59 protein-coding genes (1 of these 59 cut by a window edge) are annotated in these 51,544 nt (G+C 46.4%); 7 read left to right on the top strand and 52 right to left on the bottom strand.

The window, feature by feature from the left end; all coding sequences use genetic code 11:
* Both Q7P67_RS03705 and Q7P67_RS03710 read right to left on the bottom strand, forming a co-directional pair.
* Positions 1-121: the 5' portion of a histidinol phosphate phosphatase domain-containing protein gene (locus tag Q7P67_RS03705; RefSeq protein ID WP_303850546.1), read on the bottom strand. 548 nt of this gene lie to the left of the window's left edge; only the first 121 of its 669 coding nucleotides appear in the window; it begins with the start codon at positions 119-121; its stop codon lies beyond the left edge, outside the window.
* Position 122: 1 nt separating this feature from the next.
* Positions 123-806, bottom strand: a complete 684-nt coding sequence (locus tag Q7P67_RS03710; RefSeq protein WP_303850547.1) for a TIGR00730 family Rossman fold protein — start codon at positions 804-806, stop codon at positions 123-125.
* Between the two features lie 177 nt (positions 807-983).
* On the opposite strand from Q7P67_RS03710, the gene Q7P67_RS03715 reads away from it, so the two are divergent.
* Together Q7P67_RS03715 and Q7P67_RS03720 are read left to right on the top strand one after the other, a co-directional pair.
* On the top strand, positions 984-1,421 hold the full coding sequence (locus Q7P67_RS03715) for a MarR family winged helix-turn-helix transcriptional regulator (RefSeq protein ID WP_303850548.1): 438 nt from the start codon (positions 984-986) through the stop codon (positions 1,419-1,421).
* A gap of 109 nt (positions 1,422-1,530) precedes the next feature.
* Positions 1,531-2,802 carry a TolC family protein gene (locus tag Q7P67_RS03720; RefSeq protein WP_303850549.1) on the top strand — a complete coding sequence of 424 codons (1,272 nt, stop codon included), beginning with the start codon at positions 1,531-1,533 and terminating at the stop codon, positions 2,800-2,802.
* A 181-nt stretch (positions 2,803-2,983) separates the two neighbouring features.
* Here the strand turns inward: Q7P67_RS03720 and Q7P67_RS03725 are convergent, their stop codons facing one another.
* From Q7P67_RS03725 to Q7P67_RS03940, 44 genes are all read right to left on the bottom strand, one after another.
* A complete protein-coding gene (locus Q7P67_RS03725) occupies positions 2,984-4,060 on the bottom strand; it encodes a type IV pilus twitching motility protein PilT (RefSeq protein WP_303850550.1) in 1,077 nt (358 codons plus the stop codon).
* A gap of 9 nt (positions 4,061-4,069) precedes the next feature.
* Positions 4,070-4,876, bottom strand: a complete 807-nt coding sequence (gene aroE, locus Q7P67_RS03730; RefSeq protein WP_303850551.1) for a shikimate dehydrogenase — start codon at positions 4,874-4,876, stop codon at positions 4,070-4,072.
* Positions 4,866-5,531 carry a DUF502 domain-containing protein gene (locus Q7P67_RS03735; protein ID WP_303850553.1) on the bottom strand — a complete coding sequence of 222 codons (666 nt, stop codon included), beginning with the start codon at positions 5,529-5,531 and terminating at the stop codon, positions 4,866-4,868. The genes aroE and Q7P67_RS03735 overlap by 11 nt, the downstream gene beginning before the upstream one ends.
* A 19-nt stretch (positions 5,532-5,550) precedes the next feature.
* Positions 5,551-6,459 carry a 3'-5' exoribonuclease YhaM family protein gene (locus Q7P67_RS03740; RefSeq protein ID WP_303850554.1) on the bottom strand — a complete coding sequence of 303 codons (909 nt, stop codon included), beginning with the start codon at positions 6,457-6,459 and terminating at the stop codon, positions 5,551-5,553.
* Positions 6,459-7,826 (bottom strand): TldD/PmbA family protein, encoded by a 1,368-nt coding sequence (locus Q7P67_RS03745; RefSeq protein ID WP_303850555.1) that lies wholly within the window; start codon positions 7,824-7,826, stop codon positions 6,459-6,461. The genes Q7P67_RS03740 and Q7P67_RS03745 overlap by 1 nt, the downstream gene beginning before the upstream one ends.
* Positions 7,816-8,064 carry a DUF4911 domain-containing protein gene (locus Q7P67_RS03750; protein ID WP_303850556.1) on the bottom strand — a complete coding sequence of 83 codons (249 nt, stop codon included), beginning with the start codon at positions 8,062-8,064 and terminating at the stop codon, positions 7,816-7,818. Before Q7P67_RS03750 ends, Q7P67_RS03745 begins: the two co-directional genes overlap by 11 nt.
* Positions 8,065-8,466 (bottom strand): hypothetical protein, encoded by a 402-nt coding sequence (locus tag Q7P67_RS03755; RefSeq protein WP_303850557.1) that lies wholly within the window; start codon positions 8,464-8,466, stop codon positions 8,065-8,067.
* Positions 8,456-8,902 (bottom strand): transcription antitermination factor NusB, encoded by a 447-nt coding sequence (gene nusB / locus Q7P67_RS03760; RefSeq protein WP_303850558.1) that lies wholly within the window; start codon positions 8,900-8,902, stop codon positions 8,456-8,458. The genes Q7P67_RS03755 and nusB overlap by 11 nt, the downstream gene beginning before the upstream one ends.
* Positions 8,902-9,369 carry a 6,7-dimethyl-8-ribityllumazine synthase gene (gene ribE / locus Q7P67_RS03765; RefSeq protein ID WP_303850559.1) on the bottom strand — a complete coding sequence of 156 codons (468 nt, stop codon included), beginning with the start codon at positions 9,367-9,369 and terminating at the stop codon, positions 8,902-8,904. Before ribE ends, nusB begins: the two co-directional genes overlap by 1 nt.
* A 9-nt stretch (positions 9,370-9,378) precedes the next feature.
* Positions 9,379-10,593 (bottom strand): bifunctional 3,4-dihydroxy-2-butanone-4-phosphate synthase/GTP cyclohydrolase II, encoded by a 1,215-nt coding sequence (locus tag Q7P67_RS03770; RefSeq protein WP_369695992.1) that lies wholly within the window; start codon positions 10,591-10,593, stop codon positions 9,379-9,381.
* Between the two features lie 19 nt (positions 10,594-10,612).
* The gene (locus Q7P67_RS03775; RefSeq protein WP_303850561.1) at positions 10,613-11,248 is read right to left on the bottom strand and encodes a riboflavin synthase; all 636 of its coding nucleotides are present in this window, start codon (positions 11,246-11,248) and stop codon (positions 10,613-10,615) included.
* Positions 11,249-12,418: a bifunctional diaminohydroxyphosphoribosylaminopyrimidine deaminase/5-amino-6-(5-phosphoribosylamino)uracil reductase RibD gene (gene ribD, locus Q7P67_RS03780; RefSeq protein WP_303850562.1), complete on the bottom strand. Its 1,170-nt coding sequence runs from the start codon at positions 12,416-12,418 to the stop codon at positions 11,249-11,251. It lies immediately after the preceding gene.
* On the bottom strand, positions 12,399-13,007 hold the full coding sequence (plsY, locus tag Q7P67_RS03785; RefSeq protein WP_303850563.1) for a glycerol-3-phosphate 1-O-acyltransferase PlsY: 609 nt from the start codon (positions 13,005-13,007) through the stop codon (positions 12,399-12,401). The genes ribD and plsY overlap by 20 nt, the downstream gene beginning before the upstream one ends.
* Positions 13,004-14,086 (bottom strand): DUF362 domain-containing protein, encoded by a 1,083-nt coding sequence (locus Q7P67_RS03790; RefSeq protein ID WP_303850564.1) that lies wholly within the window; start codon positions 14,084-14,086, stop codon positions 13,004-13,006. The genes plsY and Q7P67_RS03790 overlap by 4 nt, the downstream gene beginning before the upstream one ends.
* Complete coding sequence (gene pgsA, locus Q7P67_RS03795) at positions 14,079-14,633, bottom strand: CDP-diacylglycerol--glycerol-3-phosphate 3-phosphatidyltransferase (RefSeq protein ID WP_303850565.1); 555 nt, start codon at positions 14,631-14,633, stop codon at positions 14,079-14,081. Before pgsA ends, Q7P67_RS03790 begins: the two co-directional genes overlap by 8 nt.
* A gap of 66 nt (positions 14,634-14,699) precedes the next feature.
* The gene (ptsP, locus tag Q7P67_RS03800) at positions 14,700-16,442 is read right to left on the bottom strand and encodes a phosphoenolpyruvate--protein phosphotransferase (RefSeq protein WP_303850566.1); all 1,743 of its coding nucleotides are present in this window, start codon (positions 16,440-16,442) and stop codon (positions 14,700-14,702) included.
* The gene (locus Q7P67_RS03805) at positions 16,439-16,711 is read right to left on the bottom strand and encodes an HPr family phosphocarrier protein (protein WP_303850567.1); all 273 of its coding nucleotides are present in this window, start codon (positions 16,709-16,711) and stop codon (positions 16,439-16,441) included. Before Q7P67_RS03805 ends, ptsP begins: the two co-directional genes overlap by 4 nt.
* Position 16,712: 1 nt before the next feature.
* On the bottom strand, positions 16,713-17,411 hold the full coding sequence (locus Q7P67_RS03810; RefSeq protein WP_303850568.1) for a PTS system mannose/fructose/sorbose family transporter subunit IID: 699 nt from the start codon (positions 17,409-17,411) through the stop codon (positions 16,713-16,715).
* A complete protein-coding gene (locus Q7P67_RS03815; RefSeq protein ID WP_303850569.1) occupies positions 17,408-18,058 on the bottom strand; it encodes a PTS sugar transporter subunit IIC in 651 nt (216 codons plus the stop codon). The genes Q7P67_RS03810 and Q7P67_RS03815 overlap by 4 nt, the downstream gene beginning before the upstream one ends.
* The gene (locus tag Q7P67_RS03820; protein WP_303850570.1) at positions 18,055-18,546 is read right to left on the bottom strand and encodes a PTS sugar transporter subunit IIB; all 492 of its coding nucleotides are present in this window, start codon (positions 18,544-18,546) and stop codon (positions 18,055-18,057) included. The genes Q7P67_RS03815 and Q7P67_RS03820 overlap by 4 nt, the downstream gene beginning before the upstream one ends.
* Entirely contained in the window at positions 18,543-18,947 is a 405-nt protein-coding gene (locus tag Q7P67_RS03825; RefSeq protein ID WP_303850571.1) for a PTS sugar transporter subunit IIA, read from the bottom strand. The genes Q7P67_RS03820 and Q7P67_RS03825 overlap by 4 nt, the downstream gene beginning before the upstream one ends.
* Positions 18,948-18,951: 4 nt before the next feature.
* Positions 18,952-19,806 (bottom strand): RNase adapter RapZ, encoded by an 855-nt coding sequence (gene rapZ, locus Q7P67_RS03830; protein ID WP_303850572.1) that lies wholly within the window; start codon positions 19,804-19,806, stop codon positions 18,952-18,954.
* The gene (gene hprK, locus Q7P67_RS03835; RefSeq protein ID WP_303850573.1) at positions 19,806-20,798 is read right to left on the bottom strand and encodes an HPr(Ser) kinase/phosphatase; all 993 of its coding nucleotides are present in this window, start codon (positions 20,796-20,798) and stop codon (positions 19,806-19,808) included. The genes rapZ and hprK overlap by 1 nt, the downstream gene beginning before the upstream one ends.
* Positions 20,795-21,262, bottom strand: coding sequence for a PTS sugar transporter subunit IIA (locus tag Q7P67_RS03840; protein WP_303850574.1), 468 nt, complete (start codon positions 21,260-21,262; stop codon positions 20,795-20,797). Before Q7P67_RS03840 ends, hprK begins: the two co-directional genes overlap by 4 nt.
* Before the next feature lie 8 nt (positions 21,263-21,270).
* Positions 21,271-21,810 (bottom strand): ribosome hibernation-promoting factor, HPF/YfiA family, encoded by a 540-nt coding sequence (raiA, locus tag Q7P67_RS03845; protein ID WP_303850575.1) that lies wholly within the window; start codon positions 21,808-21,810, stop codon positions 21,271-21,273.
* 2 nt (positions 21,811-21,812) lie between these two features.
* Positions 21,813-23,246 carry an RNA polymerase factor sigma-54 gene (gene rpoN / locus Q7P67_RS03850; RefSeq protein WP_303850576.1) on the bottom strand — a complete coding sequence of 478 codons (1,434 nt, stop codon included), beginning with the start codon at positions 23,244-23,246 and terminating at the stop codon, positions 21,813-21,815.
* On the bottom strand, positions 23,243-23,962 hold the full coding sequence (lptB, locus tag Q7P67_RS03855; protein WP_303850577.1) for an LPS export ABC transporter ATP-binding protein: 720 nt from the start codon (positions 23,960-23,962) through the stop codon (positions 23,243-23,245). The genes rpoN and lptB overlap by 4 nt, the downstream gene beginning before the upstream one ends.
* A 1-nt stretch (position 23,963) precedes the next feature.
* Entirely contained in the window at positions 23,964-24,458 is a 495-nt protein-coding gene (lptA, locus tag Q7P67_RS03860) for a lipopolysaccharide transport periplasmic protein LptA (RefSeq protein WP_303850578.1), read from the bottom strand.
* On the bottom strand, positions 24,433-24,969 hold the full coding sequence (locus Q7P67_RS03865; RefSeq protein ID WP_303850580.1) for a hypothetical protein: 537 nt from the start codon (positions 24,967-24,969) through the stop codon (positions 24,433-24,435). Before Q7P67_RS03865 ends, lptA begins: the two co-directional genes overlap by 26 nt.
* A complete protein-coding gene (locus tag Q7P67_RS03870; RefSeq protein WP_303850581.1) occupies positions 24,939-25,433 on the bottom strand; it encodes an HAD family hydrolase in 495 nt (164 codons plus the stop codon). The genes Q7P67_RS03865 and Q7P67_RS03870 overlap by 31 nt, the downstream gene beginning before the upstream one ends.
* The gene (locus Q7P67_RS03875) at positions 25,430-26,401 is read right to left on the bottom strand and encodes an SIS domain-containing protein (RefSeq protein ID WP_303850582.1); all 972 of its coding nucleotides are present in this window, start codon (positions 26,399-26,401) and stop codon (positions 25,430-25,432) included. The genes Q7P67_RS03870 and Q7P67_RS03875 overlap by 4 nt, the downstream gene beginning before the upstream one ends.
* Positions 26,394-28,016 (bottom strand): CTP synthase, encoded by a 1,623-nt coding sequence (locus tag Q7P67_RS03880; RefSeq protein ID WP_303850583.1) that lies wholly within the window; start codon positions 28,014-28,016, stop codon positions 26,394-26,396. Before Q7P67_RS03880 ends, Q7P67_RS03875 begins: the two co-directional genes overlap by 8 nt.
* Positions 28,016-28,744, bottom strand: a complete 729-nt coding sequence (gene kdsB / locus Q7P67_RS03885; RefSeq protein ID WP_303850584.1) for a 3-deoxy-manno-octulosonate cytidylyltransferase — start codon at positions 28,742-28,744, stop codon at positions 28,016-28,018. Before kdsB ends, Q7P67_RS03880 begins: the two co-directional genes overlap by 1 nt.
* Before the next feature lie 3 nt (positions 28,745-28,747).
* Positions 28,748-29,092 (bottom strand): holo-ACP synthase, encoded by a 345-nt coding sequence (gene acpS, locus Q7P67_RS03890; protein ID WP_303850585.1) that lies wholly within the window; start codon positions 29,090-29,092, stop codon positions 28,748-28,750.
* Positions 29,079-29,813, bottom strand: a complete 735-nt coding sequence (locus Q7P67_RS03895) for a pyridoxine 5'-phosphate synthase (RefSeq protein ID WP_303850586.1) — start codon at positions 29,811-29,813, stop codon at positions 29,079-29,081. The genes acpS and Q7P67_RS03895 overlap by 14 nt, the downstream gene beginning before the upstream one ends.
* 1 nt (position 29,814) lies before the next feature.
* The gene (gene glmM, locus Q7P67_RS03900) at positions 29,815-31,179 is read right to left on the bottom strand and encodes a phosphoglucosamine mutase (RefSeq protein ID WP_303850587.1); all 1,365 of its coding nucleotides are present in this window, start codon (positions 31,177-31,179) and stop codon (positions 29,815-29,817) included.
* Positions 31,179-32,078: a YbbR-like domain-containing protein gene (locus tag Q7P67_RS03905; protein WP_303850588.1), complete on the bottom strand. Its 900-nt coding sequence runs from the start codon at positions 32,076-32,078 to the stop codon at positions 31,179-31,181. Before Q7P67_RS03905 ends, glmM begins: the two co-directional genes overlap by 1 nt.
* Positions 32,075-32,854 (bottom strand): diadenylate cyclase CdaA, encoded by a 780-nt coding sequence (cdaA, locus tag Q7P67_RS03910; protein WP_303850589.1) that lies wholly within the window; start codon positions 32,852-32,854, stop codon positions 32,075-32,077. The genes Q7P67_RS03905 and cdaA overlap by 4 nt, the downstream gene beginning before the upstream one ends.
* Entirely contained in the window at positions 32,848-33,657 is an 810-nt protein-coding gene (gene folP, locus Q7P67_RS03915; RefSeq protein WP_303850590.1) for a dihydropteroate synthase, read from the bottom strand. The genes cdaA and folP overlap by 7 nt, the downstream gene beginning before the upstream one ends.
* Before the next feature lie 25 nt (positions 33,658-33,682).
* Positions 33,683-35,515, bottom strand: a complete 1,833-nt coding sequence (ftsH, locus tag Q7P67_RS03920) for an ATP-dependent zinc metalloprotease FtsH (protein ID WP_303850591.1) — start codon at positions 35,513-35,515, stop codon at positions 33,683-33,685.
* A gap of 20 nt (positions 35,516-35,535) precedes the next feature.
* Positions 35,536-36,066: a hypoxanthine phosphoribosyltransferase gene (hpt, locus tag Q7P67_RS03925; protein ID WP_369695990.1), complete on the bottom strand. Its 531-nt coding sequence runs from the start codon at positions 36,064-36,066 to the stop codon at positions 35,536-35,538.
* 16 nt (positions 36,067-36,082) lie between these two features.
* Positions 36,083-37,318, bottom strand: coding sequence for a tRNA lysidine(34) synthetase TilS (tilS, locus tag Q7P67_RS03930; protein WP_303850594.1), 1,236 nt, complete (start codon positions 37,316-37,318; stop codon positions 36,083-36,085).
* Positions 37,302-38,660, bottom strand: coding sequence for a glucose-6-phosphate isomerase (locus tag Q7P67_RS03935; RefSeq protein WP_303850595.1), 1,359 nt, complete (start codon positions 38,658-38,660; stop codon positions 37,302-37,304). The genes tilS and Q7P67_RS03935 overlap by 17 nt, the downstream gene beginning before the upstream one ends.
* The gene (locus Q7P67_RS03940) at positions 38,647-40,422 is read right to left on the bottom strand and encodes an ATP-dependent DNA helicase (protein WP_303850596.1); all 1,776 of its coding nucleotides are present in this window, start codon (positions 40,420-40,422) and stop codon (positions 38,647-38,649) included. Before Q7P67_RS03940 ends, Q7P67_RS03935 begins: the two co-directional genes overlap by 14 nt.
* A 74-nt stretch (positions 40,423-40,496) precedes the next feature.
* On the opposite strand from Q7P67_RS03940, the gene Q7P67_RS03945 reads away from it, so the two are divergent.
* From Q7P67_RS03945 to Q7P67_RS03955, 3 genes are all read left to right on the top strand, one after another.
* Positions 40,497-41,840 carry a trypsin-like peptidase domain-containing protein gene (locus Q7P67_RS03945; protein ID WP_303850597.1) on the top strand — a complete coding sequence of 448 codons (1,344 nt, stop codon included), beginning with the start codon at positions 40,497-40,499 and terminating at the stop codon, positions 41,838-41,840.
* A 92-nt stretch (positions 41,841-41,932) separates the two neighbouring features.
* Positions 41,933-43,546 (top strand): hydroxylamine reductase, encoded by a 1,614-nt coding sequence (hcp, locus tag Q7P67_RS03950; RefSeq protein ID WP_369695993.1) that lies wholly within the window; start codon positions 41,933-41,935, stop codon positions 43,544-43,546.
* 119 nt (positions 43,547-43,665) lie between these two features.
* Entirely contained in the window at positions 43,666-45,141 is a 1,476-nt protein-coding gene (locus Q7P67_RS03955) for a hypothetical protein (RefSeq protein ID WP_303850599.1), read from the top strand.
* A gap of 44 nt (positions 45,142-45,185) precedes the next feature.
* Here the strand turns inward: Q7P67_RS03955 and Q7P67_RS03960 are convergent, their stop codons facing one another.
* From Q7P67_RS03960 to Q7P67_RS03985, 6 genes are all read right to left on the bottom strand, one after another.
* A complete protein-coding gene (locus Q7P67_RS03960) occupies positions 45,186-45,698 on the bottom strand; it encodes a flavodoxin (RefSeq protein WP_303850600.1) in 513 nt (170 codons plus the stop codon).
* A gap of 121 nt (positions 45,699-45,819) precedes the next feature.
* A complete protein-coding gene (locus tag Q7P67_RS03965; RefSeq protein ID WP_303850601.1) occupies positions 45,820-46,032 on the bottom strand; it encodes a hypothetical protein in 213 nt (70 codons plus the stop codon).
* A gap of 64 nt (positions 46,033-46,096) precedes the next feature.
* Entirely contained in the window at positions 46,097-47,092 is a 996-nt protein-coding gene (locus Q7P67_RS03970) for a TAXI family TRAP transporter solute-binding subunit (RefSeq protein WP_303850602.1), read from the bottom strand.
* The gene (locus Q7P67_RS03975; RefSeq protein ID WP_303850603.1) at positions 47,085-48,425 is read right to left on the bottom strand and encodes an NAD-dependent malic enzyme; all 1,341 of its coding nucleotides are present in this window, start codon (positions 48,423-48,425) and stop codon (positions 47,085-47,087) included. The genes Q7P67_RS03970 and Q7P67_RS03975 overlap by 8 nt, the downstream gene beginning before the upstream one ends.
* The gene (locus Q7P67_RS03980; protein ID WP_303850605.1) at positions 48,415-48,642 is read right to left on the bottom strand and encodes a hypothetical protein; all 228 of its coding nucleotides are present in this window, start codon (positions 48,640-48,642) and stop codon (positions 48,415-48,417) included. Before Q7P67_RS03980 ends, Q7P67_RS03975 begins: the two co-directional genes overlap by 11 nt.
* 29 nt (positions 48,643-48,671) lie before the next feature.
* The gene (locus tag Q7P67_RS03985) at positions 48,672-49,928 is read right to left on the bottom strand and encodes an EAL and HDOD domain-containing protein (protein WP_303850606.1); all 1,257 of its coding nucleotides are present in this window, start codon (positions 49,926-49,928) and stop codon (positions 48,672-48,674) included.
* Between the two features lie 102 nt (positions 49,929-50,030).
* Between Q7P67_RS03985 and Q7P67_RS03990 the strand changes: the two genes are divergently transcribed.
* Both Q7P67_RS03990 and cybH read left to right on the top strand, forming a co-directional pair.
* Positions 50,031-50,606: an HD domain-containing protein gene (locus Q7P67_RS03990; RefSeq protein ID WP_303850608.1), complete on the top strand. Its 576-nt coding sequence runs from the start codon at positions 50,031-50,033 to the stop codon at positions 50,604-50,606.
* Positions 50,607-50,699: 93 nt separating this feature from the next.
* A complete protein-coding gene (gene cybH / locus Q7P67_RS03995) occupies positions 50,700-51,392 on the top strand; it encodes a Ni/Fe-hydrogenase, b-type cytochrome subunit (RefSeq protein WP_303850609.1) in 693 nt (230 codons plus the stop codon).
* Positions 51,393-51,544: the final 152 nt, after the last annotated feature.

The following is a 51,544-nucleotide window of genomic DNA, read 5'->3' on the forward strand; positions in this document are numbered from 1 at the left end:
CTGCATGGTCTGTAAGAGCCATGCCGCCATAGCCGTCCGTTTTTGCCCTGCGTACCGATTCGGCGGGGATAAGCGCTCCGTCGCTGAAAGTGGTGTGTGTGTGCAGGTCGTATAATTTCATGCTACACCGTCCTGTTCGTATCCAGAAACTGTCTTACAATGGTTATAACTTCTTCGGGCGTATCAACAAGCTGGATGTACTGCAGATCCTGCTTTCTGATATATCCGTTTTCCAGCATGGTATTTTTCAGCCAGTCTATCAGCCCGCCCCAATACTCCGTTCCCACAAGTATCATGGGAAAAGGGATTATCTTTCCGGTCTGAATGAGGGTTATCGCCTCGAAAAGCTCGTCCATGGTACCGAACCCGCCGGGGAGAATTATAAATGCGTTGGCATATTTGACCAGCATTACCTTTCTTACAAAAAAATAGTCGAAAGTCACTGACTTTTTTACATAAGGATTGATTTTCTGTTCGAACGGAAGCTCTATATTAAGACCGATGGACTGACCGCCCGCCTCGAAAGCGCCTCTGTTCGCCGCCTCCATAACACCGGGACCTCCGCCTGTCACAACGCTGATACCCTCTGCCGCCAGTTTTCTGCCTATCTCTCTGGCAAGATCATACTTCTCATCGCCCTCTTTAACCCTTGCGGAGCCGAAAACCGTCACAGCAGGATCAATCCCAGAAAGTTTTTCAAATCCTTCAACAAATTCGGCAAGAATTTTAAAGATGCGCCATGTATCGCCCACCTTCATATCATCAATGAGATACTGCATTCCGCCTACGTCATTACAATCTTTCATAAACACCTTCCATTGCAGGAAACAATTAAAATACACAAAATACGTTCTGTTTTCAATTGAATATTGAAAACCACCGTAATGTTTGCCGTGCAAATAGTAAAATAGATAGTATAAATTTATTTTATTGACACAACTATTCTGTTGACAAAAACCAAACACCCCTCTAATGTAGCCACTATGTTAGGACTTGACGATACACTCACATTTCTGATCAACAGAGCATCAACACTGGCAAGACAGGAGTTCGAAGGCAGACTGCGCAAGTTTGACCTCACTCCGGCACAGTGGGCGGTTCTTATCCGCCTTTCCGAGCAGGATGGTCTGAACATGACCGAACTCGGACACCTGCTTTACTTTGACAAACCCACAACAACAGGCGTTGTCAATCGTCTCGTAAAGAAAAAATATGTTAAAAAGGTTAAAAACCGCAAAGACCGCAGGGTTACACATGTTTTCATTACAGATGCAGGGAAAGAGGCTCTTGTGCCAGTTGAACCGATCATAAACTTCTATTCAGAGAACTTCCTGAAAGATATCTCCGGTGAAGAGTATGAAACGGCAAAAAATGTGCTGAAAACACTCATAAGAAACATTAAAGCTGTAGAAAACTATTAATGTACGGCGCTCAGCCGCACTTAAATATGTTGAACAAGCGTTTAGCCTCTGATAATATCACTGCGTCTTTTGAATGAACATGATATAGTCTTTGAAACTTGAGGCTGATATGAAAAGATATATTCTCTGCACTATTCTTCTGTCTGCTGTTTCCGCATCCGCAGCTACGCTGGATTCGGCTATAAACGAAGCATTCCATAACAACAATTCCATCATTTCACAGGAATATACTGTGCAATCCGCAAAACATCAGGCACAGGCACAGAAAAGCGGCTATTTCCCAAAAGCCGACGTCGGGTACGCATATAAGCACAGCTCTGAAAAAGCGTTCGGATATGTCGAAGAACAATTCTCGCAGGCAGGTCTTGAAGTCAGTTATAATCTCTTCAACGGAGGTGCCGACAAATACGGCTATCTTGCGGCAGAGAAACAGTATGAAGCTCAGCAGTTCAGCGGCGAGGCAATAAGACAGGACGTCATTCTGTCCGTAAAAAAAGCGTACATAGAGATACTCAAAGCAAAAGAGAATATCGCCGTTGCAGACCGTGCGGTGGCCCTGCTTGAAAACCAGCTAAATGACGTGAAACTCTCCTATTCCGTTGGATACGTAGCAAAAAACGAAGTGCTGAAAGTGGAAGCCGAGCTTGCATCCGCGAAACAGACACAGCTTTCAGCCGTAAGCGTTTACAAAACATCGGTTTTCTCCCTTGAACAGCTTACAGGCACAAATTATTCTGATGATGAGGTCTTTCAAACGTTTCAGCTTCCGGAAGATACGGCAGACTATAACGAGCTGAAAAAAGCTATGTTTGCCAACCGCAGCGAAATAAAATATACCCAGAGTCTTATAGAATCCGCAGATTATTCAAAAAAGGCTGTCAAAGCAGGATATCTGCCGAAGGTTAACGTCGGCGCCGGGCTTTATTCATACGGTCAGGATCTTTCACCCGCCGAAAGAGATTATACATACGACTCAGAAACACTTCTCTCTGCGTCTGTCAACCTGAACCTATTTGATGGTTTCACCAGAAAAAACAGTATCATGGCGCAGGAAACTGCTAAAAAAGCTCTGGCATACGGATTATTTGACCTCAAATCACAAATGGATCTGCAGCTTAAAACTGCGCTGGAAAATCTGAAACTTGCCAAGGTGAGCCTGGAAACGGCGAACAGCGAACACGAATCAGCCGCGGAGAACTACCGCATAACACAAAACAGATTTAAGCAGAAAGTTGCGACAAACACTGACCTGCTGGATGCCAGAGTGATGCTCACCCGTGCCGAAAGCAGCAGGAACACTGCGCGTTTTAACATATATAAAGCTATTGCCGAAATAGAGAGAATAACCGAAAAAAAAGGGCTGAAATACGGCAACGACTGATGACAAAGAGTTTTGCGCTCTTATTTCAAAACATTCGCTTTAATTACGCAACGGAAACATATATGTCTTCGCGAAGCCTGAAAGGGTAAAGCGATCTGAACCGTTCAGACTGCCGCATCACTTCGTTCCTCGCAGAGACGGGGAGGAAAATAGAGAGAGCTGCTTTGACTTTTCAGCCTTCCTACATAAAGCCTTCGCGCTTCATCAACTGCTTCACCTCTTCCGGGTAAACAGCTCTGTTTATTGCCTCTTCTTTGGTTATAAACCCTTTGCGGAAATTATCCATAAGCGACTGGCTCATGGTCTGCATACCGTGTTCGCCCTGTCCCGCCTGCATGGAGGAATAGACCTGATGGAGCTTATCCTCGCGTATCAGATTGCGTATAGCAGAGGTTGGGATGAGCACCTCGCACACCATTACCCTTCCCTTGCCGTCAGCTTTTTGTACAAGCTGCTGAGAGATTATCCCCTCAAGCACGAACGAAAGCTGAGCCCTTACCTGAGACTGTGCGTGTGACGGAAACACGTCGATTATCCTGTTTATGGTCTGAACGGCACTGTTTGTATGGAGGGTACCCATTGCAAGGTGTCCTGTCTCCGCAACTGTCAGAGCCGCTTCGATGGTCTCAATGTCACGCATCTCACCGATGAGACACACATCAGGATCCTGTCTTAAAAGGTATTTCAAAGCAGTTTTGAATGATTTCGTATCGGCGTTCAGCTCTCTCTGGTTCACTGTTGCCATCTTGTGCGGGTGCACGAACTCTATGGGGTCTTCTATGGTCACTATATGAACCGGCTGTTCCGAGTTTATCTTATCTATCATGGCTGCAAGAGTACTTGATTTACCGCTGCCTGTAGGTCCCGTAACGAGAACAAGTCCTCTGGGTTTGTTGCAAAGAGACGCAACGACAGAAGGCAGGTTGAGCTGTTCAAAAGTCCTTATTTTATACGGAATAACACGGAACGCAGCAGCAACTGCACCACGCTGCATAAAAAAGTTTGCTCTGAATCTGCTCATATTCTTAATTCCGAACGAAAGGTCGAGCTCCCAATCCTCCTCAAAACGTTTTTTCTGCGATTCATTCAGTATACTGTAGCACATTGCCTTAGTATCGGAAGGTGTCAGCGGCTCGCCATCCATCTTAACGAGGTCACCGTTGATACGGAATGCAGGAGGAGCACCCGCAGTGATATGGAGGTCGCTTGCGTCCATTTCAACCATCTTTGTAAGCAGTTCCTGCAAGTTATAAGACATATACGCCTCCTAAAGACCAAGCTCTCCGGCAATCTCCCCTACTGTGAATACTGGATATACACCCGTCCATATTTCAAAAGCCTTTGCCGCCTGATAAACCAGCATCGGAAACCCGTCAATAAGTTTGCAGCCGCAGCCCGACATCTCTTTCAGAAAGGGGGTAAGCCCTTTTTTATATTGCAGGTCAACAGCCGCTTTTTTACACCTCACACGGGACATATCCGCGAAAACACCGTCTTTAAGTCCCATGCTGGTACCGTTTATAACGTAGTCAAAATTTCTGTCAGTCTTAATAAAATTATAATCCTGAACGGAAACCTTGTCAAAGTTCATTGCCTTTAAAGTTGTTTCAGCCCTCTCTGTGTCACGGTTTACAACGGTCAGGCGCACGTTATTCCTTTTAAGGGAGTAAAGCACAGCTTTCGATGCACCGCCGCAGCCAAGAAGAAGGACTTCCGCGCCGTTCATGTCGCATACGCCGTCCTTCAGCATCATTTCAAAACCGTGCACGTCTGTATTGAACCCTTTCAGTCCGCCGTCGTTCAGCACAGTATTAACCGCGCCTACACCCGCAGCAACCTCATCCTCGGATATGAGATGGCTGCGTATCTCCTCCTTATGAGGTACGGTAACGTTAAACCCTCTGAAAGAATATTTTCTAAGAGTTTCAACGGTTTCGGCAAGGGATTGACCACCTTCGGTCTCAAAACAGCAAAAACCGCCGTTAAGTCCCGAACTTTTCAGGAATCTGGTCTGAATAAATGGAGAAAAAGTATGGCTTAAAGGGTTGCCGATAAGGGCAAGATTAAGAAACATCCTGTTTCCTTTCCGTTTCAGGTAAAGATTTCTTTACGCTGGTATCCACAAGCCCGCCCGAAATTATGAATTTTATGCCATCGTCAATAGAGATATCTGAATCAATAATTTCACTTTTAGGAACAATCAGTACAAAACCGGATGTAGGGTTTGGAGTTGTAGGAACAAAAACATTCAAGCAAACCTCTCCGGTAATTTCATTAAGAAATTCAGAACTTTCACGGGCAAGAAGTCCCATAGTATAAATTCCTTTTCTTGGATACTCCACTATCACAACCTTCTGAAAGCTACCTCCGGAAGCAGTCTGCACGGCATGTACTATCTGTTGTATAGATGAATATATGCTCCGCACAACCGGAATTTTATCCGCGATACGTTCCAGAAAGCGCAATGCAACCTTACCGACATAATGTTTCGCAGCAACACCTATCAGCACCAGCAAAATCAGAATGATGATAAATGAAATTATCTTCTGCACATAAACATGCAGTTCTATGTCCATATATCTGGTTATCATGCCCAGGTAAGGCAGGAAAAAGCTGGAAAATTTGTCGAAAAGAAACTTAATAACCCAAAAGGTAATAATAAGCGGAAGAGTTGCCAGAATCCCTGTTATCAGTGAACGCTGAACGAACACTCTGAACTTGCCAAGCATTTAAAGCCTCCCGAAATAATCAGCTGTGTTTAAAAAGCTGCCTTTCAAGCAGCCTGTCGTACCCGCTCCATCCTTTTTCAACCCCATCCCTTTCAAAGATGGAGAAAAATGTGTTAAGTTTTGCATCCATATCGTCCAGATGGTGCAGAATGAACGCTTCAGGCGTTTTTGGTTTCTTAGGTGAACCGTATTCCAAAAGTCCGTGGTGGCTCACAATAAGGTGAGATATAAGATATTTCAGATCTTCCGGAAAACCTTCTATCTCTGAAACGTATTTATTCAGCATCTCAACGCCGAGCAGAAGATGCCCAAGAAGTTTTCCGCTGTCGGTGTATTCAAGCCCTGTTCCAGCCTGCATCTCTTTTACCTTGCCAAGATCGTGAAAAAGCGCTCCCATGATGAGGTGCTGGGTGTTCACAAGGTCTTTATAATAATCGCCCACAAGCACGGAGAGCCTCACAATGCTAAGCGTGTGCTCAAGAAGCCCGCCAACATATGCGTGGTGCACGGATTTTGCCGCAGGCATTTTCTTAAAACTGTCAAGTGTTTCTGCATCTTTAAAAAACCTGTCCACAAGAGCCGCAAGATGCTCGTCGGTTATCTTTTCCAGAAGGATAAGCTCAAGCTCCTGAATAAGCTCTTCGCTGTTAATTCCTCTTTTCGGCAGAAATTCCGACGGGTCTGCATCTTTGACAACAGTCATGGTGGATATTTTGAGCTGATCCTGTCCGCCAAACTGCTGAATCATGCCAACCGCATCGACAATATCCCCGTTTTGCGGGTCAAAATCAAGTTTGTTGCTCTCAAACATTATGCCGTTGCGCCTGTTTCCGTCTCTGTCGCACATAATCGCGCGCAGGTATGGTTTGCCGTCCTTTGTTTTGCTTTTTATGATGTCAGTAAGCATGTATCTGCCGGGTATTTCCACTAACGTCCTCCGACTGTGATTTCCGGTATGCGCAGCGTAGGCTGTGCATCCGTAACAGGTACGTTCTGCCACTCTTTTCCGCATACGCCTATGCCGAAACCGAGGTCTGAACCCACCATATCTATATTTGTCATGACATCCGGTCCGTTGCCGATGAGTGTGGCGTTACGAACCGGGTCGCCTATTTTTCCGTTTTCGATGAGGTAGCCTTCCGTAACCTCAAAAACAAAATCACCGGTAACGGTGTTCACCTGTCCTCCACCCATATCCGCCACATAAAGCCCTTTACGGACAGATGAAATTATATCTTCCGGCTTTGAATCGCCAGGTTTTATGTATGTGTTTGTCATACGGACTATGGGTCTGTAGCGGAAGCTCTCCCTGCGCCCGTTCCCGGTTGGCTTAACGCCCTCTTTCATGGCATACAGCCTGTCGTACATATAGCTTTTCAGAACTCCGTTCTCTATAAGAACATTCTCGGCGGCAGAGGTTCCCTCGTCGTCGTATAAAAAACTGCCGCGCCGCCCTTTCAGTGTGCCGTCATCAATAACGGTTATCAGCTCCGACGCAACTCTTTTGCCCATTCTTCCTGCAAAAACACTGGTTCCGTTGCAAGCGTGATCCGCCTCAAGTCCGTGCCCCACAGCTTCATGAACCATAGTTCCGCCAGCCTTGGAACCGAGCACGACGGGCATCATTCCGGCAGGAGCGTTTTTAGCTCTGAGATTCTGCATTGCAAGTTTACCGGCGCGCTCGCCTATAGACGCAAAATTCATGCTCCGCGCCTCTTCCGCTCCGAATGCGCCTCCTTCGGAAACGACAGCAGTCTGCATCTCTTTGCCGTCTGATGCAGTAACTATTGAATGAGCTGTAACGTAATTCAGACTCTGCGATATATCCTCACCCAAACTGTTGATAATACGCGTGTTGCGAACTATCTCCATGTATTTCGCAGTTTTTTGTATAATACGGTCGTCAACAGATGCCGCCATGTCAATTTCAGATATTATAGCTATTTTTTTCTCTGCGGGCAGTCTGCTGAGTATTTCATAGTTACGCACGGATACGGGGTTCCCGAATGAAATATCCATTCCGCCGTTCCTAGTGCTGTAAATCAGCGCATCGGCAGTGTCCTGCAGTGACATTTCATCGGTTTCAGTGGTGAAGCCGAAAAAGGTTTTTCCGTCGTTTATGATACGGAACGAAACCCCTTGTTCAAGGGTATTTTCCAGCCTGTCCGGTTTTCCGTTCTCAAAAACCGCCGTCAGCCGCTCTGTGTTCTCTGCGAATGCCTCAGCATAAACACCGTGCGACGCAAGTTTTTTCAGTATCCTGCGGATAACGGCTTCGGAAATGTTACCATTCATCTATTTTTTCGCTCGCTTCCGTGTGGATATTCTCAATGACCATTCCGTACTTTTTCAGATCTTCCAGAACGAGAAGAACCGTTTCGTACTGGTCGTCAGTGGAATAAACCACCATTGCGCCTGTTTTTGCGTCCACAGTGCGCACCAGCCCGATACCCTCGTGGGAATCTATAATGCTGTTGACTATCAGTACGTCCTGTTTGCGTATATTGAATTTAACTCTTACGGTATGCGGCATTTAAAACTCCAGAAGCTCAATGCGGCACTTAACACCGGCTCCGATAAGCGGAGTTAGGTCAAACCTGTCCGAGTTTTCAATATACACAAGAGGCATATTAAGACTGTTTATTTTTTCTGCAAATTTTTCAGAATCTTGCATGAAATAGTTAAAGTCAAACAGAAAGAATCCGCTGGTGAATATCAGCCCTTTTTTACGGATCATAACGCCCTCTTCGATGGCAAAACGGCGACCTTCGCCTTTCAGCTTTTCGATTTCAGCGGTGAGCGCACCATAGCTGAAAAGATCAATGCGGGCGCTCATCCCTCTGCACTTTCCCTCTTCCATATCATAGTCAACTATGACGGGAAAGATATCGAGGTCTCTGTAAGTTATCTTGGTTACGCGGAAATCAGGACTCAACCCTGTCCTCCGCGAGGTTATACTTCTTTCTGATGTTTTCCAGAATACCGTTCACCAGAGACGCGGATTTTTCGTCGGAATACTTTCTGGCAAGGGTAACGAAGTCATTAACGATAGCATAAAACGGTGCATTTCCGCCGAAAAGTTCGTATACGGCAACGCGCAGGATGCTTCTGTCTACCTCTCCCATGCGGTCATAGTTCCAGTCCTCGCGGATGAAAGATTTAATTATCTCGTCGTTGGAATCCACATCTGCGGATGCGCCGAGAAACAGAGAGCAGGCAAAATCCTTTGTATCCTCGTTCAGTTCTTCAACTGATTTCCAGTATGAGTCGGAGATGTCTTTTGGGTTCTCGTCATTGTTGACAGAGAATCTGTACATCATCTCAAAAGCGTATCTTCTTCCTTTGGTGCGTTCTTTATATTGTTTCTTCATTATACCAGCTTCAGCACATTGACCATTTCAAGGGCGGACATTGCAGCCTCTGCACCCTTATTTCCGTGTTTTGTTCCCGCTCTTTCAACAGCCTGCTCAATGGTATCTGTCGTAAGCACACCAAAGATAACAGGAACGCCTGTGTCCAGAGACACTTTCGCAACGCCTTTTGATACTTCTGCGGAAACGTAGTCAAAGTGGGGGGTGGAACCGCGTATAACTGCGCCGAGAGTTATTATCGCATCATATTTACCGGATGCGGCAAGTTTTTTTGCCATAAGCGGAATTTCGAACGCGCCGGGTACTTTATAAACGACAACGTCCTCTTCGTCTGCTTCGTGGCGCACCAGAGCGTCCACAGCGCCGCCGATAAGGCTTTTTGATATGAAGTCGTTGAATCTGCCCGCAACTATGGCAAACTTCATTCCTTTGCCGCTGTATATCCCCTGTACGGTTTTAACTTCCATCGTTTTCTCCTATATGTCCAGATGGTGTCCCATCTTCTCTTTTTTGGTCTTCATGTAATATTCGTTGTTAGGGTTTACTCCGCATGTGATGCCGACGCGCTCCACAACCTCAAGCCCGTAACCGGAGAGACAGCGCATCTTTTTCGGGTTGTTGGTTATCAGCCTTATCTGCCTGATTCCCATATGTCTTATTATCTGAGCACCGAAACCGTAATCGCGCATATCCTCTTCAAATCCGAGTTCGATGTTCGCCTGGATGGTATCCATGCCCTCGTCCTGAAGATGGTAAGCGTTTATCTTGTTCAGTATGCCGATGCCTCTGCCCTCCTGAAAAAGATAGAGTACCATGCCTCTGCCCTCTTCTTCCACCATTTTCATGGCAGTATGGAGCTGGTCGCGGCAGTCGCAGCGCTCGGAACCGAAAACATCTCCAGTGAGACACTGTGAATGTACCCGCATAAGAACAGGATCGGAAGTTTTAAGGTCGCCCTTCCATATTACGACAGCCTCCTGACCGTCCACGCGGCTTTTGAAGCCTGTTATATTGAACTCGCCGAACTCAGTTGGCAGATGAGCCGTTGTTGTCTCCTGAATGAGCTGCTCGGTGTCCATTCTATATTTTATCATATCAGCGATGGTGAGTATCTTTAAACTGTGTTCTTTGGCGAACTCCACAAGCTGCGGCATACGCGCCATGGATCCGTCGTCGTTCATAATCTCGCAGATAACCGCTCCGTGGTTGTTCAGTCCTGCCATTCTGGCAAGGTCAACTGAACCCTCTGTCTGTCCGGCGCGGACGAGAACCCCGCCCTCCCTTGCGCGCAGAGGGAAGATGTGTCCGGGTCTGGCAAGATCCTGCGCACCTTTTGTCGGGTCGTTGGCAACGCGCACGGTCTGTGCCCTGTCGTGTGCGGATATTCCTGTCGTAACACCCTCTTTTGCCTCAATGGATACTGTGAAAGCAGTTCCGAAACGGGCAGAGTTACGTTCCTCGCGCACCATAAGATCAAGCCCCAGTTCGTCGCATCTTTGCGAAGGCATGGCAAGACAAATAAGCCCGCGCCCGTATTTCGCCATGAAATTTATCTTCTCCGGTGTAACGAAGTCCGCGGCAAAAACAAGGTCGCCCTCGTTCTCTCTGTCCTCGTCATCCACCAGAATGACCATCCTGCCGTTTCTTATGTCCTCAAGCGCCTCTTCAACAGTACAGAGTGCCTTTTTCATTTCGCTCATGAATAACTCCTTAATCCATAAGGCTGTTCAGGCTGTCCAGAAAATCGCTGCCGTTCTTCTCTTTTTTCAGCAGTTTTTCCAGATATCTGGCGATTGTATCAACCTCCAGATTCACAGCCGAACCCTGTTTTTTGTCTGACAGAGCTGTGTTTTCATATGTATGTGGAATAACGGCAACGTCGAATGTAAGCCCGCCCACACGAGCCGTTGTAAGGCTTATGCCGTCCACACATACAGAACCCTTCTCTGCTATATATCTGTCAATTTCCTGCGGATACCTGACTGTCAGGATATACGCATTGCTCTTTTTTTCCAGTTTTTCTATCGTGCCCGTTGCATCAACGTGCCCGCTGACAAGATGCCCGCCAAGACGCGTATTAAGGGTCAGCGCCCTTTCAAGGTTCACCTTGCTGCCGTTCGATGCCGATGCAAAAGCGCTCTTTTTAAGGGTTTCATAGGATATGTCCGCCCTGAAGGTATCGCCGGACATGGATGTTACAGTAAGGCATGTGCCGTTGACAGCTATGGAATCCCCCACCGCCGAGCCTTCCAGCACTTTTTTACATCCAACCGTCACAATGGCGAAATCGCCTCTGCGTTCGATGGATACTATCTTTCCGGTCTCCTCAATGATACCTGTGAACATTTATCCTCTGTGCGACGAGCAGCCGCAGCCGCTGCATCCCCTTATCTTTTCCGTAAGTTCAAGAACAGGTTTAGTATAATCGCTGACCTTTCCTGAATAGAGCATGTCGCTTTCAAACATTCTGGTCTGCACTCCTGTTAATTTATGCGCCTGCGCAACAGTTTCAACACCGTTTCCGCCGACAGACATTCTGTCGCCGCCTATGACCATAGGCGCTATGACAAAATCTGCCTTGTCCACAAGTCCGGCATCAAAAAACGCACCTGCTGTTCTCCCGCCACCCTCTATCATAACATTAAGAATCTTACGTTCTATCAGCTTCTTAGAAAGATAATTAAGATCAAGTCCGTTATCGCCAAAAGGAACTGATAATACATCTATGCCACATTTTTCATATTTATCAATATTTTTATTGCGATCAGACGTAACATATATGAGTTTGTCTTTCGAATTTTGTACCAGTTTGCGGTCAAGTCTCATCCGCCCGTTGGGGTCGAGCACTATTTTATAAGGGTCGCGGTCGGATTTTATAAGCCTTACGGTAAGTTCCGGGTCGTCCTGCTCAACAGTCGAAACGCCAACCAGAACCGCATCGGATACCGCCCGCAGATAGTGTGCGTATGCTCTTGAAGAGTGAGATGTTATCCACTTCGAATCGCCTGTGCGGGAGGCTATCTTGCCGTCAAGGGACTGCGCCAGCTTAATCGTATAGTAAGGCATCCCTGTGTATATGAATTTTGAAAAATCTTCTATGATAGAGGCGCAAAGCTCCTCCATGTATCCGATAAAAACCTCCACCCCGTGCCTTCGCAGATATTCCACACCCTTTCCGGCATTCACAGGATTGGGGTCAACAACGCCTATGAAAACCCTCTTTATACCTGACTGCACTATCTTTTCAACGCAAGGCGGTGTTTTTCCGAAATGGGAACAGGGTTCAAGGGTGACATAAAGGTCTCCGCCCTCAACACTTTCCGCACATCCGTCTATGGCGTTAACTTCAGCGTGCGCCTCTCCGTATGCCATATGCCAGCCGCGGGAGATTATATTATTCTCTTTAGCGACTATAGCGCCGACGCATGGGTTGGTCTTTGTGTACCCTTTTCCGAGAAGTGCAAGCTGAACACACTCCTGCATAACTTCAAGGGGGTTAAGAAGTCCTTTTTCCAACTTTTCTCTCCTCGCCCTGAACAATTCTGGCTATATTTCCTCTGTGGAGCCAGATTATCAGCAGGGCAATGACAACGGTTATATACCGCAGGTGGTTCCATTCTGAACCGAACCACACCATAACAGCCAGAAACGCGGCGGCAGTCACGGAACCAAGGGACACCATCTGGAACACGGCAAGCATTATTCCGAATATGAAAGCCGCAATGAGAAGCTGAAAAGGAGCCAGAGCCAGGAATACGCCTACGCCCGTTGCAACCCCCTTCCCGCCTTTGAATTTCAGGAAACAGGTGAAGCTGTGCCCGATAATAAGCGCCACAGAACCGATGAGCACAAGCCAGCTTTCGCCGTAAAAATATTTCAGCGTCATAACAGGGATAAAACCTTTCATCATATCGACAAAAAGTACACCTATGAATCCCCATTTGCCAAGCACGCGGGCGGCGTTGCTCGCCCCGACGTTACCGCTCCCCACGGTTCTGATATCGATACCTTTGATCTTTTTCACCACCAGATAGGCGGTGGGGATTGATCCGATGACATAACAAACCGCTATGATAACGGCGGCAGTCAAAACAGTAAATATCATGATCTCACCATCATTCTATGCAGCCACGACCTCTGCATACCGACAGCGTCGGACTCGCAGACCTCGTGGCAGCAGAAACATTCAATACATTTGCTTTTATCTATAAAAGGATAGGAATTTACAACAGAAATGGCGTCAACAGGACAGCTATTTTTGCATAGCATACACTTTATGCAGGGATCTTTCAGTACCACAGGCTTTACATATACCTGTTCGGCAACGAATTTTTTCATAAATACAGGAACCTGCATCTTTCGGGACAGAGGAATTTTGAGTATCGGAACGTCGGTTTCAGGCACATCTATCCACGAAGGGTCATAGCCCATACGCAGCGCCTCGGCGGTGGTCATACAGAAGCTGTCTTTAAGCCCAAGCATACGCGTTACAGCGATATCCAGTCCCACTGCATCCGAGCAGGCAGCGGCTATGCCGAGCGGAACAGGTGTTCCGCGGGAAGGACCATCGCCCTCGTGAGCAATTATTCCGTCGATAATGTGCATCGTTTTGTCGCCCAGTAGTGTAAAATATTGATATATCTTAGCACCAAGCTCTGTGTCGGAAGGATATTTTCTATGAAAACCCACCTTCGCCGTACCAGGAATAAGCCCGAAGAGGTTTTTGACAGAGAGTGTCAGCCCTGTGAGCGAATGTGTTTTTATTTTAGGCAGATTGATTATCACATCAACCTCGTCCGCCAGCGACGAATACATAAATCCGTCTCTCTGCACGGGCGCATAGCTCTCCACACGGACTATTTTCACGCCGGCCTCTTCCGCCGCTCTGCCCACACCGGTAACATCCAGCACCTTTTCGTATTTACCGAAATTCGCGCCGGGGCTGTCGCCAAGCATAATACGCGCGTTAGTAAAGCGTTTCAGGGAGGCTATAACTGCGCGCACAAAATCGGGATGTGTAGTAACAGCCCGCTCAGGCGGTGTTGCGGAAAGAAGGTTGGGTTTCAGAAGAATTTCAGACGCAGAGGCAAGTCTGTCTTTTTCAGATTCAAAGTATAAGTCTATCAGCTCATTAAGGCTATCGTCCTGATAGCTCCCGCATTGTGCGGTGAATAGTTTACGCATTTTCGGATCTTATAAAGTTCCTGTAGTACACCCATGCAGACTGGATTGAAAGTATGACCGAAAGATACACAAGCGCCTTTCCAATCATGAGGATATCCAGCCCAAGCAGGGGATTTTTGAATATTATACAGCCCACGCCGACCATCTGGAAAGCTGTCTTTATCTTTCCGCCCATCCCCGCGGCGATAACCTGCCCCTTACTGGCAGCAAAGCTGCGCAGCGCGTTTATGGCGAGGTCGCGGGTAATAAGGATGATAACAACAACAGCTTCAAGTCTGTGAAGTTCAACAAACACGACAAGAGTGGCAGTTACGAGCACTTTGTCAGCTATTGGATCAAGTATTTTTCCTAAATCAGTAATAAGATTATATTTTCTTGCAATATAACCATCTACGTAATCGGTTGCTGCGGCTATTGTGTAAAGAACGGTTGCAATAACATCGCTCCAGAAAGTATCCAGATACATCAGCCATATGAATACGGGCACCATGGCGATTCTGAATATTGTAAGCCAGTTTGCAATGTTCATCTGAGCGGATAACGACATATTTCAATTCCCTCTGTCAGGGGGTGATTATACAGCCATGTAAAGTATTTATCCAGTAAATTCTTTTTAATGGAAATATACGTCCGTTGACTTATTCCTTATAAACTCCATCAGCCTGTTTTCTGCATCCTGAGCGTATGCGCAGGAGGTCAGGTCTTTAACCAGTTCTTCGCAGTCGGAAACCTTCAGCGAGCGGATTATCATCCTTGCCCGCAATATCGACGACGGGCTCATGCTGAGCTGTCTGTACCCCATTCCTATCAGCAAAGGTATATATTTCGGTTCGCCCGCCATTTCGCCGCAGACGGTGCACTCTATTCCTGTGCTCTGCGCACTTGCAACTATCTTTTTAAGCAGTGTGCGAACCGCAGGGTGACATGGTTCGTAAAGGTATGCCACAAATTCGTTGTTGCGGTCTATGCCCAGCGCATATTGAATCAGGTCGTTTGTACCGACGCTGAAAAAATCCACCTCAAGCGCCGCCATCTCGCTTATCACAGCAAGCGACGGAAGTTCCATCATAACGCCGACTTTTATGTTCTCGTTAAAAGCTATCTTTTCTGCTCTGAGCTGCCTTTTCGCCTCATTAAGAGCAATTTTGCAGTCTCTCAGCTCCTCAAGTCCCGATATCATAGGGAACATGAGCTTAACGTTAGCAGTTGCTGAAACGCGGAGAACAGCGCGGAGCTGTTTCATGAAAAACTCTTCGTATTTAAGTGAATATCTGATTGCCCGCAATCCCATTGCCGGATTGTGTTCTTTCGGATGAGGCATATATTTTGAAAGTTTGTCGGAACCAAGGTCGAATGTTCTGATTGTCAGCGGTCGCCCGTAGTTAAGCTCCGCCGCCTCTTTAAGTATATTGAACTGAGTGTCCTCATCAACGTCGCCGTGCTGCATATAGATATATTCAGTTCTGTAAAGTCCCACACCGTCGGACTTATATTCGTTCGCCTTTTCAAGCTCGTCGTTCATCTCAACGTTGCTGAACAGTTTTATGACCACTCCATCCCTCGTAACCGAGGATTCACCGCGCATCTGTCCCAGTTCGCAGACATAATCAGTATATCTGCTCCCCTTGAGCTTATAAGATTCCAGAGTTTCGTCGTCGGGGTTGATTATGACCTGCCCCTCGAAACCGTCGATAATGACAAAATCACCCGTCTGCGCCACTTTCGCAATATCAACAAGTCCAACAACTGCGGGTATGCCAAGCGAGCGGGCGAGGATTGACGTATGGGAGGTTTTGCTTCCGAGGTCTGTGGCAAAGCCTCTGATATTGTTCTTTTTCATGTGAGAAGTATCAGCGGGGGTCAGATCGTGGGCGATGATTATTTCGGCATCCTCAACCTTCAGGATAGAGTCCGGTCCGCCTCCTGTCATAAAGCGCAGAACCTTCTGCACAACGTTTACAACATCGGTCTTCCGCTCGCGCAGATACTCGTTCTCCGACATTCCAAAACGCTCCACAAGTCCGTTACAGGCGGTTTCAAGAGCATATTCTGCGTTTATCAGCTTATTTGCAATGAGCTTTTCGGCCTCTCCAGTGAGCATGGTATCTTTAAGAAGCATAAGGTAAATATCAAAAATGAAAGAATTTTCTTCGGAAAGAGAATCTTTGCTGATGTTCTTTGACTGCTGTATGAACCATGCGGTCTTTTCAACAGCCCTGCGCAGCCGAGCCGTTTCCGCTTCTATCTCATTTTGGGCAATAGTATATTTTCTGACAGCAACTTTCGTTCTGTCCAGTATATAGCAGATTCCATAAGATATGCCGTCGCTTGAGGCAATACCTTTAATAACTTTCAACGTCCCTCTCCGAACTTATTGCATATCAGTTCTTCAAGTGCGCAAAAGGCATCCGCTTCGTCGTCGCCTGTGCAGGAAACGGTTATCAGAGAACCTTTGAAAGCCGCAAGCATCATGAGTCCCATAATGCTTTTGCCGTTGACCTCCATTCCGTCTCTTGCAACCTTTATCTCCGAAGAGAATTTTTCAGCGGTCTTAACGAATGCGCCCGCAGCCCTTGCGTGCATACCAAGTTCGTTAACAATCTCCAATTCCTTTTTAATACTCACCCTATACTCCTGTTATATAAAGGAAAAATCCCGTAGTAATTATTATCATGGTAAGTCCGAGAACAATGTCCAGCTTCTTAGCCAGAGCCATGCCCAGCATTATGTACACAGTAAGAGTGCCGAGCAGAACCGAATTAAAGTCCGCAGATGATTTCGCCATGTATGACAGTAAAATACCCAGCATCAGCGAAGAACCTATATCAAAATAGGTCGCCCATTTATTAAAACGGATCCTGTTAAAAAAAGTTATTACGTCCCTGCCCAGACTATAGCCTATTCTGAATCCTGTGAAGCGGAAGGAAAGATGGAACAGGTTATACAGCACCAGATAGGATATTATCCCTGCAAAAGGGTTATAAAAACCCGCTATTGCAGCCGTTGCGAAACACAGCGGACGCAGAGAATGCCAGAAAAAACTGTCTCCCAATGCGCCGAAAGCGGAGGAATATATCTTTTTATGAAAATCCTCCTCGCCGTTCTGCTCAAACTCGCGTACCCACATACCCACTATGAAATTCACCAGATAAGGGTGGGTATGGAAGTACGAAGTCTGTTCGTACACTTTCTTAACCTCAAGCTCCATGCCTTTGAGCCGTGCCGCTTTTCGTATAAGATACGCAAATCCTGTTCCCTGCATATTCTCATGGTTCAGATTTGCCTGATAAAAAAAGCTGAAAAAACCGATTATCAGACTTTTCATAATACAACCCATCCGATAACCAGTCCGAGAGCAAAAAACGCATATTTAAGATATGTTTTCGCAGACAGAAACCGCAGCACATAACCGGAGAGAAACGCAAACAGCATCAGAGCATAAACGAAGAAATTCATATCCGTGTTTCTGCTGCCGTGGAGAAATATATAGATATGATAGATAATGAAAGTTCCGAGCGTATAAAATATAACCCCGCGCATGTAGGAAAAACAGAAACCAGTCACCAGCAGCCGCAACGGATAAATCCGCCCGCTCCTCTGCTGCCGGACATAAAGCGCTTTGTTAAACGCCCTTGTTATATAAAGGGAAAGTGTCACAGGATACATCATAAGCAGGATGAGCAGAAAAAGAAGAACATAGTTCGGTTCATGCGCCTGAGGCATAAACGAAAGGAGGGAACATCCGGCAAATGCGCCGAAGCTGTCCTCTTTCGGCACACGTGTACCAAAAGGCACGTCGACGAGACCCACAGCCTCGAAAATTATGCCAACATAGAAACACTCCATGCTGTTCCCCAGCAGAAGCCCCATTATCATGGAAATGACTATGGGACGCGAAAGCATCACATTGAACGCGGCGAACCTGTCAACGGAGATGATTCCTGCATAAAGAACGGCAAAGACTATGTTCACAGATTGCCCTCCAGTATGTAGTTAAAATTCTTTATCTCCACACTGGGTTCCCATGAAACCTTATGAATAAACACCTCGAAATCCTGCCGTATCTCGCATATTTTCCTTATCTCATCAGGGTTAAGAAAAACAGTGTTGGAAACCTCTATTTTGTGTTCGCGGGATGCCACGCACCCGATATTCACATAAACATCGTCATTTATCATTGATTTGATGGCGTAAAGGTCGTCAACACTTTCTAGCAGGACGAGGACATAGTCCTTCTTATACCGATCAGAACGGAACGAGCTGATGAAATCGGCAACAGTAAGAATCGAAAGTTCAGTGCCTGGCGGCAACGTGCTTGCATATATCATTTTTTGCAAAGGGTTGTCTGCGACCTTATCATTGGCAATGACAACGTGGTTGATCTTAAAATGTTTAAGCCATCCCTCAATCACCTGCCCGTGTATAAGCCGGTCGTCAACCCGGAAAATTATCTTTTTCATGCCTTCCCTTTAAGAAGCTGTCCGGCAACGATAATACTGTTTTTGCCGGATTCCGCACAGTCCTCACAGATAGCCGTGAGGGATTTGTTCTCCTTTCTGGCGCTAATCGCTTTGATAAGCATTGGCAGATTCACTCCTGAAACAACCTCAACGTTCTTATCGCCGAGATAAGCCATTGATATGTTTGAAGGACTGCCTCCGAACATATCTGTAAAAACTATGGCTCCGGTTGAATCGTATCTTTCTATAGCTTTTTCAATTTCGTCCGCAATACCTGCGAGTGAAGACCCGTCCAGCATTGATATAGTCTCGATACATTCCTGTTTCCCGACTATCATTTCCGCCGTTTTAACAAGTTCCTCGCAAAAAAGTCCGTGAGTAACCAAGATTATTCCGATCATCTGATCACCTGTTTACATCCCTATGTCTGATATTTACCTTGATTTTTGCTTTCTTATCAAGGTATCCGGCAATAAATTCCGCTATGGCGACAGACCTGTGCCGCCCGCCTGTGCAGCCTATGGATACGGTGAGGAATTTTTTCCCCTCCCGTATGTAGTTCGGGATAAGAAATCCCAGAAGCCCCTTGAGTTTGAACAGAAACTGCTTCGCATTGTGGTCGGCGAGAACGTAGTCGCTGACAATCTGTTCAAGTCCGGTTTTTTCTCTAAGCTCGTCAACAAAATACGGGTTTTTCATAAAGCGCACGTCAAAAACGAGATCTGAATCCTGTGGCAAACCGTATTTAAACCCGAAAGACTGAACAGTGACAATAAGCCCCGACTGCATTTCAGTTGAAAAAAAGTCTTCAACACGTCTTTTAAGCTCATGCACGTTCAGCGTTGAGGTGTCTATGACAAGGTCTGCGTAATCCCTTATCGGGCAAAGTTTTTCTCTTTCAGAGCTGATAGCTTCCGTAAGGTTGTCGCCCATGGGGTGTTTTCTTCTCGTCTCTTTAAAGCGCCTTATCAGAACGTCGTCGGACGCGTGGAGATAAACAACTTTTGCAGCGTATTTTTCCTGCAGAATCTTTATCTTCTCCACAGCAGCGGAGATGTCCTTGCTTCTGCTGTCGATAACCAGGGCAACTTTATTCAGCTCATTCTCATACATGACCATGAGTTCAACAAATTTGTCCAGCAGCCGGAGCGGAAGGTTGTCTATAGTATAAAACCCCAGATCCTCAAGGGTTGCCGCGGCAACGGATTTTCCACCGCCGGAAAGCCCTGTGAGAACCACAAGGGATTTTTCATTCTCCATTATTCAACTCCCCTTCTTCCCATTCTCTTTTCAAGTTCGTCAGTGAGTATCTTCTGAGATTCGCCTTCGTTTATAGTGCTCATGAGTCTTTCGGAAAACTCCTGTGCTGAGTTGTAGCCCATTATTTTCAGGAGATGGTTTCTGGCGGCTATCTCCACGATAACAGCCATGTTTCGTCCCGCACTGATGGGCAGGATTATTTTGGGCACCCGCTGGCGCAGTATCTCTTCATATACGTTGTCAAGCCCCAGCCTGTCGTATGAAACGTTGGGGTTCCAGTCGGTAAATTCTATTACAAGTTCCAGCTTCTTGCGTAGCCTTATGGCGGCAACACCGAACATATCTTTTATGTTTATGATGCCAAGCCCCCGAACCTCCATATGATATCGGAGCATATCGGAGCTTGAACCTTCCAGATAGTCCTGAATACGCTTGAAGCGTACAGCGTCGTCGGCAACCAGCCTGTGCCCGCGTTTAATAAGCTCAACAGCGCACTCGCTTTTTCCTATTCCGCTTCTGCCTGTGATAAGCGTTCCTATGCCGAAAACGTCAAGAAAAACGCCATGACAGACACTTTCAGGCGCCAGTCTGTCCTCAAGAAAAACTGAGAGATCGATTATAGTTTCTGAACTGACCCTGTCTGTCTTGAAAAGAGGGATTGAAAACGCCATGACGGTTTCGGTAACTTCGTCAGGCAGTTTGAGATCTTTCGTAACGATGAAGCAGCAGACGTCTTTTTTGCAGATACCCGCCACGGACTGCCTTCTCATCTCCGGTTCCAGAGTCCAGAGGTAGGACACTTCCGTGTTTCCGAGAATCTGAACACGCCCGCTGTGGATATGATCGCAGTAGCCCGCCAGGGCAAGCCCCGGCTTCTGTATGCGGAAATGAGTTATCTGCTTTTCATCAAGTATGTTCTCGCCGAATATAAGCTGAAGCCCCAGATGCGCCGCATCCGGAGACATAAGCTCGGCAACGGGTACACTTTTCATCCCAGCCTAGACTCCTCCTCTACAAGTATAGCATATATCCGCTCAGGGGTATTGCTTTCTGCGGTGACGCGGTCTTTAAAATCAGTCATTTTCACAAGTTTACTTATTCTGGCGAGGGTTTTAAGGTGCATATTCATCTGTTTTTCAGGAGAAATAAGCATGAAAAACAGCTTAACTGGTTTTCCGTCGGCGGAATCAAAGTCTATTCCGTCTTTCTTAACACCTATAAGAACGGAAATATCTTCTATATCAGTAATCTTTGCGTGCGGTATCGCAACCTGTTCGCCAACGCCAGTGCTGCCGAGAGCCTCCCTCTCCATTATGGCGGAGAGGGCAGCCTCAGCATCTATTCCGGTTTCATTTTTTGCCAGCGAGTTCATCATCTCCCGCAGAATGTCCGATTTGGACTCACCTTTCAGGTCGGGGACGATAGATTTTTCACTGACAAGATCAGCAAGTTCCATCTGAGCCGTTACGCCTCGATAAGACCGATGTTTCCATCGTCACGCTGGTATACAACTGCGATCTGACCGTCTTCGGCGTTTCTGAACACAAAAAACTGTTTGTTCAGAAGATCCATCTGCATAACAGCTTCCTCAATGTCCATAGGCTTAACAGGAATATCTTTTGTAATAACGATCCTGTTGTCCTCTTCCATGCTTTCAACGCTCGCGGTGTCGAAAACGTTCAGTTTAAGGGGAGCTTCGAATTCTTTGTCCTGAAGTTTTTTAGATTTCAGCTTCTCTTTATATTTAACAAGCTGTTTCTCAATCTTATCAGTTGCGAGGTCGATTGAAGCATACAGGTCTTCGGATTTCTCCAGACCTTTCATGAAAACGCCTTTTGTAGCGATCAGCACCTCTACAGTGTGCAGGTTTTTGTGGACGTCAAGAAGCACTGTTGCTTCTGTGGAGCCGTCGAAATACTTTTCAAGTTTGCCCACTTTCTTCTCTGCATAGCTCCTGATGGGGTCTGTGATAGCAATATTTTTGGAAGTGATTTGGATTTGCATACTTACCTCCTGATGCGTTTACGTTGTGATTTTGTCGGTATGCTCAGTTCGTCCCTGTATTTGGCAACGGTTCTGCGGGCAATGTTGATGCCCTGCCCGTTTAATAACTCAACTATTCTCTGGTCGCTGAAAGGTTTATCGGGATTTTCGCTGTCCACGATATCCTTTATCATGTTCTTAACCTTCTGTGTTGACATATCGCCGGTATCCGTGTCCAGCCCTTTGACAAAGAAGGATTTCAGCTCTATCAGCCCCTGCGCCGTCATGGCGTATTTGCCGGACGTAACACGGCTCACAGTGGATTCGTGCAGTCCCGTCTCGTCAGCTACATCTTTAAGTTTAAGGGGTTTCAGGTAGTTTATACCCTTTTCAAGGAAGTCTGTCTGGACTTCGGTCAGAACCTTAACGACACGATATATCGCTTTCTGACGCTTGTTTAAACTTTTGATGAGCCAGAGAGCGTTTTTAACTTTTTCTTCGATATACTCCTTTGTGTCGCCGTCCAGAGCCTTGTTTTTAAGAAGGTTCAGGTAATAGGTATTCATACGGAGTGCAGGGATACCCTCTTCATTAAGTATAATATCATACTCATCGTCTTTTTTTACAATATAAACATCAGGTTTTATTGCCTGATTTCCCCTGCCGCCGAAATTAAGCCCTGGCTTCGGGTCTGTCTTGCGCATGAGGAACATCATATAGTCGAAAGTGTCGTCTTCTATGCTTAGAGAAGCCCTTATCTCGTCATATTTATATGCTATTAAATCTTTTTCGTGTTTTTTCAGCATTTCCGCTATGAAATCGACATAAACCTGTTCCACATCGAACTGTGAAAGCTGGATATGTATACATTCTTTCAGGTTTCTGGCTGCGATTCCAGGCGGGTCAAAAGACTGCACCAGTTCAAGAGCCTCCTCAACGTCCGATTCTTCAACGTCAACGTCCTGCGCAACTTCCCAGAATTCATCCAGAAAATATCCCTCATCGGAAAGGTTTCCTATGATGTTCTCCGCCGCAAGCGCAACCTCCCGCCGACAGCCGGAAGTTTTAAGCTGCTCCATAAGGTGTTCGTAAAGAGTCTTTTCCCCTGAAACAAATTTTTCGAGGTCATACCCCTCGTCGTCGGATGGAGTATATGTTATGTCGTTGTTGTCTCTGTAAAATTCATCCCAATCTATTTTGTCCAGTTCATCGCCGTCCGTGTCCTCGCGGATGGGCTCTTCATCCTGTTTTTCCTCTGCGGACTGTGCGGATTCCTCCGTTTCCTTGTTCTCGGATTCCTCAAGAACCGGGTTATCCTCAAGATAACTGTTAAGTTCCTGCAGAAGTTCCGTGATGGGCATCTGGAGGATAGAAAGGGATTGCTTCATCTGTGGGGTGATGTGAAGTTTTTGAGAGAGTTTACCGCTTATTTCAAGATTGAGCTTTCCGCCTTTCACAATGAGAAATCCTTGCCAAGGTACCTGTCGATGACCTGCGGATCCTGTACTATATCCTGCGGTTTTCCGTGGGTCAGCACGCTGCCGTCGGCTATAATATACGCTCTGTCAGTTATTTTAAGTGTTTCACGAACGTTATGGTCGGTGATGAGAACGCCTATCCCTCTTTTTTTCAGGTCAAAGACCATTTTCTGAATGTCGCTGACAGAAATAGGGTCGATACCGGAAAAGGGTTCGTCCAGAAGGATTATATCGGGTTCACCCGCCATACATCTTGCAATTTCCACACGCCTTCTCTCACCGCCTGACAGGGCGAAACCCTGTGATTTCCATACCTTTTCAAGTCCGAATTCGGATATGAGAAACTCCGTGCGTTCCTGCATGAACTTTTTGTCGTCATATTTAAGCTCAAGAGCCGCATAGATATTGTCATAAACAGTCATTTTACGGAAGATGGACGCTTCCTGAGGCAGATACGCAATGCCGCTGTGGCTGCGTCTGTGCATTGAGCTTTTGGTGATATCCTCGTCGTTAAGGAATACCGAACCTGCATCCGGTCTGACAAGTCCGACGATCATATAGAACGTGGTTGTCTTTCCGGCACCGTTGGGTCCCAAAAGTCCCACTATCTCCCCTTTGCTGACAGAGATAGTGACGCCGTTAACAACGGCACGTTTTTTATATACTTTTTTTAAGTGTTCTGCTCTAAGTCCCAATTTACTTTTTGTCCTCTTTCGGTGCTATGATGATCTTGACCCTTTTGTTTGAACCGCGGTCAACAAATATCCTGTTATTCTGATTATAAATGGTAACTTTCTCACCCTCAAGATAATTATCGCCCTGCCAGACTCTCACGTTGTTCATGAGAACCGCCTTTTCTTCTGCGGCATAGAGTCTTGCCTTATCGGAAAGCGCCAGAAGCCCCTCTTTCTCGATTTTTACATTGCCCTGTGCATATATCTCTTTGACGTTGTTTTGCTTGTCAAAATATACGTCCATGCTGTCGGATGTAACGCGCATGTCACCGTCGGTGACTATTACGTTGCCGGTGAATCTTGAAACGTTGTCGTCGCCCGTATATTTCATATAATCAGAAAGTATCTTTATGGGCTTCTTACCGGCAGGCTTAACAAGCCCTTCCGCAGCAAATGCTGTGAGAGCGGAAAACAGAAGCAGAACAGTGAGACTATTTATTATAAGTGACCTGAACATGACCAATAAACTCCGCATAATTTTTTTTCGAGAATATCAACATCTTATCGGCAGAAATCTCACCATTATTATGGCTTATGCTGAATCGCCCCAACATTGTGCCGACACCCGTCAGGAAATCATAGTAGAAGCGCCCGTCTTTTCCTGATGCAAAATCAAGCTCGTTGACACGCCCCTTGATGGTACCGGTTACGCTCACCATGTATTCCTTTTCCATATAGCCGAGCGGAGCGTAAAGCTCTACATCGGTTTTTCCTTTCTTATAGACAGCGCTGAAGTCCGTAAGTTTCGCAGTTTCCTTTTCGCGGTTTATTCTCGCCTGTTTAGCGGTCACCTTATAAAAGTTGTTCTGCTCGTCCAGAACCTTGCCCATCTCAAAATCGTCTATGATAACCTCATTCTCCTTGAGATCGAATTTGATCTTGTTCTTGTCGCTTTTAAACAGTGTAAGCGAACCGAGAGCAAGCACCAAAGCCGATGCTATAAGAATGAGTTTAGTGTATTTTCCCATACGCCGTTCTTTTCCAGAATCTTTTCTATGAACTCCCGCACGGCTCCGTATCCGCCCTTTCTCTCCGTGACATAATGCACCTGAGACTTAATATAGCCGAAAGAGTCGGAAGTTGTCGCGGAAAATCCGGCTTTTTTCAAAAGAGCCAGATCGTTCACATCGTCGCCGATGAATGCCGTTTCACCAGCGGTGATACCCATCTCTTTTTCAAGAGCCTCAAAACACTCTGTTTTGTTTTTAACACCTGTGTAGCAACGCCTTATGCCAAGTTCGCGGCATCTTATCTCCGTCACCTTCGATTTTCTGCCGGAAATGACAGCCACTTCCACGCCTGCGTTCTGCGCAAGTTTTATGCCGAGCCCGTCTTTAACGTCGAAACGCTTTGTCTCAACCCCGTTCTCGTCATATATTATACCGCCGTCGGTCAGCACCCCGTCCACATCAAGCACAAGGAGCCTTATCATACTATACCCTCCCTGAGCAGGTCATGGAGATGTATGATACCGTCAGGTCTGCCGTTCTCATCAACACAGAAAAGAGAGGTTATAGAGAACTCCTCCATAATCTGAAGCGCCTTCGCAGCCAGAGCTTTTCTCTCAACCGTTTTAGGATATTTCAAGGGTAAATCTTTTATATTCATCGAGAAAATATCTTTATATTTTTCAAGTCCTCGTCTCAGGTCGCCGTCTGTTATGATACCGGTAAGTCTGCCTTCGGTATCTGTAACAGCCGTGCACCCGAACCCTTTGGCGCTCATAACGAATACTGCATCGGAAACTTTTTTGCCGTTATCGATAACAGGGACGCTGTCCCCCGTATGACAAAGATCGTTAACGCGGGTGAGCAGTTTTTTTCCAAGGGCTCCGGAAGGATGGTAGAGCGCAAAATCATCCGCACTGAACCCTCTTTTGTCAAGAAGAGCAACGCTGAGAGCGTCACCCATGGCAAGTGCAGCAGTGGTGCTTGACGTGGGAGCAAGATTCAGAGAACACGCCTCCCTTTCAACAGAAGCGTCCAGAACACAGTCGCTGCGTTCCGCCAGAGTCGAGGGCACCCTGCCCACGATTGATATAAGCGGAATCTTGAAACGTTTTATAAGCGGCAGAAGTTTTATTACTTCGGCAGTTTCACCGCTGTTAGAAAGAGCGATACATACGTCACCCTTGACTATCATGCCTAGGTCGCCGTGAACCCCTTCCGCCGGATGGAGAAAAAGGGACGGTGTGCCGGTGCTGGACATTGTGGCGGCTATCTTTCTGCCGATTATACCGCTTTTTCCCATTCCAGTGATAACCACCCTGCCTTTGCACGACAGAATTATGTCAACAGCCTGAACAAAACTGTCGCCCAGTCTGTTTTTAAGAGCGGAAAGTGCGTCTATCTCAGTCTGTATTGTCTCTCTGCCTATCAGCAGAATATCTTTCTCAGCCAAGTTTGCCGTTTTCCCTGTCTTTTTTATAAGCGTACGCAGCTTTTATGAAGCTGGCGAACAGAGGATGGGGTTTGGACGGCTTGGATTTAAATTCCGGATGGAACTGGCATCCGAGGAACCATCTGTGGGATTTTGACTCAAATATCTCGGCAAGTCCCCTCTCCTTGTTGACGCCTGTCATCTGAAGTCCGTTTTTCACTATCTCATCCTGATAGGCGTTATTGAACTCAAGTCTGTGTCTGTGGCGTTCGGAGATGTTTTTTGTGCCGTACGCCTTAAAAGCGGTGCTGTCCTCGTCCAGAGTACAATCGTATGCACCGAGACGCATAGTCCCGCCCATCTGCTTTATATTTTTCTGTTCGTTCATGTAATCTATTACAGGGTAAGGTGTTTTAGGATTAAATTCAACGCTGTGGGCATTTTCCATTTTCAGAACGTTACGGGCGAATTCAATAACCATGCACTGCAGACCGAGACATATCCCGAAAGTGGGAATATCCTTTGTACGTCCGAAGTTTATGGAGACTATCTTGCCTTCAACACCGCGTTCTCCGAAACCGCCGGGTATAAGTATCCCGTCAACATCGGAAAGATACGCGTCGGGTTTTGCGCCGTTCTCAAGTTTCTCAGCGTCGATACGCTTGACATTCACTTTAAGTCTGTTCGCTATGCCGCCATGGATAAGCGATTCATTGATACTTATGTAAGCGTCTTTCAGATCAATATACTTACCGACAAGACCGATTGTAACCTCGTCGTCAGGCTGTTTGATTCTGTGTACTATGTCTTCCCATACGGAGGTATTTGATTCGCGCTCCTCCATCCTGAATTTCTTCAGAACAAGCCTGTCTATACCCTCTTTTCTCATGGAAAGGGGTGACTCGTAAATGGTGCTGACATCTATGGCATTGATGACGTATTCTTTTGACACGTTGCAGAAAAGACCTATTTTGCTTCTGATTGAATCGTCAAGAGGATATTCGGAGCGGCACACAAGGATATCCGGCTGGATACCTATCTCGCGCAGAGCTTTAACGGAGTGTTGGGTGGGCTTGGTTTTAAGCTCACCTGCACTTCTGATGTAAGGCACAAGCGTCAGGTGAACATAGCATACGTTGTCCTCGCCCGCGTCAAATTTGAACTGTCTGATAGCCTCAAGGAAGGGAAGTGATTCGATGTCACCTACGGTTCCGCCTATTTCGACGATAATGATGTCGTATTTGTCGGCTTCCTTATATATATTGTTTTTGATTTCGTCAGTGATGTGAGGAATAACCTGAACGGTACCGCCGAGATAGTCTCCGTTTCTCTCTTTGTCGATAACAGTTTTGTATATCTTTCCTGTGGTAACGTTGCTCACTTTTGTAGTGTTGAAGTTAAGAAACCTTTCATAGTGTCCAAGGTCAAGGTCGGTTTCTGCGCCGTCCTCAGTAACGAAAACCTCTCCGTGCTGAAACGGACTCATCGTTCCGGGGTCAACGTTAAGATAGGGGTCATATTTTTTAATCGCCACCTTATAGCCTCTGGATTCCAGCAGCGCGCCCAGTGAAGCCGCCGTGATACCCTTTCCCAGTGATGAAAGAACTCCTCCGGTTGTGAAAACAAACTTAGCCATCAGTTTTTCCTGCCCATAATTTCTTCTGCTTTAACAAGGTCTTCTTCAGTGTCCACAGACACCGGCTTGTAATCGGTCTTTATAACTTTTATGCTCACGCCGTTTTCCAGCGCCCTGAGCTGTTCCAGCTTTTCAATATCCTCAAGCTCAGTCTGCTCAAGTTTGGCAAACTGCATCAGCCAGCTTTTTCTGAAACCGTAAATACCGATGTGTTTATAATATGTTACGTCGCCCTTTCCGTCTCTGTCATAGGGAATGGGCAACCTAGAAAAGTACAGTGCAAATCCTTTTTTGTCCAGCACAACCTTAACGCTGTTAGGGTCTTTTACGTCTTCACCTTCGGCAAACGTGCAGGCTGCCGTATTCATAAGTACCTGAGGATTTTCAATCAGGTCTCTTATCAATTCGTTGATAAGATTTGGATCAATGAAGGGTTCATCACCCTGAACGTTTATTATAATGTCATCTTCAACAAACTTTGCAACGCGCGCAACCCTGTCTGTTCCCGACTGTATATCATCCGCGGTCATAGTGGATTCCAGACCTTCAAACCCCTCGCAGGCTTCAAGAATCTCCTTTGCATCCGTAGCAACGATAACTCTGTCGGCAGAAGATTTAAGGCAGTTTTCAGCCACACGCAGTATCATGGGAACTCCGCCTATCTTGCGCAGCGGTTTCCCCGGCAGTCTTGTGGAAGCCATTCTGGAGGGAATAACAACAACACTCATATCTTACCCCTTCACTAAACTGACAGCCATTGCATAACGCCTGTCATGTGAAATACTTATTTCGATGTCTGAACGCAGAACACCCTTGATATATACAAGGGGCGCTCCTTTTTCATCGTTCAAAATTTCTATATCTGTAAACGAGTAATCATTCCCGATACCCGTTCTGAAACTCTTTGAAACCGATTCTTTTGCAGCGAAACGTCCGGCAAGGAACTGCATCTTTGCACCTTTTGCCTCGAAAAGTTCCTGTTCTCTCTGGGTCAGTATCCTGTCCAGAAAACGTTTACCAAGTCTATTATATACCGCTTCAATTCTGCCGACTTCGGCAATATCACAGCCGAGCATCCATCAATGCCCTGTGGATGGTCTCTTTCATCTCCCTTACAGCTCTTTCAAGCCCGACGAAGATTGCACGGGCAATTATTGAATGTCCTATGTTCACCTCGTTCATACCGGGGATAGTGACTATCTCGCCTACGTTGTGATAGTTCAGCCCGTGACCGGAATTGAGTATCAGTCCCAGCTCGCGGCATTTCTCGCCCGCAAAAATTATCCTTGAAAGCTCTTCGCGCTGAGCGGCACCCTTCGCGTCTGCATAATGCCCTGTGTGTATCTCAACGGCATCCGCACCCATATCGGCGCATTTTTCCATCTGGTCGGAATCCGCATCAACAAACAGACTGACAAATATGCCTCCGTCTTTCAGTTTCTGTACGTTCTCTGCCAGAAAATCGTAATTGCCGGAAACGTTCAGCCCGCCCTCAGTGGTAAGCTCCTGCCTCTTTTCAGGCACGAGGGTGACCATATCGGGTTTTGTTTCAAGTGCTATACGCACCATCTCGTCAGTGCACGCCATTTCAAGGTTAAGCCTTGTCTTGATTGTCTGGCGCAGTATAGCAAGATCGCGGTCGCATATGTGGCGCCTGTCTTCGCGAAGATGTATGGTTATCTGATCCGCTCCGCCAAGCTCCGCCATAACGGCAGCGTGCACGGGATCCGGTTCCGCAGCCAGTCTTGCCTGACGAACGGTTGCAACGTGGTCTATGTTAATTCCGAGTCTAACCATTTTACGAAAGCTCCTCTATCTCTTTAAGGGCAGCGTTTCCGATATTTTCCGCATATTCCTCAATCTTTTTCAGGTCTGCGCCCTCAAGCATCACACGCAGTTTGTTCTCTGTTCCTGAATAGCGGACGAAAACACGTCCGGTTTTGCCTAGTTCCTTCTCAACGGAGGCTATCTCCGATGTTGTCTTTGGCAGGTTTGTAAGAGGTATCTTATTGCTTACTTTATAGTTTTTGAGCGTCTGGGGATAAAGTTCTATTATCTTTTTCAGTTCACTCAGAGGTTTTCCTGATTTCACAAGCACTTTCAGAAGCTGCATAGCGCTCACCATGCCGTCGCCGGTTGTGTTGTAATCGCTGAATATGATGTGCCCCGACTGCTCTCCGCCAAGGTTGTATCCGCTTTTCAGCATCTCAGCCATGACGTATCTGTCGCCGACTTCCGTACGCACAATGTCAATTCCAAGCCCGTTCATGGAGCGTTCGAAACCGAGGTTGCTCATAACGGTGCTGACCATAGTATTTTTCTGGAGCAGACCACATTCTTTCATATGCGCTGCACAGATACCCATGATTATATCTCCGTCCACCTCTTCGCCGTTCTCGTCGGAGAAGATGACCCTGTCGCCGTCGCCGTCGAAGGCTATGCCGATATCGGCTTTTTTCTTTTTAACGGTTTCGCACATTACGTTAGGGTACACGGAACCGCAGTTGTCGTTTATGTTCGTTCCGTTCGGTTCATTGCCGATTACGGTGAGCTTTGCACCAAGCTCCTCAAAAGCCAGAGGTGCAACTTTATATGTGGCTCCGTTTGAACAGTCAACAACCATTCTAAGTCCAACGAGGTCAACGTCCTTATCGAACGTATTCTTCGCAAACTCGACATATCGTCCGATTGCTGTGTCAATGCGGTATGCCTTACCAATTTTTTCAGCAGAAAGGGGTACGTTTCCGGTTCCGATGAGTTCATCGGTGAATTTCTCTATTTCAAGTTCAACCTCGTCAGGAAGTTTATGCCCTGTTCCTGAAAAGAATTTGATTCCGTTGTCATAGTAGGGGTTGTGGGAGGCGGAGATAACAACTCCGGCATCCGCGCGCAGGCTTCTTGTAATAAACGCTATTGCAGGGGTAGGCAGAACGCCCACAAGAACGGCGTCCATCCCCATAGATGTGATACCGGCAACCAGTGCCGATTCAAACATATAGCCTGAAATTCTGGTGTCCTTGCCGATAACTATTCTGTGTGTCTTCTTTCCGCCTGTATAAAACTGACGGGCGGCAGCCTGCCCCAGACGCAATGCGAAAGTTGCAGTCATCGGGAACTGGTTTGCAAGTCCTCTTACGCCGTCAGTACCGAAATGTTTCCTCATTATTGAACCTCAACACGCACTTTTGCCGGTTTTACATCCAGCACTTTAAGTATTTTAGAATCATTAAAAACAACCGTTCTCTTGTATACTCCGCCTGAATCCACATCTGAAAGGTCGATATGCGGATTAAGGACGTTCGCGATCGTCTGTTCGTTAAGAAGATCCGACCTGCCGCTCACAGTAAGCGAAAAGTCTGTGAGCACATTAGCAGTGAGTCCCCTTTGAAGTCCAAGCGGGCTAACCTCTATCTCGTGGAATGTTTTCTGCTGGATATCCTCTTTGAACATCACGAAAACTTCCACAAACTCAGGAGTGGTCTTCTGAATACCTTCATAAAATTTCAGACCGATGCTGTAGGTTATGGGGTCTTTCTTGCCGGAAAGGTTAACGGGCATAGTCTCAATCGACCTAAGCCCCTTGATTTTAGATGTTGCGGCGTTTATCTCCACAGTATCAGGCTTTATAACAACAGAACCGACCTTATATCCGGGCATGGGTTCGCCGACGAATGTCGGAGCCACCTTCATCTGTTTCTTAACCAGAGTATCCACGGTGACATCGATGGTCTTTGGATGGATGTTCGTAACCTCAATACCCGCAGGCATCTGTACGTCTTCTGGATTGATATACACGCTTTTGGTGCCGGACGTTATCCTTGAAACATCTATAGCTATCTGTACTTTATTAAACTGTTTATTGTTCACCAGAAACTTGGGTCCCTTCGCCATAACGTTTATGAGGTTTTCATCGGTAACGGCTACGGAACCTTCGGGGATATTAGTAAGTTTTACAGGTACATAGAGTGAAATCTCCTGAAACTCGCCTGTAACGATATAGAGCCAGAGGCAAATTGCAAGAACAACGCTGATAATTCTTAAATGTGTATTGGTTATTATCATTTTTCTTTTACGCTCTTTGCCTGCTGCTGATTGAATATGGAATCCAGCAGTTTTCTGAGTTTTTCTGCGTTCAGTTCCTCGCTGAGTTCACCATTCTGTGCCACGGTGATTGAACCCTTCTCCTCGCTGACAGTGATTGCGATGGCATCAGTTTCCTCAGTGACACCGACAGCCGCTCTGTGGCGTGTTCCGTAGTTCTTTCCCAAATCTGTCTTGCGTGTCAGGGGAAGGATGCTGCCCGCTGTCGATATACGCCCGTTGGAAACGATAACTGCGCCGTCGTGCAGAGGTGAATAGGGGATGAAAATGCTTATAAGTATCTCTCTGGATATGATGCAGTCCAATTTTTGTCCTGTATCGTCCAGAAAATGTTCAAGGTCAGTGTTGCGCTGAAGAACGATAAGAGCACCTATCTGCCTGTTTGCAAGGACAGTGGCTGCTTTCACGATCTCGTCCAGAATAACGGATTTTGCCTTCGCCTGCGTGCCGAACACTTTCGTTTCGCCTATGAAGGCAAGGGCGCGGCGTATCTCCTGCTGAAAAAGAACAACGATGATTATAAAAAGATAACCGGTGAAGTTGTCCAGTACCCAGCTTGTGGTTTTAAGACCCAGATACCTTGCGGCAAAAGAGACTATTACGATAAGCATGATACCCATCAGCATGGGAAGCGCCCTCGTACCCTTTATGAGCAGAAGGAGATTGTAGACAACTATGGCGATGATAGCCATATCAATAATGTCAAACAGTCCCACCGATCTGATAATCTCTAACACTTGCCACCCGCTATTTTAAGCATCCTGAGAACTTTCAGCATATCCGCAGATTCTTCGATATCATGTGCACGGATGATGTCCGCACCGTTCAAAACCGCCGCCGAGTGAGCCGTTATCGTGCCCGCAAGACGTTTCATAGGCGGTTTGTTCACAACGTTTCCTATCATGGATTTGCGTGAAATGCCCGCCAGAACCGGAAAACCGGCAGATTTGATTTCATCAAGACCTGCCAGCAGCCTGTAATTATCTTCAAGTGTCTTTCCGAAGCCGAATCCCGGATCGACACATATGGAACTCTCCTTTATCCCTGCCCTGACACACCTTTCGGCTGCATCCAGCAGGTATCTTTTCACATACTGAACAACGTCCGAATAAACCGGATTGTCCTGCATGGTTCTCGGCTCCCCAAGCATGTGCATTATGCACACGGAACACCCGAATTCAGCGCAGACGGCTATCATCTCCGGATCTCTGAAACCGGACACGTCGTTTATCATGCCCGCGCCCGCAACTAGCGACTCGTAAGCCACCTGCGGTTTCATGGTATCCACGGAAACGTATATCCCGTTGGCAACACAATGTATAACAGCCGGAAGAACCCTTTTCAGTTCCTCTTCAACGCTAACGCCGTCGGAACCGGGTCTGGTGGATTCTCCGCCTATGTCGGCTATGTCCACCTTATGCAGCAGAAACTCGTCAACCCTGCTGACCAGCCCGTCGGCACTGTTAAAGGAACCTCCGTCGCTGAAAGAGTCCGGGGTGACGTTCAGTATGCCCATCAGCAGGGGAAATTCAAGTGACAAATCCCCCCGTGCAGACGTAAGTACATCAGACAAGCGTCGTTTCCTCTGGTGCGGCTGTCTCTCCGCTGAGTTCTTTCATAAGCGTATCTATCTCATGTCCGTCAATAGTCTCTTTTTCAAGAAGAAGTTTCGCTACCCGGTGAAGCAGTTCGGTGTTGTCCTCCAGAATCCTTCTGGCTCTGTTGTAACCGTCCATTACAAGTGCTTTAACTTCATCGTCGATTGCAACAGCGGTTGTTTCGCTGTAGTCCTTGGCATGACCTATCTCTTTGCCGAGAAACACCTGCTCCTCTTTCTTGCCGTATGCCAGAGGTCCCATCTTTTTGCTCATACCCCATGAACAGACCATCTTTCTGGAAATATCGGTTGCTCTTTCGATGTCGTTTCCTGCGCCTGTGGAGAGCCTGTCAAAAATGACCTCTTCGGCAACACGTCCGCCCATAAGAACCGCCAGCATTCCTTCCATATACTCTTTTGTGTACATGTGTCTGTCGTCAACAGGGAGCTGAGTGGTAACGCCGAGAGCCATTCCTCTGGGGATGATGCTCACTTTGTGCACAGGATCGGCTTCGGGTATGAATTTGGCAACTATGGCGTGTCCCGCCTCATGATATGCCGTATTCTCCTTCTCCTTCTCGCTGATAGCCATGCTTCTGCGTTCTTTACCCATGATAACTTTATCTTTAGCCTCTTCAAAATCGCTCATCTGAACAGCTTCCTTGTTTTTGCGTGCAGCGATGAGCGCCGCTTCGTTAACAAGGTTGGCAAGGTCGGCTCCGGCGAATCCGGGCGTTCCCTTTGCGATAACTTCAAGGTCTATTCCCTCATCCATCTTCACTTTTGAAGAGTGGACGTTGAGTATCTCAAGTCTTCCGTGCATGTCGGGTCTGGGGACGACAACCTGACGGTCGAAACGACCGGGACGAAGAAGCGCGGGGTCGAGAACGTCGGGTCTGTTTGTCGCCGCTATCATGATTACGCCTTCGTTGGATTCGAAACCGTCCATCTCAACAAGCATCTGGTTAAGTGTCTGTTCCCTTTCATCATGTCCGCCGCCGAGACCTGCGCCTCTGTGACGACCGACAGCGTCTATCTCATCTACAAAAATGATGCAGGGAGCATTCTTTTTGCCCTGTTCGAAAAGGTCACGGACGCGGGCAGCACCAACACCGACGAACATTTCAACAAAGTCCGAACCGGAAATAGAGAAGAAAGGAACTCCAGCCTCGCCTGCAACGGCTCTCGCCAGAAGGGTCTTACCTGTTCCGGGAGGACCCACGAGCAGAACACCTTTGGGTATCTTACCGCCAAGTTTCTGGAATTTCTGAGGGTCTTTAAGGAAATCAATAATCTCCTCAAGCTCCTCTTTCGCCTCTTCAATGCCTGCAACGTCTTTGAAAGTAACTTTATGCTGATCCTGCGTAAGCAGTTTCGCCTTCGATTTTCCGAAGCTGAAAGCCTTGCCTCCGGCTCCGCCCTGCATCTGGCGCATGAAGAATATCCATATACCGATGAGGATTATCATAGGCAGCCATGAAACAAGAACCTGCATATACCATGGGCTTTTGTCAGGCGGCTGGGCTGTTATCTCCACCTTATGTTCTCTGAGATTCTTTATAAGGTCAATGTCGTCCGGCGCGTAGGATTCAAACTGCCCGCCGTCAACAAAAGTACCGTCGATTTTGTTCTGCTTTATGGTTACGGCCTTAACCTTGTTCGCAACCACCTGAGCCATGAACTCAGAGTAGTTTACGTTCTTTTTGACCGCCTGTGTCCCGCTTATCACATTGAACAGAAACACCATGATAAAAGCGATAACAAGCCACAAAGCCAGATTCTTGTAAAATCCGTTATTCATTAATCACCTTTCTCCAGTCATCAGTCGGTAAATTCGACTGTGCATATATTTTTTAAATTCCTGTAATATCCGTCGTAATCCAGTCCGTAGCCAACAACGAACCTGTCCGGTATCTCAAACCCTCTGTAGTCAAGATTTATCTGAGCTTTACGCCTTTCCGGCTTGTCCAGAAGGGCAACCAGCTTCATGGATGCGGGGTTTCGCAGGGAAAGCATATTCGTAAGATATGACAAAGTGTTTCCAGTATCCAGTATATCTTCAACTATCAGCACATGTGTATCTTCAAGCGGTCTGTCGAGGTCGAACAGAAGCCTTACGCTGCCAGAGCTGTCGGTTCCCTGATAGCTGGAAACAGCGAGAAATCCTATCTCGACGTTGGAACCCTCCATTTCTCTGACAAGGTCAGACATAAATATAACTGAACCTTTCAGAACGCCTACGGCAAGAACGTTTTTATCTGCATAGTCGGCGCTTATCTGCTTTCCAAGCTCTGCGACTCTTTTTTTTATCACTTCTTCACTAAGCATCTCTTTCAGAACGTGCGGTTTCAAATCCATCTCCCCCGTTTTATTTCACATAAAGAGCTATACTACCATCATGTGAGATATTTTCAACCCATACGATTACATTTTTTTCAAGAATTATTAGTGCGGTATCCCTTGTGTACAGGTCAAGTTTCATGTCGATGAAGACATCTTTGACCTTTTTCATCTTTATTCTGTCGCCGATGCGCCTGTTGCGCACCAGAAGTTCGGCATCTTTCCATTTTCCGGAAAACTTCATCCTTTTACCCGTCTGCGGGATAAAAAGAGAGTCTTCTCCGGCAGGTTTGACAATTTCGAACGGATAAACATTCCTTCCGTGAAAAAGCCTTAAATATTTGTCGCTCTTTTCAAATTTATATCCGTCGGGCATGTCGCCGCGGACGGAAAATTCGTTATCAAGAATCTTCTGCATCTCCGAAAGGTGCCTGCGTTCGAAACGAAAACATTTTGAACCCATTCTGTGCAGGATATACTCCTGCTCAAGCTCGGAAAGATTGTTAAAAAAATCCGTTTCAACGGCCAGAACACCGTTTTCACAGGTTTCAATCATTGGTTCAAATTTTTCAGACAAGTAATTGTCAAAACGCAGATTATCTCTCATCAGAGAAACAATATTATCTTCGTAGCCTTTTCGGAACTCCGCCAGCTTCGCCGTAATGTTTTTACGGATGAAATTGCGGAGATACTTTTCATCATTATTGGTCTCATCAATGACATACGCAATGCCATATTTGTTCAGGTATTCGTAAATTTCTTCAGAAGAGATATCAAGCATCAGCCTGCGCAGTATACCGTCCTGTTCACTTATCCCTTTCAAAGAGAATGCCGAAGCCCCCTGCACTGCCTGTATGAAGAAAGTCTCCACAAGGTCGTCTTTTGTGTGTGCCGTAAGTATCAGATCCGAACCGGATTTTTGTGCCGCCTCGTGCAGTGCCCTGTATCGTATTACTCTTGCGCCGTGTTCAAAGCTCATTTTTTTAACGGCGCAATATCGCGGAACATCACATCTGTAGGAAGTGAACGGAATTGACAGCTTGTCGCAGTAATCCGAGCAGAATTTTTCATCCCACCACGCGGTTTTTCTGTACATATGATTGACATGACACGCGGCGATCTGATAACTCTTTATCCCTTCATTCTTTTTCAGAAAATGCAGCAGAGACACGGAATCTTTGCCGCCGGAGAGAGCCACCAGCAGTTTTTTACCGTTCAGTTCACCAAGTCTTGCGGACAGCTTTTTCTCAAACGATAAAATCATCCTGTTTTTTGTATATCTCCGTGAATTTGGCTTTGGTAGCATCATATCCATTTCTGCCGAGAAGCGCATATGCGTAGTCTTTGCCCTCTTCCACACCCGGCTGGTCAAAAGGGTCTATATCGCAGGCAAGACCGATTACGGGCACAATATACTGCCATATCATAAACAGTGCGCCGATGGTAAATTCGTCAACTATATCAAGGGATATCTTAACAGATGGCTTTCCGGAATTTTTCAGGGCGGCTTCTGTGCCCATAAGCTCAATATTGCACAGCCTGCCCATACCATGTCCGTTCAGATAATCGTATGCCTCGTATGGAGAGGTTATCTTCCTGTCCTTGTCGTGGTTCAGAACCTCTATGAAGGTGAATACTTTATCGTTAGGTCCCTCTTTATAAAGCTGAACCTGAGAGTGCTGGTCAATGGTTCCTGTTGCCCGCACAGGGGTTGTGCCGAAAACAGTATCTTTTCCGTCTATTGTCCTGTTTTTACCGAGACTCTCTCCCCATAGCTGGCAGTACCAGTCGGCAAAGGATATCAGACGGGATGAATAAGGCATCATGACATTAATATTTTTACCTTTATCCATGAAATACATATAGATAGCAGACAGAGTTAGAATCTGTTCATAGTTGTCCTTGTTGACGGATTTTGCGCCTTCCAGGAGCTTTTCTATATCAAGTCCGACTATTGCCGCAGGAACAAGCCCCACGGGTGAAAGCACGCTGAAACGCCCTCCGACGTTCGGCTGAACATCGAAAGATACGAAACCTTTATCGTTTGTCATTGCGCGCAGTGCGCCCTTTTCAGGGTCGGTGATAGCGCATATCTGTTTTTTAGGATTTTTAACTTTGGAAGTGAGCCATTCATAAATGATTCCAAAATTTGCCGCTGTTTCAACAGTACTGCCGGATTTCGTTATGATACAAACGAAAGTATCCTCCGGCTGGCACTCGGAGAGTATAGAGCTTATTTTACTGGGGTCAACATTGTCCGCAACCCATACACGGGGGAAACAGCCGCGCTCCGCAAACGAACGGGCATTATAACCGAACGGCAGCATAGCGTTGCATACGGTTTCAACACCGAGGGAACTGCCGCCTATACCGACGACGATAAGATCGTTGAACTTGCCGCTTATCTCTTTAGCGAATTTTTTAATGGGTGCGAGGTTCTGTTCAGGAAGTCCGATGAATCCTGCCTGACCGTCGTCGAACATCCGCAGCAGACGTGAAAGCCCAAGTTTCGCCTTCTCTTTGTACTCTTCGAGTTTTTCCTCGCTGAGTCCGTCCGCAACAAACTTGTCCATGACGTAGTTATAATCGACTTTAATCCGTTTCATCAGTAACCTCCAGAAAACGAACCGCATCATCAATGGAATCTATCTTAGGTACATTACTTAACACATCGCGGAAATACTTTCCATAATTTTTGGTTTCAATCCTGCTGTCCAGAACAGCCCACACGCCGTGGTCATCTTCGTGGCGCAGAAGTCTTCCGACCGCCTGACGATAGTATATCACAGCCCGCGGCAAAAAATAGTCTTTAAAAGGTTCAAGACCTTTATTTTTCAGAGAAGCCGCCCTCTCTTTCAATACTATATCCTCAAAATATTCGAACGGAAGTTTGTCAAGAACGACAAAAGATATGCCTGTATGTGCAAAATCCATGCCCTCGCGGAATACGGCACAGCCGACAAAGAACGCATCAACAAATCCTTCCGTATCGCTTATGTCTATCTCGTTCTGAGCGAATACCCTCTCGGGTATGATGGTTTTCAGCAGCTTTGCAACCCTGTTCATTCGGGAAACGCTGTTGCATATGACCAGTACCGAACCTTTGGCTTTAAGCGCCAGTTCCTCATAGAAAGCATCATCGCAGTCCCTGACCAGCAGCCTGCCCTGTTCGCTCATGTTGAAAACAGGTTCAAGACTTTTCGTCTCAACTTCGTCGTGCGAATATCCGGTTTCATTAAGGAAATACTCGAAACTGCCTTTAACGGACAGAGTGGCACTCACAAACACCGGAGATATGCACGAATTTTTCAGACCTTCGCGCAGTTTCTCGGATGCGTCGAACGGAATATACTGAAGTATTATATCGCCACGCTCCGTTTCAGCAAAACGCACGCCCTCACTGTCACCCATTACGCTTTCCGCCTTGTCGTTGAGGCGTTTGCTTATCTGTTTGAGATCGTCAACATCCTTTTCACCGATGGCTTTGTTGGCAAACTCTATGTACCCCAGAAGCCTTTCCTTTATCTCAGAGGTATAACGCCGCTCCGTTATGTCCTCCAGAAGCCCGGAAAGCATTCCTGCGGTTATTTCTATCTCACGCGGATCAAATACAGGTCGGTTCTCGTTCATAACACGCAGAAAGCTGCGCAGCGAAAGTTCCGTTCCGGCAAATCTGGGGAATATATCAGGTATGGAGTGAGCCTCATCCATTATTATATGGTCGGCAAAATCGAAGATGCTGGCGTGTTCGCTCTCTGCTTTCAGCGCAAAATCGCTCATCAACAGGTAATGGTTGGTTATGACTATATCCGCGTCATTGGCATTCTGCTTTGCGCGGTAGAATGAACAGATATCGTAAAATTCGCATTTGGACGCTGTACACATCCATGAATCGGTTGTCATGTTCTCGATCTCCGCCATATTGAACAGCCCCACAGGCATCTCTATAATCTCCTGTCTGGCAACGGATTCATACCACTCCAAAACCTTTTCGTACCGCCCCGGATGAGGGTATATCAGCTTAAAGAAGCGCAGGTGACAGAAATAATTCTTTCTGCCCTTTAGGACGGCAACATACTTGTCGTTTCCAAAAATCCTTCTGGCAGTGTTGATATCCTTACCGGCGATCTGGGACATAAGCTGTTTTGTTTTTGTGGAGATTATGGTGCGGCGGTTAAGATCGAAAGCGGGAACAAGATATGCCATAGTCTTTCCGGAACCTGTGGGTGCTTCCAGAACAGCCGGAACACGGTTTTCCATTGACGCGTATATAAATTCAGAGGCGTCTATCTGCGCCTGCCTTTTCCTATATCTGGGCAGAACTTTTTCAAGCTCCCCGCCCTCTTCAAAATAGTGTTTAACCGACATTAAAACAGAATACTTGAATTAATCAGTCGGTTCAAATATATTCTTAAAATAATTGAAAAAATGAAGGGCTTCGCATGAAAAAAATATTTCTGTTTCTTGCAATGATTCTTATGATTTTCGGCTGCGGAGAGGAAAAAAAGCAGAATAAGCCGTCACAGCAGAATCAGACACCTCCGCAGGCGGAAGCTCCGGCACAGCCTAAAGCGGGCAGCAACAGATATTCACCGGTCGTAGACGCAGTCAAAAAAATTGAAAACTCTGTCGTGAACATCAGGACTGAAAAACTCGTCCGCACCTCCGTCGGACCTTTCGGACGCGAAACAATCCACGGCGAAAACTATATGAATGATTTCTTCGGCTACGACAGAACATACAAAACCCAAAGCCTGGGATCCGGCTTTATAGTCCGAACCGACGGCACGATAATAACCAACTATCACGTCATCGAATCCGCTACTAAAATATATGTAATAACCACCGACAACAAAAGCTATGAAGCTCGCCTTGTGGGCGGGGACAAAATTCTGGATATAGCTGTGCTGAAAATAATCTCCGGAGGCAAGTTTCCGGCTGTGAAAATAGGCAACAGCGACGGCGCCATGCTTGGCGAAACGGTCATAGCCATGGGCAACCCATACGGACTTAACAGCTCAATCACAACCGGCGTGGTCAGCTCAGTTAAAAGGATTATAAACATAGGTAACGGATATTCACTTTACATACAGACAGATGCACTTATCAACCCCGGCAACTCCGGAGGACCTCTAATTAACCTTGACGGAGAGGTAATAGGTATAAACTCCGCAGTTGTTCAGGAGGCACAGGGAATAGGTTTCTCCATTCCGATAAACACTGCAATACGCATATTACCGGAAATCCTTAAAACAGGAAAAGTAACTGCCGGATATATGGGATTTTCAGCAAGAGAGCTGAAAGATAAAGACGGTATAAGCCTTGTTGTGACGCGGGTTGAAAAGGCTTCCAACGCTGAAAAAATAGGTATGCGGACAGGCGACAGGATCCTTCAGGTCAACGGACTTCCGGTGTCCTCCATTCTCGCAATGAGCAACATGCTCAGAAGCTATCCACCGTCTTCTGTCGTTCAGGTCGTTGTTCAGCGCGGTTCGAAAACATTCAAAGGACAGATACTTCTGACTGAATATCCTGATAACTACGGCATTTCCGTACTCCGCAATACATACGGGCTGACTTTCACACCGAAAGACGACTATCTTGTAATATCATCCACAGGGATATCCGAAACCGTTCAGGAGGGCGACGTTCTCGTTGCAATGAATGACACGGAGATAAAGGACATCAACCATCTGAACAGCTACATAATGGACAACATGGGCACAGAGATAATGATGACTCTATACCGCTACGGACAGCTTTTCAGGGTGAAATTTCAACTTTAGGCGTATTTTTGACATAGCTCAATTTATTCGGGACAAAAATGCTCTATTGTCTTCCCATGAGCAACAACATCAGGAGGACAACAACTATGAGTATGTTCTGTTTTCAATGTCAGGAAGCAGCAAAAGGTACAGGCTGCACAGTAAAAGGGGTCTGCGGAAAAACAGACTCATGTGCGGCTCTTCAGGACGCACTGGTCTATACACTTAAAGGCATCTCCCTTTATGCCGAAAACACAAACGCCGATAAAAAATACGGACGTTTTGTAGCACAGGCGCTTTTCGCCACAATCACAAACGCAAACTTCGACGATGCACGCATCTATGAACTCATCCTTGAAGGCGTTAAACTCCGCAACGAGCTGAAAGCTATCTCCGGCGCAAACATCACTTGCGACTGCGCAAACTGGATTCCCGCAAACATGGCTGACGCCATCGCAAAAGGCAACTCCTTCGGTGTTCTTTCACAGGAAAACGAAGACATCCGCTCACTGCGCGAACTCCTTATCTACGGTCTTAAAGGCGTTGCGGCATACGCCGACCACGCATACGTTCTCGGTTTCGAGGACACAGCCATCTATGAGCACATGTTCAAGGCTCTTGCAGGCACAACAAAAGACCTTTCCGTTGACGAGCTTATCGGTCTTATCATGAAAACAGGCGAAATAGCCGTTACGACCATGGCTCTGCTTGACAAAGCCAATACTTCAACATACGGCAATCCCGAAGTTACAGAGGTTAACATCGGTGTCGGCGGCAAACCCGGCATCCTTATCTCCGGTCACGACCTGAGAGACCTTAAAGACCTTCTGGAGCAGACAAAAGGTACAGGCGTTGACGTTTATACCCACAGCGAAATGCTCCCCGCTCACTACTACCCTGAGTTCAAAAAATATGACAACTTCGTGGGCAACTACGGAAACGCATGGTGGAAACAGGATAAGGAATTTGAATCTTTCAACGGACCCATCCTTATGACCACAAACTGTATCGTGCCCGTAAGAGATTCCTATAAAAACAGAATGTTCACAACAGGCATGGCTGGTTATCCCGGTCTTAAACATATCGCCGACAGAAAAGACGGCGGTCAGAAAGACTTCAGCGAAATAATCGCACTGGCAAAAACTTGCCCCGCTCCCACTCAGATTGAAGAGGGCAAAATCGTCGGCGGTTTCGCACACGCACAGGTAATGGCAGTTGCAGACAAGGTTGTTGAAGCTGTTAAAGCAGGCGCAATCAAGAGATTCGTAGTTATGGCCGGCTGCGACGGTCGCCATAAGGAAAGAAACTACTTCACAGAAGTTGCTGAAAATCTGCCTCAGGACGCAGTCATCCTTACTGCGGGCTGCGCTAAATACCGTTACAACAAACTGAACCTCGGCGACATAGGCGGTATACCCAGAGTGCTCGACGCAGGTCAGTGCAACGACAGCTACTCTCTGGCGGTTATCGCACTTAAACTGAAAGAGGTATTCGGACTGGACGACATAAACAAACTTCCTCTTTCATTCGACATAGCATGGTATGAGCAGAAGGCCGTTGCGGTGCTCCTCGCACTGCTCTTCCTCGGTGTGAAAGGCGTACGCCTCGGACCGACCCTTCCCGCTTTCCTTTCTCCCAACGTGGCGAAAGTGCTTGTGGAAAACTTCGACATAAAGCCCATCGGTGATGTGGCCGGCGACGTCGAAAAAATAATGATTGGCGCTTAACTGACTATTTCAAGCCCCGCTTCTAAGGCGGGGCTTTTCCATTTCAATTCCCCTTTTCCGGCATAATATCTATCCATTCAAATGATATTGTACATCATATTATTTTATATGGAGTACATATGAAAACAATCAGTATCGTAATTGCAGTTTGCCTGAGTGCCTCTGTTCTTGGCTGTGCAGGCAGGTATGAAAAAGAGAATGACCCTTCAGTTTCCTTCAACGCGCACGGAGGGAATTACGGTTCAGGAGCCGAAATAGGTGTAAACATGGGACCAGGGGCACAACAGAAAGATATGCCGCCAATGTGCTGTGGTCAGCCACCGATGGAAGGAAAGCATCCCGGACCTCCTCCCAAAGGTTTCAGAAATAAGATTCAGGCCGCCAAAGCCGTGCTTGAAAAGATAAATGGCGTTTATGTGGTGCAGGGAACTTCTGAAACGCAAACAGGAAAAACGTATGACGCTATACAACCCGATCAGTCGGCTGTGGTAGTCAAAATAAACGGTGAGCTCAACCTCTCAGAAACTGTTATCACCAAAAAAGGCGGCACAGAGGATGAAGAATCTGCCGGTTTTTACGGTATAAACTCAGCTGTGCTCGTTATAGGCAGATCATCGCTTAATATGGACAAAACGGCTGTCACAACGGATGCCGCAGGCGCAAACGCAGTCGTTGCTGTCGGAAAACGTGCGGAAATAAATATTAACGGCATTGATATAAAAACCTCGGCAAACTCATCAAGAGGACTCCACGCGACAAGAGAGGGAAGCATAACTGCCAAAGATGTCAGAATCAGCACACTTGGCGCGCACAGTGCGGCCATTGCAACTGACAGAGGGGGCGGTACGGTCACGGTTGAAAACGGCACACTGAAAACAGAGGGCGCAGGCTCTCCTTTAATATACTCAACCGGAGATATCTCCGTTAAAAGTGTCGTGGGTGAGTCGAAAGGTGCGGAATGTGCTGTTGTTGAAGGCAAAAACAGCGTATCCATCACGGACAGCAATATGACGTGTTACAAAAGAAACGGCGTGATGCTGTACCAAAGTTTCTCAGGCGACTCTGAAATAGGAGAAAGCAGTTTCATCATGAACGGCGGCAGCATAAAGTCATATGAAGGCGCTGTTTTCTACACAACAAACACCAGAGCCGAATTTATTGTAAAACACGTAACAATAGAGAATTATGACAACGGAAACACTCTGTTCAGAGCATCTGGAGACAGATGGGGGCAGGAAGGCAGAAACGGTTCCGATGCGGATTTTACTCTCACGGATACGAATGCAGCTGGTAATATACTCTGCGACGCAATAAGCAGCGTCAAAATCTATCTGAAAGGGGCTGCATTCTGGACAGGAACGGCAAACAGCGATAAGACAGCCGGGTTCATATCGCTTTCGCTGGGAAAAGAGGCAAAATGGAACCTTACTGCAGACTCCTATCTTACAGAACTGCGCGATGATGATAAAACACTCGCCAACATAAACAGTAACGGTTTCAATATCTATTACGACGGCAACAATTCGATGAACGACTGGATAGGCGGAAAAGAAATGGAATTGAAAGGAGGAGGTAAACTGTTGCCTGTCTTCTGAAAAAACTAAAGCCGCTCATCCGAGCGGCTTTTTTCATATATAATCTATGCCATCTGAGAGGTGAGCATCTCCGCCCAGTCTGCAATGCGTTTTTTCGTCATGGAGGACTGATTGTCCTCATCAATGGCAAGCCCGATAAACTCACCGTCGACAACAGCTTTTGAATCGCTGAAACCATAACCTTCAGTAGGCCATGTACCCACGATATTCACCTTGCTGTCCACAACCTTTTCATACAGAGTACCCATGGCGTCAAGAAAGGTGTCAGCATACGTTTCCTGATCTCCCGTACCGAAGAATGCAACTGTTTTGCCGTTAAAGTCCACTTCTTCAAGGTCTCCGAGAATATTTTCCCAGTCGTCCTGAAGGTCGCCCATGCCCCATGTGGAAGAACCGAGAATGAGTTTGTCGTATTTCTCAAACGCCGACTTAGAGGCGTTCGCAACGTTGATGACATCCACAACAAACCCCTTGGAATTAAGTGCCGCAGCGATTTTCTGTGCGACTGACTCGGTTGTTCCGCCGCTAGATCCGTAAAAAAGTCCTATGCTTCCCATAGCTGTCTCCTTTTACATGTAATGTCGTAACCAATGACATCTTACATAGTTGATACTGATTGTCAATATCAGATTAAAAGAAGACGAAAAAAAAGCGGAGCATCAGCCCCGCCCTGTTTTGTTATTCCTCTTCTATAAGAGCACCCACTATCTGCGCCTTGAAATCGTTATAAGATTTCTTATTATCAAAATCCACGTTTCTTTCAGATGTTCCGTGGTCAATCATAACGGACATTTTCACGTCGTCGAACTCTATGGTGTTAAAATTATTAAGGTTTATCACCAGAGCATTCTTTCCGTTCTCAAGAATGAAAACCAGTTCTTTATTAAGCATCTCTACCCCCTGTTTTCAGCTACACTATTCATGTTTTATCATTTTAGCAAGAAAAAAGGCTGATTTATCTCAGATCCGAGCTGATATACCTGTCCAGTCCGGTTTCTTTGTAATATTTCATGGCACCAGAGTGCACGGGCGCAGTCATACCCTGAAGCATATCTTTCTGTGTGAGATTTGCCAGCGCAGGATGAAGAGATCTAAACTCTTCAAGATTATCGAATATTTCCTTTGTAGCGGCATAGACAACTTTATCTGAGACATCGGAGGATGTGACCAGTGTGGCTTTAACACCGACAGCGGATACGTTTTTCCTGCCGCCTGATGCTGCGGGGTAGTCTTTTACATTTATGAATGTTTTGACATAGTACGGGAATTTTTTTATAAGATAGTCTGCCTGTTCTGCATCAACCGGTACGAACCGAACCTTCATTCGACCAGAAACAGCCTCCCTTATGTTGCTGTTCGGGTGCCCGACGGTATAGAAAAAAGCGTCTATTCTGCCATCATGCAGCAAAGCAGGAGCATCAACCGCCTTTGTTTTTTCAACTTTAATATCTGAGATTTTAAGACCTGCCGCACTGAAAATATCTTCCGAATTGACATACTGCCCCGAACCGGGATTGCCTATGTTTATTCTTTTGCCTTTCATGTCGGCAAGTTTTCTTATTTTACTTTTATCAGAAGCAACTATCGTTACAACTTCGGGATGGAGTGAAAAAACAGCCCTTAGTTTGGTCTGGGGTCCCCTGTCCTTCCACTGGTCAAGACCTTTGACAGCCTGATACTGAATGTCAGACTGGACTATTCCTAAGTCAATGTCTCCGGCAAGCACTGCATTAACGTTATGAACTGAACCTCCGGTGGGTTCCACAGTAGCTTTTATATCATAAATCTGTGATTTTTTATTTATCATACGGCATATTGCGCCGCCTGCCGGGAAATAAACCCCTGTGACACCGCCTGTGCCTATCGTAACGAAAGTTTTTGCATATGAACCGTGTACCGCCGCAATCGAAAAGACCGCGGCGATAATGAACATAAGCAGTTTTTTATTCATCTGTAAACCTTGCTGCTCCGGAGCGGTACGCAGCCGTCTCAACATCTTTTGCAACGGCATTGTGTACGTTCTGGTCAAGGATATTCGGTACAAGGTCGCCTTCCAGAGCGAACGAGGCGATTGCCTTTGCTGCGGCAATTTTCATCTGATCGTTTATTGTGACGGCGTTTGCCGCCAGAGCGCCCTTGAACAGACCGGGGAATGCAAGTGCGTTGTTCACTGATTTACCGTCGGCTGCAAATATCGCACCGTGTTTAACGGCAAGATCAGGGTCAATTTCAGGATTTGGATTTGAAAGCGCGAGGATAACATGCCCTTCCTGAACCATGTCGGGTGTGATAAGGTCGGGGCATCCGGTTGTGGCTATCACTATTCTTGACTCGGTTACCACACCGCGAAGGTCTTTTCTGCTCCCTCCGAGGTTTTCGAACCTTTCCATGGCGGAAACATCAAGATCTACGCCGTTAAATGTTTTAACTCCGTATGCTTTAAGGAGTTTCATGATTCCTGTTCCGGCAGCGCCGAGACCTATGATGCCGACGCTTGACTCACGCAGGTTGATGAACGTGTATTTCGCGATGTTGAGGAGCGCCGCAAGAACAACAACTGCAGTTCCGTGCTGGTCGTCGTGCATAACGGGGATATCGAGCATGGCGTCCAGTTTTTCCTCTATTTCAAAACATTCCGGCGCTTTTATGTCCTCAAGTTTAATGGCTCCGAAAGTCGGTGCTATATGTTTTATGGTGTTAATTATCTCTTCAGGATCTTTTGTATCCAGAAGTATCGGTATTCCGTTTATGCCGGAAAGGAGTTTGAACAACATCCCCTTGCCCTCCATAACAGGCATACCGGCAACTGCGCCTATGTCGCCCAGACCGAGGATTGCGGTTCCGTTGGTAACAATCGCAACGTTGTTGCTGATGGTGGTGAATTTGCGTGCCAGCGCAGGATTTTTGTGGATTTTGTGGCATATGGACGCAACGCCTGGGGTATAAACTATGCGCAGGTCATCGAGGCTGTTTATATCCACTGTCGGACGAACCTCTATCTTGCCGCCCATATGTGTTTCCTCTACAATATCGGTAACGGAGACAAGCTCCATGCCTTCAATATTCTTAATGGACGCCAGTATGTCGTTAAGAACGTTCTCATCCTCTGCATATACGTCCAGCGCGCGTATCTTGTAACCTTTACCAAGGTGCGAGGTGGATATCTCTCCTATGAGTCCGCCGCATCTGCCGATGGCTGTTGTGAGCTGACCGAGAAATCCGGGTTTATCGGTGACTTTCACCGTCAGTTTTCTAATCACTTTGTTTGAGTATTCAATTCTCATCTTCTTCTCCGGTATCAAGAAATTTTTCCCATGTTTCCGGTTCAAACATGGTGCAGGATTTTCGGGGGGATTTCATATACTTATCCGCTGCAGCGCATTTCAGGCTGAAGCAGGTTTTCATTTCTGGTATCAGAAGCCGCCGCAGGTGCACGCATTGCGCACATTTTGAATCTTCGACTATAACGTTTTTGCCGGAACACTTTGATGTCTTTGCCATAACCCGCCTTTAGGACAAGTATAGTGCTTTCAGATGCTGTTGTAAACGGATTGCTGTTCTGCCAGCCAGTCAAGCCCTTTGAATTTGATATCGCTGATATCCTCTTCGGTGAGTTTGAGAGCGGCGAGCTTATTCCTTTTTATCTCGGAATTGTTGTCGTCCACATCCTCAAGTATAGCAAGAAGATTCCCTATTTCTCCCTTTCTGTCAAGCACTGCTTCTCTTATAAGGGGTTTTACGTTGATTGAATCCATCAGATCCTCTTTCGTAATACCTAAAACAACATCAACGTATGACAGAAGACCGATGAAAAAAGCATCCGCTCTGCCGTGGTAATTTTCACCGAAAACCCTCACACAGAGCAGTTCCAGAGTATGTGCACGGAGCATAGCCGTTTCCAGCAGGGTCGATTTGAACCTTTTGCCTCCGGTGCTGGCATAGAGCATTATGGTGAGCCACTTGCGCATGTTTTCCCTGCCGATGAGGGTAAGCGCATGGCGTATACTGTTTATCTCGTTTCTCAGACAGTAGGAACAGGCGTTTATCAGTTTAAGGAGCTTCAGAGTCAGCTCCGGCTGTATCCTGAACTCAGCTTCAATCTTGTCTATATCCGCATTCTGAGCAAGGTGTGAAAGAAGGCGGATAATAGTTGCCTTGCCGGGTTCGATGTTCTTTTTATTTATGATGGTTGGTCTCTCAAAAAAGAACCCCTGAAAAAGCTCAAAGCCGCAGTCTCTTGTGAAATCAAAATCCTCGCGGGTTTCAACTTTTTCAGCAAGAAGTTTCATGTGTTTGCCGTGAAAAATCTTTTCCACACGCTCCATTTTTATGAGGCAGTTCTCCTTCATATCCACTTTCAGATATTCAACATACGGAAACAGCGGCATGAACATAGAAAAATATTCTGAGCTAAGGACAAAATCATCGAGAGCAAAGAGATATCCGGCTCTGAAATATGCCGCAACCTTTTCAACTACCTCTTTTTTTACGTTTGTCGTTTCGACTATCTCAAAAACGACTTTGTCTTTGGGGAGAACGTCAAGAATATCCTGAACGATGATATCATCATCTATGTTGACGAATGCGTATTTACCGTTTGTGAGACTTTTGATGCCGAAATTCTGAAATATGTTGACCAGCACCCTTGAGGTTGCCACAACAGAATCATATATCTCAGCTTTGTTTTCAGTGCAGCCCGCCTTTCTGAACAAAAATTCATAACCGAATACATCTTCGTTCGCGTCAAGTATAGGCTGGCGTCCAACCAGAAAATTATCAAATATCATCTGCCTGCACACTTTGTTTTTTATCAATATAACATCTCAAAAAGAAAAAATCATCACTAAACATCCGTTATTTTTTTGCGATACCATAATAGGGAGGTACCAATGGGACTTGGACAATATCTTCTTGCAGCGAGAAAACTAAACCATATCAGCAGATGGGCAAGCGATTTCATGCATGTACGCTCGTCCGTTTCCGAACACTCTTTTCTCGTAACCCAGATTGCACAAATGCTTGGAATAATTGAGGAACAGCACGGCAGCTCCGTGAACTGGGAAATTCTTTACAAAAAAGCCCTTAACCACGACGTTATCGAAGCGTTCACAGGGGATATCCTCAGCCATGTAAAAAACAAAACTCCTAAAATGAAAGCTGCCGTTGCAGATATTGAAAACATGATTGTGGACGAACTGCTCCTTTCCGACATAGAGGAACCTTATAAAGAAATATACCACAACATGCTTTTTAACGGAAAAGACGAGACCCTTGAAGGAAAAATACTGAAATACGCCGACTATATCGACGCTATGCTCGAATGTCTGACTGAAGTTAAGCTGGGAAACAACTCCCCCTTTAAGCGCAAATACCTTGAAATAAGAGATAAATGTGCAAAATCAGATCTGGTCAGCGTACAATATTTCCTGAATGTTATTCTTCCTGAGCTGGACAATATAATCTGACGTTCATATTTTTTTCATTTTAAACGAAGGTTTGATGGATATTTCCAGAAAAAAGTTATACACTTATGTAGTTAATAAATTCAGGAGGACGTCATGGTAACAGCAACAGCTAAAGACCTCTGGCATGCCTGCCCCGCACGCGGCTTTATCTATGTTTGGCAGGCGGCTGTGCGTATAACTCACTGGGTCAACGTGCTTTGTATAATGATCCTTGTCCTTACCGGGCTTTATATGCACTACCCTTTTATGAAGCCTAACCCAGTGGACTTCCCATACATGATGGGCTATGCGAGGTTCATTCACTATCTCACAGGGATAATCTTCTCAATAAGCGTGCTTGCACGCATGTGGTGGGGAATAGTCGGCAACAAATACTCCAACATAAGTACGTTTTTCAACCCCTTTAACAAAGAAGACAGGAAGCTGATAATATCTTATCTCAAATATTACGGGTTTCTTGAGCATAAACCGCCGCACCTTCTGACTCACAACCCTATGGCGCAGTATGCTTACATCGCCATTTTCTGTGTATTCCTGTTCCAGATATTCAGCGGATTTGCGCTATGGTCGCAGATAAACCCGGACAGCGCTTATTATGCGTTCTTCGGATCTATTTTCAGCATAATGTCCAATCAGTGGGTAAGATATCTACACTACTTCGTGGTATATATCACCGCTGCGTTCCTCATTGTCCACCTTTATGCGGCTGTTCTGGTTGACTTCAGAACACACTCAGGAGACATAAGCTCAATATTCAGCGGCTGGAAAGCGGATATAAGAGATTAATTACAAATGAAAAAAAAGCCCGCTTTGAACTGTATCCTTAAATTTGGACACTAATAAAAAGCCCCTTAGCGAATAGCTAAAGGGCTTTTTTTCGTATACACTAAATTTAAAGGAGAGAGTTCATGCGCGAACGTGAGTTTACCCCCGAAGAA

The organism is Seleniivibrio woodruffii, assembly GCF_029267515.1.
In the GTDB taxonomy this organism is placed as follows: Bacteria; Chrysiogenota; Deferribacteres; order Deferribacterales; family Geovibrionaceae; genus Seleniivibrio; species Seleniivibrio woodruffii_A.

Bases quoted from the DNA above. Each gene is read 5' to 3' on its own strand.
- Q7P67_RS03935 (WP_303850595.1), bottom strand. From the start codon at position 38,660: ATGAAACGGATTAAAGTCGATTATAACTACGTCATGGACAAGTTTGTT.
- Q7P67_RS03710 (WP_303850547.1), bottom strand. From the start codon at position 806: ATGAAAGATTGTAATGACGTAGGCGGAATGCAGTATCTCATTGATGAT.
- plsY (WP_303850563.1), bottom strand. From the start codon at position 13,007: ATGATATTTACTGTTTTGACTGCCGCCGTTATCATAGCGGTTTGTTAT.
- Q7P67_RS03945 (WP_303850597.1), top strand. From the start codon at position 40,497: ATGAAAAAAATATTTCTGTTTCTTGCAATGATTCTTATGATTTTCGGC.
- Q7P67_RS03905 (WP_303850588.1), bottom strand. From the start codon at position 32,078: ATGATAATAACCAATACACATTTAAGAATTATCAGCGTTGTTCTTGCA.
- raiA (WP_303850575.1), bottom strand. From the start codon at position 21,810: ATGCAAATCCAAATCACTTCCAAAAATATTGCTATCACAGACCCCATC.
- lptA (WP_303850578.1), bottom strand. From the start codon at position 24,458: ATGTTCAGGTCACTTATAATAAATAGTCTCACTGTTCTGCTTCTGTTT.
- Q7P67_RS03720 (WP_303850549.1), top strand. From the start codon at position 1,531: ATGAAAAGATATATTCTCTGCACTATTCTTCTGTCTGCTGTTTCCGCA.
- Q7P67_RS03960 (WP_303850600.1), bottom strand. From the start codon at position 45,698: ATGGGAAGCATAGGACTTTTTTACGGATCTAGCGGCGGAACAACCGAG.
- Q7P67_RS03940 (WP_303850596.1), bottom strand. From the start codon at position 40,422: ATGTCGGTTAAACACTATTTTGAAGAGGGCGGGGAGCTTGAAAAAGTT.
- Q7P67_RS03870 (WP_303850581.1), bottom strand. From the start codon at position 25,433: ATGATAAGGCTCCTTGTGCTTGATGTGGACGGGGTGCTGACCGACGGC.
- hcp (WP_369695993.1), top strand. From the start codon at position 41,933: ATGTTCTGTTTTCAATGTCAGGAAGCAGCAAAAGGTACAGGCTGCACA.
- cybH (WP_303850609.1), top strand. From the start codon at position 50,700: ATGGTAACAGCAACAGCTAAAGACCTCTGGCATGCCTGCCCCGCACGC.
- Q7P67_RS03810 (WP_303850568.1), bottom strand. From the start codon at position 17,411: ATGAAAAGTCTGATAATCGGTTTTTTCAGCTTTTTTTATCAGGCAAAT.
- Q7P67_RS03790 (WP_303850564.1), bottom strand. From the start codon at position 14,086: ATGCGTAAACTATTCACCGCACAATGCGGGAGCTATCAGGACGATAGC.
- Q7P67_RS03825 (WP_303850571.1), bottom strand. From the start codon at position 18,947: ATGATCGGAATAATCTTGGTTACTCACGGACTTTTTTGCGAGGAACTT.
- rapZ (WP_303850572.1), bottom strand. From the start codon at position 19,806: ATGGAGAATGAAAAATCCCTTGTGGTTCTCACAGGGCTTTCCGGCGGT.
- Q7P67_RS03985 (WP_303850606.1), bottom strand. From the start codon at position 49,928: ATGATATTTGATAATTTTCTGGTTGGACGCCAGCCTATACTTGACGCG.
- Q7P67_RS03820 (WP_303850570.1), bottom strand. From the start codon at position 18,546: ATGAAAAAGATAATTTTCCGGGTTGACGACCGGCTTATACACGGGCAG.
- glmM (WP_303850587.1), bottom strand. From the start codon at position 31,179: ATGAGGAAACATTTCGGTACTGACGGCGTAAGAGGACTTGCAAACCAG.
- Q7P67_RS03725 (WP_303850550.1), bottom strand. From the start codon at position 4,060: ATGTCTTATAACTTGCAGGAACTGCTTACAAAGATGGTTGAAATGGAC.
- tilS (WP_303850594.1), bottom strand. From the start codon at position 37,318: ATGATTTTATCGTTTGAGAAAAAGCTGTCCGCAAGACTTGGTGAACTG.
- Q7P67_RS03975 (WP_303850603.1), bottom strand. From the start codon at position 48,425: ATGAGAATTGAATACTCAAACAAAGTGATTAGAAAACTGACGGTGAAA.
- aroE (WP_303850551.1), bottom strand. From the start codon at position 4,876: ATGTTTCTTAATCTTGCCCTTATCGGCAACCCTTTAAGCCATACTTTT.
- Q7P67_RS03895 (WP_303850586.1), bottom strand. From the start codon at position 29,813: ATGGTTAGACTCGGAATTAACATAGACCACGTTGCAACCGTTCGTCAG.
- Q7P67_RS03990 (WP_303850608.1), top strand. From the start codon at position 50,031: ATGGGACTTGGACAATATCTTCTTGCAGCGAGAAAACTAAACCATATC.
- Q7P67_RS03980 (WP_303850605.1), bottom strand. From the start codon at position 48,642: ATGGCAAAGACATCAAAGTGTTCCGGCAAAAACGTTATAGTCGAAGAT.
- Q7P67_RS03955 (WP_303850599.1), top strand. From the start codon at position 43,666: ATGAAAACAATCAGTATCGTAATTGCAGTTTGCCTGAGTGCCTCTGTT.
- nusB (WP_303850558.1), bottom strand. From the start codon at position 8,902: ATGAAGAAACAATATAAAGAACGCACCAAAGGAAGAAGATACGCTTTT.
- Q7P67_RS03880 (WP_303850583.1), bottom strand. From the start codon at position 28,016: ATGGCTAAGTTTGTTTTCACAACCGGAGGAGTTCTTTCATCACTGGGA.
- Q7P67_RS03865 (WP_303850580.1), bottom strand. From the start codon at position 24,969: ATGGGAAAATACACTAAACTCATTCTTATAGCATCGGCTTTGGTGCTT.
- Q7P67_RS03770 (WP_369695992.1), bottom strand. From the start codon at position 10,593: ATGAAAAAGGCACTCTGTACTGTTGAAGAGGCGCTTGAGGACATAAGA.
- pgsA (WP_303850565.1), bottom strand. From the start codon at position 14,633: ATGTCGTTATCCGCTCAGATGAACATTGCAAACTGGCTTACAATATTC.
- Q7P67_RS03715 (WP_303850548.1), top strand. From the start codon at position 984: ATGTTAGGACTTGACGATACACTCACATTTCTGATCAACAGAGCATCA.
- Q7P67_RS03970 (WP_303850602.1), bottom strand. From the start codon at position 47,092: ATGAATAAAAAACTGCTTATGTTCATTATCGCCGCGGTCTTTTCGATT.
- Q7P67_RS03745 (WP_303850555.1), bottom strand. From the start codon at position 7,826: ATGAATGGTAACATTTCCGAAGCCGTTATCCGCAGGATACTGAAAAAA.
- Q7P67_RS03735 (WP_303850553.1), bottom strand. From the start codon at position 5,531: ATGCTTGGCAAGTTCAGAGTGTTCGTTCAGCGTTCACTGATAACAGGG.
- ftsH (WP_303850591.1), bottom strand. From the start codon at position 35,515: ATGAATAACGGATTTTACAAGAATCTGGCTTTGTGGCTTGTTATCGCT.
- hprK (WP_303850573.1), bottom strand. From the start codon at position 20,798: ATGAAAAGTGTACCCGTTGCCGAGCTTATGTCTCCGGATGCGGCGCAT.
- acpS (WP_303850585.1), bottom strand. From the start codon at position 29,092: ATGCTCGGCTGTGATATTGCCGAAGTCGGCAGAATTGAAGCGGTATAT.
- Q7P67_RS03750 (WP_303850556.1), bottom strand. From the start codon at position 8,064: ATGCCGCATACCGTAAGAGTTAAATTCAATATACGCAAACAGGACGTA.
- Q7P67_RS03840 (WP_303850574.1), bottom strand. From the start codon at position 21,262: ATGGAACTTGCTGATCTTGTCAGTGAAAAATCTATCGTCCCCGACCTG.
- Q7P67_RS03965 (WP_303850601.1), bottom strand. From the start codon at position 46,032: ATGCTTAATAAAGAACTGGTTTTCATTCTTGAGAACGGAAAGAATGCT.
- ribE (WP_303850559.1), bottom strand. From the start codon at position 9,369: ATGGAAGTTAAAACCGTACAGGGGATATACAGCGGCAAAGGAATGAAG.
- kdsB (WP_303850584.1), bottom strand. From the start codon at position 28,744: ATGAGTGTTGTTGTTATTCCCTCCAGAATGGCTTCCACAAGACTGCCG.
- Q7P67_RS03775 (WP_303850561.1), bottom strand. From the start codon at position 11,248: ATGTTCACAGGTATCATTGAGGAGACCGGAAAGATAGTATCCATCGAA.